Annotated in this window: 54 protein-coding genes and 1 tRNA gene (2 of these 55 cut by a window edge); 31 read left to right on the forward strand and 24 right to left on the reverse strand. The window is 73.1% G+C overall.

What is annotated here, in order from left to right; all coding sequences use genetic code 11:
- The 3 genes from N0B34_RS13640 to N0B34_RS13650 all read left to right on the forward strand — a co-directional run.
- Positions 1-71 carry the 3' end of a helix-turn-helix domain-containing protein gene (locus N0B34_RS13640; protein WP_263731953.1) on the forward strand. The gene continues 1,249 nt to the left of window position 1, outside the view, so only the last 71 of its 1,320 coding nucleotides appear in the window; the start codon falls outside the window, past its left edge; it ends in the stop codon at positions 69-71.
- A 254-nt stretch (positions 72-325) separates the two neighbouring features.
- Positions 326-1,849 (forward strand): aldehyde dehydrogenase family protein, encoded by a 1,524-nt coding sequence (locus N0B34_RS13645; protein WP_263731954.1) that lies wholly within the window; start codon positions 326-328, stop codon positions 1,847-1,849.
- A gap of 207 nt (positions 1,850-2,056) precedes the next feature.
- Entirely contained in the window at positions 2,057-2,509 is a 453-nt protein-coding gene (locus tag N0B34_RS13650; RefSeq protein ID WP_263731955.1) for a DUF779 domain-containing protein, read from the forward strand.
- A gap of 91 nt (positions 2,510-2,600) precedes the next feature.
- Here the strand turns inward: N0B34_RS13650 and N0B34_RS13655 are convergent, their stop codons facing one another.
- The 3 genes from N0B34_RS13655 to N0B34_RS13665 form a co-directional block, all read right to left on the reverse strand.
- Positions 2,601-3,497: an alpha/beta hydrolase gene (locus N0B34_RS13655; protein WP_263731956.1), complete on the reverse strand. Its 897-nt coding sequence runs from the start codon at positions 3,495-3,497 to the stop codon at positions 2,601-2,603.
- 137 nt (positions 3,498-3,634) lie between these two features.
- A complete protein-coding gene (locus tag N0B34_RS13660; RefSeq protein WP_263731957.1) occupies positions 3,635-4,648 on the reverse strand; it encodes a methyltransferase domain-containing protein in 1,014 nt (337 codons plus the stop codon).
- A 286-nt stretch (positions 4,649-4,934) separates the two neighbouring features.
- On the reverse strand, positions 4,935-5,537 hold the full coding sequence (locus N0B34_RS13665) for a TetR/AcrR family transcriptional regulator (RefSeq protein WP_263731958.1): 603 nt from the start codon (positions 5,535-5,537) through the stop codon (positions 4,935-4,937).
- A 130-nt stretch (positions 5,538-5,667) separates the two neighbouring features.
- On the opposite strand from N0B34_RS13665, the gene N0B34_RS13670 reads away from it, so the two are divergent.
- The gene (locus tag N0B34_RS13670; RefSeq protein WP_263731959.1) at positions 5,668-6,192 is read left to right on the forward strand and encodes a DinB family protein; all 525 of its coding nucleotides are present in this window, start codon (positions 5,668-5,670) and stop codon (positions 6,190-6,192) included.
- A gap of 28 nt (positions 6,193-6,220) precedes the next feature.
- On the opposite strand, the gene N0B34_RS13675 is transcribed toward N0B34_RS13670, so the two are convergent.
- The gene (locus N0B34_RS13675; RefSeq protein WP_263731960.1) at positions 6,221-8,428 is read right to left on the reverse strand and encodes a SpoIIE family protein phosphatase; all 2,208 of its coding nucleotides are present in this window, start codon (positions 8,426-8,428) and stop codon (positions 6,221-6,223) included.
- A gap of 416 nt (positions 8,429-8,844) precedes the next feature.
- Here N0B34_RS13675 and N0B34_RS13680 point away from each other — a divergent pair, with 416 nt between their 5' ends.
- The 9 genes from N0B34_RS13680 to N0B34_RS13720 all read left to right on the forward strand — a co-directional run bounded on the left by N0B34_RS13680 (position 8,845) and on the right by N0B34_RS13720 (position 16,687).
- The gene (locus N0B34_RS13680; protein ID WP_263731961.1) at positions 8,845-9,078 is read left to right on the forward strand and encodes a hypothetical protein; all 234 of its coding nucleotides are present in this window, start codon (positions 8,845-8,847) and stop codon (positions 9,076-9,078) included.
- A gap of 151 nt (positions 9,079-9,229) precedes the next feature.
- Positions 9,230-9,925, forward strand: coding sequence for a TetR family transcriptional regulator (locus N0B34_RS13685; protein WP_263731962.1), 696 nt, complete (start codon positions 9,230-9,232; stop codon positions 9,923-9,925).
- Between the two features lie 105 nt (positions 9,926-10,030).
- Positions 10,031-10,951: an ABC transporter ATP-binding protein gene (locus tag N0B34_RS13690; protein ID WP_263731963.1), complete on the forward strand. Its 921-nt coding sequence runs from the start codon at positions 10,031-10,033 to the stop codon at positions 10,949-10,951.
- Entirely contained in the window at positions 10,948-12,612 is a 1,665-nt protein-coding gene (locus N0B34_RS13695) for an ABC transporter permease (protein ID WP_263731964.1), read from the forward strand. The genes N0B34_RS13690 and N0B34_RS13695 overlap by 4 nt, the downstream gene beginning before the upstream one ends.
- A 171-nt stretch (positions 12,613-12,783) precedes the next feature.
- Positions 12,784-14,382 (forward strand): MFS transporter, encoded by a 1,599-nt coding sequence (locus tag N0B34_RS13700; RefSeq protein ID WP_263731965.1) that lies wholly within the window; start codon positions 12,784-12,786, stop codon positions 14,380-14,382.
- 26 nt (positions 14,383-14,408) lie between these two features.
- A complete protein-coding gene (locus N0B34_RS13705; RefSeq protein WP_263731966.1) occupies positions 14,409-15,047 on the forward strand; it encodes a TetR family transcriptional regulator in 639 nt (212 codons plus the stop codon).
- Positions 15,048-15,168: 121 nt separating this feature from the next.
- A tRNA-Gly gene (locus N0B34_RS13710) sits at positions 15,169-15,239 on the forward strand.
- A 137-nt stretch (positions 15,240-15,376) separates the two neighbouring features.
- Complete coding sequence (locus N0B34_RS13715; protein WP_263731967.1) at positions 15,377-15,619, forward strand: hypothetical protein; 243 nt, start codon at positions 15,377-15,379, stop codon at positions 15,617-15,619.
- 111 nt (positions 15,620-15,730) lie between these two features.
- Positions 15,731-16,687 (forward strand): nuclease-related domain-containing protein, encoded by a 957-nt coding sequence (locus tag N0B34_RS13720; protein ID WP_263731968.1) that lies wholly within the window; start codon positions 15,731-15,733, stop codon positions 16,685-16,687.
- Between the two features lie 202 nt (positions 16,688-16,889).
- Here the strand turns inward: N0B34_RS13720 and N0B34_RS13725 are convergent, their stop codons facing one another.
- Positions 16,890-17,051 carry a hypothetical protein gene (locus N0B34_RS13725; RefSeq protein WP_263731969.1) on the reverse strand — a complete coding sequence of 54 codons (162 nt, stop codon included), beginning with the start codon at positions 17,049-17,051 and terminating at the stop codon, positions 16,890-16,892.
- Entirely contained in the window at positions 17,048-17,557 is a 510-nt protein-coding gene (locus N0B34_RS13730) for a helix-turn-helix domain-containing protein (protein WP_263731970.1), read from the reverse strand. The genes N0B34_RS13725 and N0B34_RS13730 overlap by 4 nt, the downstream gene beginning before the upstream one ends.
- 226 nt (positions 17,558-17,783) lie before the next feature.
- Here N0B34_RS13730 and N0B34_RS13735 point away from each other — a divergent pair, with 226 nt between their 5' ends.
- The 4 genes from N0B34_RS13735 to N0B34_RS13750 all read left to right on the forward strand — a co-directional run bounded on the left by N0B34_RS13735 (position 17,784) and on the right by N0B34_RS13750 (position 21,225).
- Positions 17,784-18,626, forward strand: a complete 843-nt coding sequence (locus tag N0B34_RS13735; RefSeq protein ID WP_263731971.1) for a GIY-YIG nuclease family protein — start codon at positions 17,784-17,786, stop codon at positions 18,624-18,626.
- A 520-nt stretch (positions 18,627-19,146) separates the two neighbouring features.
- Positions 19,147-19,926, forward strand: coding sequence for an ABC transporter ATP-binding protein (locus tag N0B34_RS13740; protein ID WP_263731972.1), 780 nt, complete (start codon positions 19,147-19,149; stop codon positions 19,924-19,926).
- The gene (locus N0B34_RS13745) at positions 19,919-20,692 is read left to right on the forward strand and encodes an ABC transporter permease (protein WP_263731973.1); all 774 of its coding nucleotides are present in this window, start codon (positions 19,919-19,921) and stop codon (positions 20,690-20,692) included. Before N0B34_RS13740 ends, N0B34_RS13745 begins: the two co-directional genes overlap by 8 nt.
- Positions 20,693-20,844: 152 nt before the next feature.
- A complete protein-coding gene (locus N0B34_RS13750) occupies positions 20,845-21,225 on the forward strand; it encodes an ATP-binding protein (protein ID WP_263731974.1) in 381 nt (126 codons plus the stop codon).
- Positions 21,226-21,276: 51 nt separating this feature from the next.
- Here the strand turns inward: N0B34_RS13750 and N0B34_RS13755 are convergent, their stop codons facing one another.
- The 4 genes from N0B34_RS13755 to N0B34_RS18060 all read right to left on the reverse strand — a co-directional run bounded on the left by N0B34_RS13755 (position 21,277) and on the right by N0B34_RS18060 (position 24,689).
- Complete coding sequence (locus N0B34_RS13755) at positions 21,277-21,648, reverse strand: hypothetical protein (protein WP_263731975.1); 372 nt, start codon at positions 21,646-21,648, stop codon at positions 21,277-21,279.
- A 192-nt stretch (positions 21,649-21,840) separates the two neighbouring features.
- Entirely contained in the window at positions 21,841-22,818 is a 978-nt protein-coding gene (locus tag N0B34_RS13760; RefSeq protein WP_263731977.1) for a patatin-like phospholipase family protein, read from the reverse strand.
- Positions 22,819-23,042: 224 nt separating this feature from the next.
- The gene (locus tag N0B34_RS13765) at positions 23,043-23,543 is read right to left on the reverse strand and encodes a SecDF P1 head subdomain-containing protein (protein WP_263731978.1); all 501 of its coding nucleotides are present in this window, start codon (positions 23,541-23,543) and stop codon (positions 23,043-23,045) included.
- A 66-nt stretch (positions 23,544-23,609) separates the two neighbouring features.
- The gene (locus N0B34_RS18060) at positions 23,610-24,689 is read right to left on the reverse strand and encodes a methyl-accepting chemotaxis protein (protein ID WP_318529992.1); all 1,080 of its coding nucleotides are present in this window, start codon (positions 24,687-24,689) and stop codon (positions 23,610-23,612) included.
- Positions 24,690-24,891: 202 nt separating this feature from the next.
- Here N0B34_RS18060 and N0B34_RS13775 point away from each other — a divergent pair, with 202 nt between their 5' ends.
- The 4 genes from N0B34_RS13775 to N0B34_RS13790 all read left to right on the forward strand — a co-directional run bounded on the left by N0B34_RS13775 (position 24,892) and on the right by N0B34_RS13790 (position 28,441).
- Positions 24,892-26,958: an MDR family MFS transporter gene (locus tag N0B34_RS13775; RefSeq protein WP_263731979.1), complete on the forward strand. Its 2,067-nt coding sequence runs from the start codon at positions 24,892-24,894 to the stop codon at positions 26,956-26,958.
- Between the two features lie 64 nt (positions 26,959-27,022).
- Complete coding sequence (locus N0B34_RS13780) at positions 27,023-27,682, forward strand: TetR/AcrR family transcriptional regulator (protein WP_263731980.1); 660 nt, start codon at positions 27,023-27,025, stop codon at positions 27,680-27,682.
- Between the two features lie 34 nt (positions 27,683-27,716).
- A complete protein-coding gene (locus N0B34_RS13785) occupies positions 27,717-27,896 on the forward strand; it encodes a hypothetical protein (RefSeq protein ID WP_263731981.1) in 180 nt (59 codons plus the stop codon).
- Positions 27,896-28,441, forward strand: a complete 546-nt coding sequence (locus N0B34_RS13790; RefSeq protein WP_263731982.1) for a sugar O-acetyltransferase — start codon at positions 27,896-27,898, stop codon at positions 28,439-28,441. Before N0B34_RS13785 ends, N0B34_RS13790 begins: the two co-directional genes overlap by 1 nt.
- A 30-nt stretch (positions 28,442-28,471) precedes the next feature.
- On the opposite strand, the gene N0B34_RS13795 is transcribed toward N0B34_RS13790, so the two are convergent.
- The 4 genes from N0B34_RS13795 to N0B34_RS13810 form a co-directional block, all read right to left on the reverse strand.
- A complete protein-coding gene (locus N0B34_RS13795) occupies positions 28,472-29,725 on the reverse strand; it encodes an MFS transporter (protein WP_263731983.1) in 1,254 nt (417 codons plus the stop codon).
- 71 nt (positions 29,726-29,796) lie between these two features.
- On the reverse strand, positions 29,797-31,053 hold the full coding sequence (locus N0B34_RS13800; protein WP_263731984.1) for a sugar ABC transporter permease: 1,257 nt from the start codon (positions 31,051-31,053) through the stop codon (positions 29,797-29,799).
- Positions 31,050-31,835 (reverse strand): ATP-binding cassette domain-containing protein, encoded by a 786-nt coding sequence (locus tag N0B34_RS13805; protein ID WP_263731985.1) that lies wholly within the window; start codon positions 31,833-31,835, stop codon positions 31,050-31,052. The genes N0B34_RS13800 and N0B34_RS13805 overlap by 4 nt, the downstream gene beginning before the upstream one ends.
- The gene (locus tag N0B34_RS13810) at positions 31,835-33,061 is read right to left on the reverse strand and encodes a sugar ABC transporter substrate-binding protein (RefSeq protein ID WP_263731986.1); all 1,227 of its coding nucleotides are present in this window, start codon (positions 33,059-33,061) and stop codon (positions 31,835-31,837) included. The genes N0B34_RS13805 and N0B34_RS13810 overlap by 1 nt, the downstream gene beginning before the upstream one ends.
- Before the next feature lie 261 nt (positions 33,062-33,322).
- Here N0B34_RS13810 and N0B34_RS13815 point away from each other — a divergent pair, with 261 nt between their 5' ends.
- The 3 genes from N0B34_RS13815 to N0B34_RS13825 are packed head-to-tail and all read left to right on the forward strand — an operon-like array spanning position 33,323 to position 35,908.
- On the forward strand, positions 33,323-33,997 hold the full coding sequence (locus N0B34_RS13815) for a response regulator transcription factor (protein ID WP_263731987.1): 675 nt from the start codon (positions 33,323-33,325) through the stop codon (positions 33,995-33,997).
- A complete protein-coding gene (locus tag N0B34_RS13820) occupies positions 33,994-35,250 on the forward strand; it encodes a sensor histidine kinase (protein WP_263731988.1) in 1,257 nt (418 codons plus the stop codon). Before N0B34_RS13815 ends, N0B34_RS13820 begins: the two co-directional genes overlap by 4 nt.
- A gap of 4 nt (positions 35,251-35,254) precedes the next feature.
- The gene (locus N0B34_RS13825) at positions 35,255-35,908 is read left to right on the forward strand and encodes a DUF4232 domain-containing protein (RefSeq protein WP_263731989.1); all 654 of its coding nucleotides are present in this window, start codon (positions 35,255-35,257) and stop codon (positions 35,906-35,908) included.
- A 22-nt stretch (positions 35,909-35,930) separates the two neighbouring features.
- Here N0B34_RS13825 and N0B34_RS13830 read toward each other — a convergent pair whose 3' ends face one another.
- Entirely contained in the window at positions 35,931-36,833 is a 903-nt protein-coding gene (locus N0B34_RS13830) for a methyl-accepting chemotaxis protein (RefSeq protein ID WP_263731990.1), read from the reverse strand.
- Positions 36,830-37,360 carry a PAS domain-containing protein gene (locus tag N0B34_RS13835; protein ID WP_263731991.1) on the reverse strand — a complete coding sequence of 177 codons (531 nt, stop codon included), beginning with the start codon at positions 37,358-37,360 and terminating at the stop codon, positions 36,830-36,832. The genes N0B34_RS13830 and N0B34_RS13835 overlap by 4 nt, the downstream gene beginning before the upstream one ends.
- Before the next feature lie 240 nt (positions 37,361-37,600).
- Between N0B34_RS13835 and N0B34_RS13840 the strand changes: the two genes are divergently transcribed.
- Positions 37,601-38,356: a TetR/AcrR family transcriptional regulator gene (locus tag N0B34_RS13840; RefSeq protein ID WP_263731992.1), complete on the forward strand. Its 756-nt coding sequence runs from the start codon at positions 37,601-37,603 to the stop codon at positions 38,354-38,356.
- Here N0B34_RS13840 and N0B34_RS13845 read toward each other — a convergent pair.
- The 5 genes from N0B34_RS13845 to N0B34_RS13865 are packed head-to-tail and all read right to left on the reverse strand — an operon-like array spanning position 38,337 to position 42,859.
- Positions 38,337-38,612 (reverse strand): ferredoxin family protein, encoded by a 276-nt coding sequence (locus N0B34_RS13845; RefSeq protein ID WP_263731993.1) that lies wholly within the window; start codon positions 38,610-38,612, stop codon positions 38,337-38,339. The two genes, N0B34_RS13840 and N0B34_RS13845, sit on opposite strands and share 20 nt — an antisense overlap.
- Before the next feature lie 5 nt (positions 38,613-38,617).
- Positions 38,618-39,934 carry an FAD-dependent oxidoreductase gene (locus N0B34_RS13850; RefSeq protein ID WP_263731994.1) on the reverse strand — a complete coding sequence of 439 codons (1,317 nt, stop codon included), beginning with the start codon at positions 39,932-39,934 and terminating at the stop codon, positions 38,618-38,620.
- The gene (locus N0B34_RS13855; RefSeq protein ID WP_263731995.1) at positions 39,931-40,878 is read right to left on the reverse strand and encodes an electron transfer flavoprotein subunit alpha/FixB family protein; all 948 of its coding nucleotides are present in this window, start codon (positions 40,876-40,878) and stop codon (positions 39,931-39,933) included. The genes N0B34_RS13850 and N0B34_RS13855 overlap by 4 nt, the downstream gene beginning before the upstream one ends.
- A 19-nt stretch (positions 40,879-40,897) precedes the next feature.
- A complete protein-coding gene (locus N0B34_RS13860) occupies positions 40,898-41,683 on the reverse strand; it encodes an electron transfer flavoprotein subunit beta/FixA family protein (protein ID WP_263731996.1) in 786 nt (261 codons plus the stop codon).
- Positions 41,684-41,716: 33 nt separating this feature from the next.
- Positions 41,717-42,859 carry an acyl-CoA dehydrogenase family protein gene (locus N0B34_RS13865; RefSeq protein ID WP_263731997.1) on the reverse strand — a complete coding sequence of 381 codons (1,143 nt, stop codon included), beginning with the start codon at positions 42,857-42,859 and terminating at the stop codon, positions 41,717-41,719.
- A 248-nt stretch (positions 42,860-43,107) separates the two neighbouring features.
- On the opposite strand from N0B34_RS13865, the gene N0B34_RS13870 reads away from it, so the two are divergent.
- From N0B34_RS13870 to N0B34_RS13880, 3 genes are all read left to right on the forward strand, one after another.
- On the forward strand, positions 43,108-44,685 hold the full coding sequence (locus tag N0B34_RS13870; protein WP_263731998.1) for an acyl CoA:acetate/3-ketoacid CoA transferase: 1,578 nt from the start codon (positions 43,108-43,110) through the stop codon (positions 44,683-44,685).
- A gap of 68 nt (positions 44,686-44,753) precedes the next feature.
- The gene (locus N0B34_RS13875; protein WP_263731999.1) at positions 44,754-46,031 is read left to right on the forward strand and encodes an OFA family MFS transporter; all 1,278 of its coding nucleotides are present in this window, start codon (positions 44,754-44,756) and stop codon (positions 46,029-46,031) included.
- 76 nt (positions 46,032-46,107) lie between these two features.
- A complete protein-coding gene (locus N0B34_RS13880) occupies positions 46,108-47,607 on the forward strand; it encodes a class I adenylate-forming enzyme family protein (protein ID WP_263732000.1) in 1,500 nt (499 codons plus the stop codon).
- 49 nt (positions 47,608-47,656) lie between these two features.
- Here the strand turns inward: N0B34_RS13880 and N0B34_RS13885 are convergent, their stop codons facing one another.
- Positions 47,657-48,157 carry an FBP domain-containing protein gene (locus N0B34_RS13885; protein ID WP_263732001.1) on the reverse strand — a complete coding sequence of 167 codons (501 nt, stop codon included), beginning with the start codon at positions 48,155-48,157 and terminating at the stop codon, positions 47,657-47,659.
- A 327-nt stretch (positions 48,158-48,484) separates the two neighbouring features.
- Positions 48,485-50,089 carry a ClC family H(+)/Cl(-) exchange transporter gene (locus N0B34_RS13890; protein WP_263732002.1) on the reverse strand — a complete coding sequence of 535 codons (1,605 nt, stop codon included), beginning with the start codon at positions 50,087-50,089 and terminating at the stop codon, positions 48,485-48,487.
- 484 nt (positions 50,090-50,573) lie between these two features.
- Here N0B34_RS13890 and N0B34_RS13895 point away from each other — a divergent pair, with 484 nt between their 5' ends.
- The 3 genes from N0B34_RS13895 to N0B34_RS13905 are packed head-to-tail and all read left to right on the forward strand — an operon-like array spanning position 50,574 to position 53,882.
- Positions 50,574-51,929: a magnesium transporter MgtE N-terminal domain-containing protein gene (locus N0B34_RS13895; RefSeq protein ID WP_263732003.1), complete on the forward strand. Its 1,356-nt coding sequence runs from the start codon at positions 50,574-50,576 to the stop codon at positions 51,927-51,929.
- Positions 51,926-53,239, forward strand: a complete 1,314-nt coding sequence (locus N0B34_RS13900) for an Nramp family divalent metal transporter (RefSeq protein WP_263732004.1) — start codon at positions 51,926-51,928, stop codon at positions 53,237-53,239. Before N0B34_RS13895 ends, N0B34_RS13900 begins: the two co-directional genes overlap by 4 nt.
- 46 nt (positions 53,240-53,285) lie before the next feature.
- Positions 53,286-53,882: a GNAT family N-acetyltransferase gene (locus tag N0B34_RS13905; RefSeq protein WP_263732005.1), complete on the forward strand. Its 597-nt coding sequence runs from the start codon at positions 53,286-53,288 to the stop codon at positions 53,880-53,882.
- 111 nt (positions 53,883-53,993) lie between these two features.
- Here N0B34_RS13905 and N0B34_RS13910 read toward each other — a convergent pair whose 3' ends face one another.
- Positions 53,994-56,142, reverse strand: the 3' portion of a protein-coding gene (locus N0B34_RS13910; RefSeq protein ID WP_263732006.1) for a GH36-type glycosyl hydrolase domain-containing protein. It continues 320 nt past the right edge of the window; only the last 2,149 of its 2,469 coding nucleotides appear in the window; the start codon falls outside the window, past its right edge; its stop codon occupies positions 53,994-53,996.

The raw sequence follows: 56,142 nt of genomic DNA on the forward strand, positions 1-56,142 counted from the left end.
CCCCCTCGGGCTCGGCGGCGCACCTGCGTGCCGTCGCGCGGCTGCACGCCGTCGAGCAGCGCCTCGGCTGACGGTCGCTCGGTCGGCACCTGTCGCAGCGCGCCGGACCCGTGGTGTGGTCTCGGCGGTGCGCCGGGCGGCACCTCGTCGTCGTCGCCTGGCACTCCGACGCCTCGATCCGCAGGCCAGGACCTTCGTCCTCCTAGGTGCAACCTTCCTGCAACGATGCGCGACCTAACGTCCTGCCGTGTCGCGACGAAGAGGTCGCGCCCCGCGCCCCGCCGCCCCGCGACGGCCCGCGGCCCCTGTCACAGGAGGGTGGACGATGACCGTCTACGCAGCCCCCGGTCAGCCCGGCAGCCCCGCCCGCTACCGCGACCGGTACGACCACTGGATCGGCGGCGAGTGGGTGGCCCCCGCGTCCGGCCGGTACTTCGAGAACCCGACGCCCGTCACCGGCCAGACGTTCACCGAGGTGGCCCGCGGTGACGCCGACGACGTCGAGCGGGCCCTGGACGCCGCACACGGTGCAGCCCGGTCCTGGGGCCGGACCACCGCCACCGAGCGGGCCCTGATCCTCAACAAGATCGCCGACCGCATCGAGCAGCACCTCGAGGAGATCGCCGTCGCCGAGTCGTGGGAGAACGGCAAGCCGGTGCGCGAGACCCTGGCCGCCGACATCCCGCTGGCGATCGACCACTTCCGGTACTTCGCCGGTGCGGTACGGGCCCAGGAGGGGTCGATCTCGGAGATCGACAACGACACGATCGCCTACCACTTCCACGAGCCGCTGGGTGTGGTGGGCCAGATCATCCCGTGGAACTTCCCGCTGCTGATGGCCACGTGGAAGCTGGCCCCGGCGCTCGCCGCCGGCAACACCGTGGTGATGAAGCCGGCCGAGCAGACGCCGGCGTCGATCCTCTACCTGATGGAGCTGATCGCGGACCTGCTGCCGGCAGGCGTGGTCAACGTCGTCAACGGCTTCGGGGTCGAGGCCGGCAAGCCGCTCGCCTCGAGCAACCGGATCCGCAAGATCGCCTTCACCGGCGAGACCACCACGGGCCGGCTGATCATGCAGTACGCCAGCCAGAACATCATCCCGGTCACCCTGGAGCTGGGCGGCAAGAGCCCGAACATCTTCTTCGAGGACGTCGCCCGCGAGAAGGACTCGTACTACGACAAGGCGCTCGAGGGGTTCACCATGTTCGCCCTCAACCAGGGCGAGGTGTGCACGTGCCCGTCCCGCGCGCTGATCCAGGAGTCGATCTACGACGACTTCCTCGCCGACGCCACGGCCCGGACGCAGGCCGTCAAGCAGGGCAACCCCCTGGACACCGAGACGATGATCGGCGCCCAGGCGTCCCACGACCAGCTGGAGAAGATCCTCAGCTACATCGAGATCGGCAAGGCCGAGGGCGCCACGGTCCGCACCGGCGGTGAGCGTGCGCACCTCGACGGCGACCTGGCCGGCGGCTACTACGTGCAGCCGACCATCTTCGAGGGCAAGAACTCGATGCGGATCTTCCAGGAGGAGATCTTCGGTCCCGTGGTGGCCGTGACCAGCTTCGAGGACTACTCGGACGCGATCCACATCGCCAACGACACGCTCTACGGCCTCGGCGCCGGCGTGTGGTCCCGGGAGCAGAACACCGCCTACCGGGCCGGCCGTGACATCGAGGCGGGCCGGGTGTGGACCAACTGCTACCACGCCTACCCGGCGGCGGCGGCGTTCGGCGGCTACAAGGGCTCGGGCGTCGGCCGCGAGAACCACAAGATGATGCTCGACCACTACCAGCAGACCAAGAACCTCCTGGTCAGCTACTCGGGCACCAAGCTCGGCTTCTTCTGATCGAGCCCGGCGCGAGGGTGCCCGGCCGGCCCCGGCAGGCTGGCCGGGCCCCTCGCAGGGTCGGGGGGCGACGAGCGGACGATGACCGTCGGCGGGGTCCGACGCACGCGACGGCGTGACGACGACGGACGCGACGGCGTGACGACGACGGACGTGACGAGACGGACGTGACGAGACGGACGTGACGACGACGGACGAGGAGGTCCGATGACGACGACGGTGCAGCGGGTGGCCGCCACCGAGGCGGCGCTCGACGAGCTGCGGTCGCTGCGCGACCGCCACGGGCCGCTGATGATCCACCAGTCCGGCGGCTGCTGCGACGGCTCGTCGCCCATGTGCTACCCGGCCGGCGACCTGCTGCTCGGCGACGCCGACGTCCACCTCGGCGACCTGCGACTGACCGGTGACGAGTCGGCCGAGGGCGCCACCGGGGGCGCTGCCGACGTGGTGCCGGTCTGGATGGGCAAGGCGCAGTACGCCTACTGGCAGCACACCCACCTGACCGTCGACCTGGTGACGGGCCGCGGCGCCGGCTTCTCCCTCGAGGCCCCGGACGGTGTCCGGTTCATGATCCGCTCCCGCCTGCTGACCGACGCCGAGCTGACCACCCTCCGCGCAGCGGGCCTGCTGCTCGACCCCCCGGTCGGCCCCGCCGCCTGACTGCCTGCCGACCGCCCCCCGGTGGCCCCGGCGAGATGAGCACAACGCACCCAGACGAGCACAACGCACTGCTCGTCTCAGTGCAGAGTGCTCATCTCGTGCGGGCGCGGGCGCGGTGGCTGTCCAGGAGGGCGCCGACCATCGGGACCAGGGCGCGCGAGGCGTCCATCGCCGCCGGCTGTCGCCAGAACGAGTGGATCTGGCCGAACGTCTCGAAGCCGACCACCTCGGCACCGGCCTCCGCCAGCGCGGTCGCGTACGCACGGCCCTGGGCGGCGAGGGGATCGTGCTCGGCGGTGACGACGAGCGCCGGCGGCACCTGCGACAGGTTCGGTGCGCGCAGCACCGACACGTCGGGGTTGTCACCGAGTGATCCGGGCGCGTAGTGCTCCCAGAACCAGTCCATCTCGGCTCCGGTCAGGGCGGCGGTGTCCGCCGCAGGATCGAGCCGCCACCGGCGGTCCGTCGGCGGGTACATCAGCACCTGGAAGTCGAGCGCGGACGGCTCCCGCACGGTCAGCCCGGCCAGCAGGTTGGCGCCCGACGAGTCACCGATGCCCGGCAGCCAGCTCGCGTCCACGTCGTGCTCGGCACCGCGCGACCGCAGCCACCGGGCCGCCGTCTGCACGTCGTCGAGCGGGGCCGGGTAGGGATGCTCGGGCGCGCGCCGGTAGTCGACGGCCAGCAGCGCCCATCCGGTGGCGTCCGCCAGGTAGCGGCAGAAGGCGTCGTGCGTCTCGAGGTCGTGGAACATCCAGCCCCCGCCGTGCACGTACAGCGCGATCGGTGCACCGCGCCGCGGTCGGTAGAGCCGGACGGGCACACCGTCGGCGTCGAGGTCGGCGACGTGCTCGATCGGCGCCCGGTCCGGCTGGGCGAGTGCCGCGCTCCGGGCCGCTGCCCGATCGTCGTCGACCGTGGACAGGTCCGGCGGCCCCGAGGGGGGCAGCTGCTCGAGGAGGGCGCGCGCCTGCGGGTGCAACGTCATGCCGGGAGGCTACGGGTCAGGGTTGGTGCCGAGACGAGCACTTTGACGCGAGACGAGCAGATCGGACTGCTCATCTCGCGTCAAGGTGCTCATGTCGAGCGGGTGTGGTCGGCGGTGCGGTGCGGCAGCCCGGCGGGTCAGCGGCGGCGGAGCAGCCAGATGCGGGGGTGGTGGCCCTTGGCGTAGACGCGCAGCGGGTCGCGGATCGGGGTCCACAGGTCGGCGGCTGCCGCGACGGCGTGCTGCATCACCGTGACCTCGTGGGTCAGCACCGCGAGGCGGGCACCGCGCGCGGCCACCGCGTGGGCCGCGGCGAGCAGGCCCGCGTGCAGCGCCGGCGCGTCCGCATGGCTCCCGACCAGGCCGCCCCACGGCGGGTCGGCCAGCACCAGGTCGAACCGCTCGCCGGGGAGCAGCGACCGCAGGGCGACGGGGTCGGCGGCATCGCCCCTGGTCAGACGGGCTGCACGGCCGAGGCCGGCCGCCCGCAGGTTCTCCTGGGCGCCGGTCAGCACGTCCGCGTCGAGGTCGACGCCGACCGCCGTCGCCGCCGGACCCGCCAGCAGCCGCTCGATCAGCAACGTGCCCGACCCGCACATCAGGTTGAGCACGCGGTCCTCGGCCCGGACGCCGGCCAGCCGGCTCATCGCTGCGGCGATGGTGCCGTTCGCGGCACCCGGCAGGTCCACCACGCGCCACCGCCGCGCGGACAGCGGCCGCGGTCCGATCCGCACCAGCACGTCCCAACCCGGGTCCGCCTCGCCGTGCCGTCGGCCGCGGCGCACCTTCACCACCAGCTCGCCGTCGTCCGGCCGGTGCTGCAACCCGGTCGCCTGGTGCAGCAGCTCGGCGAGCCGGCCGAACACCGCCGAGTCGGCCCCGGCGGCCTCGAAGCGGAAGGACGACGAGCCCGCCACGCGCAGCGACGCGTACACCGCGTCGACGATGCGGGCCAGGTGGTCGCCGCTGGTCAGCGACCGGGGGCGTGGCACGTCGAAGTGCAGGTGGATCCACGCGGCGACCGCCGTGCGCAGCTCGAGGACGTCCCGCAGCGGACCGGTGTGCTGCACGGCGAGCGCGTCGTCCCGGCCGGGGACCGCCATCGGTGGCTGCGCGACGACCAGCACCTGCGTCGCCTCGGCGGCGAGCACGTCACCGAGCCCGGGCAGGAAGGTCAGCTCGAGGGCCGTGCCGCGCGGGCCGCGCGGGCTGCGTGGGGCCGGCGCGGCGGCTCGTGCGACTCGCGCGCGGTCGGCCGTCCGGTCGCCTGCATGCCTCGGCGGACGTCCGCGGTCGTCACCACGGCGCGTGTCGGTCCGCTCGTCGCGCCCACGCCCGACAGCTCGCGCGTCACGCTCGTCGCGACCACGCCCGCCGGAACGCTCGTCCCGACCGTGCCCGCGACCGCCGCGGCGCGCGGGTGGCTGCGCCACGCCGTCAGGCCGAGACGGCGTCGAGCGCGCCGACCGCCCGCAGCACGAACTGCTCGGTCTGCTCGATCGCCCGCCCCCGCGCGACACCCTCACCTGGCACGCCGCGGCCGGACAGGCAGGCGTTGACCAGGGGGACGGTGGTGGACAGGTCCTGCTCGGGGAACACCCCGGCCGCGATGCCGCGGGACAGCACGCCGCGCAGCACCCGCTCGAAGTCGGTGACGTGCTCGCGCAGCCGTGCCTGGGTGGCGCGGGACAGCATCGAGCGCAGCTCCGAACCGGGCAGGTGGTGGTCGTGCTTGAGCTGCACCATCGCGCGCACGTAGCTGCGCAGCTGCTCGACGGGGTCGTCCACGTCCGCCAGCGACTCCTCGAGCGCGTCGGCGTAGGCCTCGGTCGAGTGGGCGATGTACCCGACCAGCAGCGCCTCCTTGTCGGCGAAGTGGTTGTACACGGCCGTGCGACCCACCCCCGCCGTCGTGGCGATGTCGGCGAGCGTGATCGTGTCGAACCCGCGCTCGGCCAGCAGCTCGGCCAGCGCCGCGAACAGCCGTCGGCGCGTCTCCTCGCGGTGCTCGCGGAGCGACCCGCCGATGATCTTGGGCATGCTGACATGGTCGCACACGCCGTCAGCAAAGCCTTCCCTCAGCGCCGCGGCGCGGGTGTGGCCCTCGGCACGTCTGAGGCAGACTCGAGCCGACCGCCGGGCCGTGCCGGCGCCGGAGGAGGAGGACCGCGTGGCCGCCGAGATCGAGCCGGACACCAAGGACTGGACCTGGGTGCTGCAGCAGCCGTGCCCCGAGTGCGGGTTCGACGCGACGACGGTGGACCCGCGCTCGATCGGCGCGACCGTCCGCGCACTGGTGCCCCGGTGGCAGGCCGCGCTGACCCGGGACGACGTCCGCGAGCGCCCGCAGCCGGACGTCTGGTCCACCCTCGAGTACGGCGCCCACGTCCGCGACGTGTTCCGGGTGATGGACCAGCGGCTGGCGCTGCTGCTCGAGCAGGACGACCCCGAGTTCGCCAACTGGGACCAGGACGCCACCGCGGTGGCCGAGAGGTACGACCTGCAGGACCCGGCGGTCGTCTCGCACGAGCTCGGCGGCGCGGCCGCCGTGCTCGCCGACCGCTACGACTCCGTCCCGGACGACGCCTGGCAGCGACCGGGACGCCGCTCCAACGGCTCGGTGTTCACCGTCGACACGCTGGGCCGGTACATGCTGCACGACGTGCTGCACCACCTGCACGACGTGCGCGGCTGACAGCTCCGCACCACCTCACAGCTCCGCACTACGGCGCCGCCGGGTCCTCCGGCACGTCGGGCGGCACCTCCACCGGACCGGCCTCCGGCGGGCGCGGCTCGTCCTGCGGGTGCAAGCGCACCGCGACCAGGGCGACGTCGTCCTCCCGCCGGCCGGGCAGCACGCGCTTCAGCAGCTCGTCGCACAGCTCCGCGAGCCCGAGGTCCTTCGGTGCCAGCTCGGCCAGCAGGGCCTCGAGGCGTGCCATCCCGTCGCGCACGGGCATGTCCCGCCGCTCCACCAGGCCGTCGGTGTACAGCAGCAGGGTGCTGTCCCGCTCGAGCACCACCTCGGTCTCGTGCCGGGGGGTGTCCGGCATGATCCCCAGCAGCGGGTCCGGCTTGCCGTCCCGCAGCGGTTCGACGGTGCCGTCGGCGTGCAGCAGCATCGGGGTCGGGTGGCCGGCGTTGGACCACCGCACGCGGGTCCGGTGCTGGGCCAGCTCCTCCGGGGTCTGCTCCAGGCGCGCGACGACGGCGGTGGCGATGGACTCGGTCTGCAGCGTGCGCATCGCCTTGTCCACCGTGCTGAGCACCTCGCCCGGCGCACCGCCGGTCGCCACGGCGATGCCGCGCAGGATCGAGCGCACCTGGCCCATCTCGGCAGCGGCCAGCACGTCGTGCCCCACCACGTCGCCGATCACCAGCACCGTCGCGCCGTCCGGCTGGAGGAACGCGTCGTACCAGTCACCGCCCACCCGGGCCGCCTCGGCTGCCGGCTCGTACCGCACCTCGATCTGCAGGTGGTCCGGCGACGGCGGCTTGGTCAGCAGCGACCGCTGCAGCCCCTCGGCGAGCGTCAGCTGCTCCTTGTAGAGCCGGGCGTTGTCGAGCGCCAGGCCGGCACGGCCGGCCACGTCCGCCGCCAGCTGCAGGTCCTCGTCCGTCAGGGGCGCACGGCCCCGGTCGTGGAACAGGGACAGCACGCCGACGGTGCGACCGCGGCCGCGCAGTGGCAGGACGGCGCCGTTGCCGGGGTCGAGGTGGCGCAGCAGCTCGCTCGCCTCGCCGGGCACCAGCACCTCGAGCATCGAGGCGGTGGCGTCGCCGGGGATGATCACCGTCTCACCGGTGCGCGCGGCGCGGTTGAGGAAGGACTGCGGGGTCAGGGACGCGAGCCGCTGCGTGGCGTACCGCTCCACCAACGCCCGTCGTCCTGGGTCGTGGTGCCACGAGCCGACGTCCCGCAGCCGCGGGCCGCGCCGCGGCTCGCCGGGCTCCACCAGCGTGACGACGCTCCAGTCGGCCAGCAGCGGCACCACCAGCTTGGCAAGGCGCCCGACGGCCTCCTCGGCCTCCAGCGTCTCGGACAGCTCCACGGCGACGGTCGACGCGAGCTGGGCGCGGCGGGCGGCAGCCGCCGCCAGCGCGGCGTCGCGGCGGCGGCCGGTCACGTCGAGGAAGTAGACGGACAGCCCGTCCGGCGTCGGCCACGCGTGCACCTCGTACCAGGCGTCCAGCGGTGCCGGGTAGTAGGCGTCGAAGTTGACCGGCTCGCCGGTCTCGACGGCGCGGCGGTAGCTGGTCTCGAACCGGGAGCCGATCGCCTCGGGGAACAGCTCCCACAGGTCCTGGCCCAGCAGCTCGTCACGGTGGCGCTGCAGCAGCTGCTCGGCGGAGGAGTTGACGTAGGTGAACCGCCAGTGGGTGTCCACCGAGAAGAAGGCCGTCGGCATCGCCTCGAGCACGCGGGCCACCCGCACCTCGTGGTCGCGCTCGGCGGTGGAGTCGAACGCGGCGCCGAGCAGCCGGACCGCCGTGCCGTCCGGGCCGGGCACCGCCAGGCCGCGCGCGGTGACCCAGCGGGTGACACCGTCGGGCCGCACCACCCGGTACTCGGCGGCGTACTCACCGGTGCTCTCGATCGCCTCCCGGATCGCCCGGTGCACCATCGGGACGTCGTCCGGGTGCACCGCCGAGTCGAAGCTCTCGATGGTGCCGCCGAAGCTCTCGCGGTCGTAGCCGAACATCTCCAGCAGCCGCTCGTCCCACGCCAGCACACCGGTGCGCAGGTCCCAGTCGAAGATGCCGATGCCCGCGGCGGCGATCGCCACCCGGCCCAGGGCACGGGCGGGATCCAGGTGGGCGGCGACGCCGTTCGTGTCGGTGCCCGCCCGTTCCATCGCGACGGCCAGCGCTTCGATCTCGATCCGGTACGGCGGCGAGAGGATGGGCTCGTCGTCGTCCTGCGTCGTCATCGTGCCCCCAGTGCCCTGGCGACCTGATCATCGCTCGGTGCGATCATCCCCTGCTCACGCCTCCGGGTCGAGGACGACCTTGACGCAGCCCTCCTCCTTGCGCTGGGACATCCCGCAGGCGCAGGTCAACGCCCGCACGGCGCACCCGTCGTGGGCGTGCGGCTGAGGCGCGTGCCGCGAGACGGCTCGGCGGTGCGGGTCGCATCCATCGGGCAACGGTGCCATCCGCCGCCACGGGCCGCACCCGCAGGTGCGCGGCGCCTGGACGTCAGACGGCGGCGCCCGGACGTCAGATGGTGGCGCCCGGACGTCAGACGGGGGACCGGACCACCCGGGACCTCCTACCCATTGACATCTATCGATGTTCGGGTGACTGTAGCCGTACATCGACACACATCAATGAACGGAGCCCAGAGATGCATCCCGAGCTGTTCCTGCTGCTCTACCAGCAGCGCGAGCGCCAGCTGGAGCAGCTGCACGCCCGTCGCGCGGCCGCTGCCGAGCGGTTCGAGGTGGCCGGCACGCCCGTCGCCCGGCCGGCTGCACGGAGGCCAGCCGTCACGGTGGCGCTGTCGGGCCTGGTCGCACGGCTACGGACCACTGCGTCGTCGACGGTGGCCGTCACCCCGGCCTGCTGCCCGGCACTCTGAGCCTGGTCGCCGCCCGCGTGCGGTGCCGTCCGGCGTCCGCGCCGCCCGCGTCCGCGCCGAGACCCGGCCGCCGAGCCGGGTGCGAGCCGGTCGGTGGGCACCGCGACGCGCCGCTTGCTCACCGACTGGTCACGTGTATAGCCTGCTGGTCGTGCGTACAGCCGATCCGTCGGACGCTCGTCCGTCGTCGGACCTCACCGCCCGCGCCCGCATCCGCGACGCGGCCATCGCGTGCTTCGCGGAAGAGGGTTTCACCGCCTCGTTCCGCACCATCGCGGCCCGTGCCGACGTCTCGCCGGGGCTGATCACGCACCACTTCGCGTCCAAGGTGGCGCTGCGTGCGGAGTGCGACGCCGAGGTGCTGCGCCGCTACCAGGCGCTCAAGACGGACAGCATCGGGGACCCGAGCGGCTTCCTCGTCGCGAACCTGTCCGAGCCCGGTCCGGCCGCCGAGCTGACGCTGTACATGCTGCGGGCCATCCACGCCGGCGGCCCTCCCGCCCGGCAGTTCCTGGAGCGGCTCGTCGACAACGCCCGCGGTGTGATGCAGGCCAGCGCCGAGGCCGGGCTGGTGCGCCCCTCGCGGGACGAGGAGGCGCGCCTGCGGCTGCTGGTGAACCAGGCGTTGGGCGGGTTGCTCATCCAGCTGCTGATCGCACCCGAGGCCACCCCCGAGACGTTCGGTGCGTCGGTGCTGGCGCTGCAGCGCGCGCAGGTCCTGCCGCTTCTCGAGCTCTACACCGAGGGCTTGCTGGCCTCGCCTCGCATCCTCGACGACTACCTCGCCTACCTCGGCGACCCACCGCCTGCCGACGCAGGCGCGGAGCACGACGAGCGCACCGCCTGACGGCGTCGCCACCAGCACCGCGCCGCCACCGCACCTGCCGCCACGGCCTGCGCCGGGCCGGCACCGGGTTGATCCATGCACGTCCCCCACCCACAAGGAAGTCCCATGCCCACCACCCAGCCGGCCGTCGAGATCGAGGGCCTGACCAAGAGCTTCGGCACCGTCCACGCCCTGCGTGGCCTCGACCTCACCGTCCCCGCCGGCCAGGTCACCGGCTTCCTCGGCCCCAACGGCTCGGGCAAGACGACGACGATCCGCATCCTGCTCGGCCTGCTCCGCTCCGACGGCGGCCGCGCGACCGTGCTCGGCGGCGACCCGTGGGCCGACGCGGTCCGGCTGCACCGCTCCATCGCCTACGTCCCCGGCGACGTCACCCTGTGGCCCAACCTGACCGGCGGCGAGGCGATCGACATCCTGTGCCGGCTGTCCGGTCCGCTGGACCCCCGGCGCAAGCAGCAGATGCTCGACCGCTTCGAGCTGGACCCCACCAAGAAGGCCCGCACGTACTCCAAGGGCAACCGGCAGAAGGTCGCGCTGGTCGCGGCGCTGGCGTCCGACGCGGAGCTCCTCCTGCTCGACGAGCCGACCAGCGGCCTCGACCCGATCATGGAGGCCGCGTTCACCGAGTCGATCGCCGAGGTGAAGGCGCAGGGCCGGTCGGTGCTGCTGTCGAGCCACATCTTCGCCGAGGTGGAGAAGCTGGCGGACACCGTGACGATCATCCGCAACGGGGTCACGGTCGAGACCGGCAGCATCGCCCAGCTCCGGCAGCGGCTGCGGACGCAGGTCACCGCGGTGCTGGCCGGTGGCGCCGGGTCGCTGGCCGGGGTCGCGGGCGTGCACGACCTGCAGCAGGTGGACGGTCAGACGAGGTTCACGGTCGACGAGGAGGCGCTGCCGGGCGTGCTGGCGGCCGTCGCGGCGCTGCAGCCGCGGTCGCTGGTGGCCAACCCGCCGTCGCTGGAGGAGCTGTTCCTGCGGCACTACGGCGAGGAGCTGGCGGCAGTGAACGGGGTGGAGAAGTGACCGCCACCGCGCACGCCCCGGCACCCCGGGCCGCGGTGCCGACCGTCGTGGTGCGTGGTCGCCCGGCGGACACGCTCGCGGGGCTCGGCGCGATGGTGCGGTTCGTCGTGCGCCGCAACCGCGTGCGCCTGGCGGTGTGGCTCGTCGTGCTCGTCGGGCTGTTCGCCTACGTCGGCGCGTACTACAAGAGCCTGTTCACCACGCAGCAGGCGCTCGACGACTTCGCCAAGGTGAGCGACACCCCCGGCATCCGGGCGCTGACCGGGCTGGCGGCGGCGCCGAACACCCTCGGCGGGGCCGTCTGGACCAAGGTCTGGATGACGTGCGCGCTGGCGCTGGCGTTCGGCATCGTCTTCCTGGTCACCCGCAACGGGCGGGCGGACGAGGAGGTGGGCCGCACGGAGCTGCTGCGCTCGCGGGAGCTGGGGCTACACGCGTACTCGGCGGCGTCCTGGCTGGTGTGCGCGGTGCTGTCCGTGCTGGTGGGCGCCCTGATCGCCGTCGTCTCGGCCGCCTCGGGGCTTGACCCCTACGGCACCGGCATCACCGGCTCGCTGATCGTCGGCGCGTCCGTCACCGGCGTGGGGCTGGTCGGCCTCGGCGTCGGTGCGGTGGCCGGTCAGGTCACGTCGACCTCGCGCGGCGCGAACGCGCTCGGCTCGGCGGTGCTCGGCGTCCTCTACGTGCTGCGGATGGTGGGCGACCTGGGCGACGGGCGGCTGACCTGGGCGTCGCCGGTGGGCTGGGGCCAGGAGATGCAGCCGTGGGGGGCCGACCGGTGGTGGCCGTTCGGGCTGCTCGTCGTGCTCGCCGTCGTCCTGCTGGCGGTGGCGACCGTGCTCGAGGCGCACCGCGACCACGGCGCCGGGCTGGTGCCGCAGCGACCGGGGCCTGCCGAGGCGCCCGTGCGCTACGCGACCCCGCTCGGGCTGGGCCTTCGGCTGCAGCGCGGGCCTGTGGTCGGCTGGACCGTCACCGTGGTGCTGTGCGGGCTGCTGTTCGGCTCCGTGGTGCACGCGATGGACAACCTGCTCAACGACGCCGGCACGCCGCTGCCCGCCATCCTGCGCGGCCGTGGCATCGACGCGCTGATGGCCGTGCTCGCCGGGATGATCGCCCTGGTCGTGGCCGTGTACGCGGTCCAGTCGGCGACCACGCTGCGGGCCGACGAGGCGTCGGGGCTGGTGGAGACGCAGCTGGCCGGCGCGCTGTCCCGCACCCGTTGGGCGCTGCAGCGGCTGCTGATCCCGGCCGTCGGCGCCGCGGTGCTGCTCGCCGCGGGCGGCGCGCTGCTCGGCGCCAGCTACGGGGCCACGGTGCACGACGGCTCGTGGACCGGCCGGATGGCCGTCGCGGCGCTCGTCTACTGGCCGGCGGTGATGGTGCTGGTCGGGGTAGCGGTGACGCTGTTCGGCTGGCTGCCCCGGCTGGCGGTCGCGCTGACGTGGGGGCTGCTGGCGGCGCTGTGGTTCGTCATGCTGATCGGCGACGCGCTGCACCTGCCGACGTGGGTGCTCGACGTGCTGCCGTTCTCCGCGACCCCCTACATGCCGCTGAACCCGATGCGGTGGACGCCCGTGGTGGTGATGACGGCCGTCGCGGCGCTGCTGGTGTGGGTGGGCGTCGACCGGTTCGCGCGGCGGGACGTCGTCCCCGGCTAGGTCGTCACGGGGCCGCCGGGGTCCGATGACCCCCGGCGGCCCCGATCCGTCCCCCCGAACCGGCGGGCGCGAGTGCCTGTGCGGCGGGCACCGCCGGGGACTGGACGTCGCCTTCCCCCGGGTTCATGCTAGTGACTGTCATTTGGAAGTCACTAGCAGTGGGAGGTCGACATGAGCCTGTCGACGACTGGCACGGCGGGGATCCGTCGGTGGTGGGCGCTTGGTGGCGTCACGCTGGCGGTGCTCGCCGTCTCGATGGACGTCACCATCCTCAGCGTCGCCCTGCCGACCCTCGCGGGGGCGCTGTCGGCCTCCGCCTCGGACCTGCAGTGGTTCTCCGCCGGGTACGCCCTGGTGCTCGCGGCGCTGATGCTGCCCGCCGGCTGGCTGGGGGACCGCGTGGGCCGCAAGCGGGTGCTGCTCGGCTCGCTGCTGCTGTTCGCGGTGGGCTCGGCGGCCTGCGCCGGCGCGGACAGCCCGGCGTGGTTCATCGGCGCCCGCCTGGTGCTGGGCGTCGGCGGTGCCGGCGTGATCGTCATGGCGATGTCCGCCCTGATGGTCCTGTTCGACGACGACGAGCGGCCGCGTGCCGTCGCCGTCTGGGGCGCCGCCAACCTCGTCGCCTTCCCGGTCGGGCCGATCCTGGGCGGCTGGCTGCTGTCCCACGCCTGGTGGGGGTGGGTGTTCCTGCTCAACGTCCCCGTCACCGTGCTGGGGATGCTCGCCGTGGCTGCGTGGGTGCCGGAGAGCTCCGCCGGCCGGCCGCCCCGGCTCGACGGCGTCGGCATCGTCGCCTCCAGTGCCGGGCTGACCGTCCTGACGTGGGGCTTCATCCAGATCGGTCAGGACGGGTGGCGCTCCGTGCCGGCGTGGGCCCTGATGGCCGGTGGGCTGCTGGTGCTGGTCGCCTTCGGCGTCTGGGAGGTGCGGCTGTCCCGGCGCGGACGGCAGCCGCTGGTGGACCCGGCCCTGTTCCGGTCGAGGCTGTTCACCTGGGGGGTCACGCTGTTCGCGGTGCTGACGCTGGCGCTCATCGGCCTGATCTTCGCGCTGCCCCAGTACTTCCAGGCGGTGCTCGGCACCGACCCGGAGGGGTCCGGGCTGCGGCTGCTGCCGCTGGTCGGCGGGCTGCTGGTCGGCCTCGCGCCGTCCCGGGTGCTGGCCACCCGGCTGGGGATCAAGCTGACGGTCGCCGCCGGCTTCGTCGTCCTCGGGGCTGGCCTGGCGCTCGGGGCGACCACGACCCCGGTGTCGGGCACCGGCTTCGCGGCCCTGTGGACGGCGATCAGCGGAGTCGGTACCGGCATGGTGATGGCGACCGTCGCGGCGGCCGCGCTCGCGGAGATCAGCGCCGACCGCGCCGGTGTGGGGTCCGCCGTGCTGCAGGCCGTCAAGGGGGTCGGGGCGCCGCTGGGCGCGGCCGTGCTGGGCAGCGTGCTCGCCGCCGGCTACCGCAGCCGCCTCGACCTGACGTCGCTGCCCGCGCCGGCAGCCGATGCGGTGCGGGCCAACGTGTTCGCCGGCCTCAAGGTGGCGCACACGCTGCACGACGCCGCGCTGGGCCAGCAGGTGCGCGCCGCGTTCGTGCACGGTGTCACCGGCACGCTGCTCGCCTCGCTCGCCGTCGCCGTGGCGGGGGCGCTGCTGGCGCTGGTGTTCCTGCCGGGACGCGTGGTGCCGGCCGTCGCGCCTGAGGCCGACGACGATGCGGGACACGCCGCTGCTGCGGTGCCGGGCGCCGGGAGGGGAGCGGCGCGACAGCCTCGGTAGGGCAGGTGGGGCAGCACAATGGGGCCGTGCCGACCGATGCCGCCTCCGCCGATGCGGTCCCCGCCGACGCCGTCCCCGCTGCCGGGCTGCGCGAGCGCAAGAAGGCCCGGACCCGCGCGGCCATCCAGCACCAGGCGCTGCGCCTGTTCACCGAGCACGGCTACGACGTCACGACGGTCGAGCAGGTGGCCGCCGCCGCCGACGTGTCCCCGAGCACCGTCTTCCGCTACTTCCCCACCAAGGACGACCTGGTCCTGACGGACGAGCTCGACCCGCTGCTGATCGCCGCGTTCCGGGACCAGCCGCCGGAGCTCGGCACCGTGGCGGCGTTCCGCGCGACGCTGCGGCAGGTGTTCGGCGAGGTCGACGCGGGCCAGCTGGCCGACATCAAGGCCCGGGCCACCCTGATCCTGTCGGTGCCGGAGCTGCGCGCCGCGATGCTCGACCAGCTGGCGCAGAGCATCACGTGGCTCACCGAGCTGACCGCCGAGCGCGCCGGCCTTCCGTCGGACGACCCCGCTGCCCGCTCGCTGGCCGGCGCCGTGGTCGGCGTCTGGATCGCCGCCGCCACCCAGTGGGTCGCCCATCCCGAGGACAACCTGCTCGCGGCCCTCGACACGGCGCTCGATCACCTGGAGAAGGGGCTGGCGCTGGGGTCGCGCTGAGGCCGCGGGGCCGCGGTTGGGCGCGGGCCTCGGGCGCGGCGGGCCATGGGCTAGCATGGGCGGCGCGTTCGGGGTGCCGTGCAGGCCCACCGGGTGCCGGACCAGCGAAAGTGCTGGTCACGCGGGTGTAGTTCAATGGTAGAACTTCAGCTTCCCAAGCTGAGAGCGCGGGTTCGATTCCCGTCACCCGCTCCGCGTTTTTCTTAGGTCGCCGAATGGCGCGGCTATGAGGCAGACCCGACATACGGGTTCTTGGCCTGTGGCCCGCTTTCCGTGCCGTCGCCCGAACGGCGCTAGCTCCCGTGGTCCGTAGCTGCGAAGCTCGTTCAATGGCCACCAAGACTGTTCTGCGCGAGTGGGTCCTCGAGGCACTTCGAGCCAACGGTGGTTCGGCCGGTCCCGTCCAGGTCTGCCGGTACATCTGGTCCCATCACGAGGACGAGCTTCGTGACTCCGACGACCTGTTCTTCACGTGGCAGTACGACGTGCGCTGGGCAGCGCAGACTCTTCGGGACGAGGGTGTGCTCGCGAAGGCGAATGGCGACCGACGCAAGCCGTGGACCATCGCGTAGCACCTCCTGATTAGCTCCCGCGCCACGGCGCCGGAGCTCGACCACGGGCGGCGATGGCACGCTGGAGCCCGATCACTTGCCAATCTCGGCGAGAGTGCCGATAGCCCAGTCATGGGGGACTGGGAAGTTCGGCGGTGGCGGCGGTACGGCAAGGACCGGTTGTACGTCCACGACGGCGACGGCGCCGCGGTGGGCTGGCGGGACCTGCTGACGGGCGAGGACCACATCGATGCTCCAGAGCATGCCGATGAGTTCCGCGCAGCGGTGGAGGTCTGGCAGGCGAACCAGGGCAACGACCCGGCGGCTGTGTCGCCGCCGTCGCGGTCACACGTGGCACCACAGGAGGCGGTGACCGCGGCACCCGTCGAGACCTCACCGGCGCGTGCGGTCAAGGCGCCGACCGTGGATCCCGAGCCGTCAATCCCAGTGGCTCCGCCGATGTGGGACGACCTGGCTGCCCATCGCGCCGGCGAGATGGCCCGGCAGCAGGCCGTCGCGCTGAAGCAGGCCGCGCCGGTCCGGACCTTCGTCGCCCGGGTGTTTGGTGTGCACACCGACGAGCGGGCGTGGCGCATCGGTGCGAACGGTGAGGAGAAGGTCGCGGCCAGGCTCGCCAAGCTTGCGAAGAAGGACCCTCGCTGGAAGTTCCTGCACGCCATCCCGGTCGGGGAGAACGGCTCGGACATCGACCACCTGGTCATCGGGCCGGGCGGCGTGTTCAGCCTCAATTCCAAGCACCACCCCGGTGCTCGGATCTGGGTCCGGGACAACGCCTTCCGGGTGAACGGTCAGCAGCAGCCGTACATCCGCAACTCCCGGCACGAGGCCCTTCGAGCCGGCCGCTACCTGACCGCGGCCTGCGGCTTCCCGGTCGAGGTCACCGGGATCGTCGTCCCCGTCGGTGCCGACGACCTCACCATCAAGCAGCAGCCCGCGGACGTCGTCGTGGTCAACCGGATGGCGCTGGCCGCTTGGCTGCGCCGCCGTCCCGACCTCCTGGAGGAGCCGACGGTCGACGCCATCTTCGAGGCGGCGCGGCGTTCGACCACGTGGCGGCCCCGAGGCTGAGGGGCTCCACAGTGCACGGACGCCGGTCGCAACCACTGGCGGCACCCGACGTCTGACGACCCGCCTGGAACAACCACGTCCTGCAGGAGCGCGGCATCATCGTCCACGCCACTGTGCGGGCGGTCCCGGGCCGGGTGAAGGTCACCTGGCCGGGCATCGAACCGCGAACCGTCTTCGTCGACACCGGTCACCCGTCTGGCACCTATGCCGTCGGCGACGTCGTCGAGGTGCAGTCGGAGCCGGAAAGAACCACGGCCGGTAGCTCGGCGTCGTGGCCGTACCGCTGCCCGACCAGCTCGGCCCGGTCGATCGCGTCGACCGCGGAGAGGACGTCACCGAGCCGGTAGCGGTCTGATCGACTCACAGCGGCACTGCCTCGGCGAGCGCCGATTCGGCGACGTGCGGCGCCAGCGCGTCGGCCGGGGCGACGTCGACACGCTCCCCGAGGAGCGCTGAGAGGTCGTCGGCGATCGCGGCGAGCGGGAGCAGGCCGCGTGTCCGCACGTGGAGGTCCACGAGCAGGTCGACGTCGGAGTCCGGGCCGTCCTCACCGCGAGCGACCGACCCGAACACCCGCACGTTCGAGGCACCGTGCCGGTGAGCGACGCGGCGAACGCGCTCGCGGTTGGCGCGCAGCTTCGCCATCCGGGGTGTGCGTACGTCGAGGTGGCGGGGGGCGGCGGCGGCGCTCAGCTCCAGGCGCGCTCCCATCGCCGCGAGGAGCCGGTCGAGCGTCTCGACCGATGGTGAGCTGGCGCCCGCCTCGTAGCGCGAGACCGCCGGCTGAGACGTGCCGGCTCGTGCCGCCAAGGCGCCCTGACTGAGGCCCGCGGCCTCGCGGCTCGTCCGGATCAGTGTGGCGGCGTCCATGGCAGGAGCATACTGCTACCGGTATAGAACGAACGGCTCCACGGGCGTGAACACGCCACCCTCTGCATGTCGTCGGCCGGCCAGGACGCAAGCTCGCGCGCGTCGGCCCAGAGCGCAGGGCCGACCGGCTGTCTCTTCACCCGAATGCCGGGGCGTTGCAGTGGCTCCGAAGCTCCCGACGCGGCCAGCATGGGTCCCCGTGACCCGCGGAAGCGCTGAGGCCGGCATGCTCCCTGCCACCCAGACCGGTGACCTGCGTCTGGGTCATCTGCTGGCCGCGACCGGGCTGGATCTCGACGAGGTCGTGGTAGTGCGCCACACCTACACGGCGGACGGTCTCCGGTCCTCAGAGGACCTGACCCCGGAGAAGGTGCTCGAGTACACGCGGTGGCAGGGCGTCGGAAACAAGGTGAGCAAGAACCCGCCGCGGTACTGGCTCGTCTTCATGGCCGAGGGCGGTCGGCGCTCACGCCTGCACGTCGTCTACGAGAACCTCGGCGAGGACCTCGACCAGCGGACGCCGACGATGCGGTGCTTCAACCTCCGACCGTCTGACCTGCTGTCCTCCCTGACCCGTCGGCTCGTGGTCGAGTGGTCCAAGGACGCCGTGAACTGGGCCAAGACCGGGGCGGTCGCATCGGGCTTCGGTGTGCTGGAGATCGCCGACCCCACGGTGGTGCCCTTCCCCGGGTTCGACGACCTTGTGCTCACCTATGGCGAGCTGCAGGACGTGGTCGACGACTCCCGGTACGCGTCCTGGCGCACGGCGCTGGGCGCCGTCCAGGGCATCTACCTGATCACCGACACCAGTACGGGCCAGGTCTACGTCGGCAAGGCGGACGGCGCCGAGCGGATCCTGGGTCGCTGGACCACCTACGCACGCGACGGCCACGGCGGCAACGTCGCACTTCGTGAGCTGGCCCGGGTCGACCCGAGCCATCCGCGGCACTTCCATTTCAGCATCTTGCGCGTCTTCGGTCCCAGCGTCCCCAAGGCCGAGGTCGACCTGGCCGAGTCCCACTTCAAACGGGCGCTGCTCAGCATCCGATTCGGCCTGAACCGGAACTAGTCGCGGGTTGCCAAGGCCGCCCGCCGTTCTTGGCGTTCCTGGCTCGCGGCGATCAATGCGACAGAGGGAGTTGACGATGGTCTCCGGTGAAACAGCGGATTTCCCCGACGTCGATCCCCGATTCGACATCATGCCGAGACACCTCCTCGGTCCGTTCTGGTCTCTGAGGATGGTCGACCGGACGACGGGGCAGGAGGTTCAGATCACAGGTGGCGCCTTCCTGACGGGGTATGGCTCCGTGCGTCGCGCTGCCAAGTACGCGTCCCGCCTCTACCTGTCGCGACAGGAGCGGTGGAACCGCGAGGACCGTTAGTCGGGCGCGCACGCATCGGCGGTGACGCCGCCGACTGGTTACCGACGGAGGGCCGCCTGCTCCGTGGCCGACGCATGGTGCTTCACCAGCGGAGCGGTCGAGGAGCATGTGCGACGCACTCGCGCGACCTTCTCGGCTCTCGGGGAATTCACAGGCTGCGGCGCCACGATTCGGCGGTCACTTCCGGTGGGGGCGAGAGGTAGGCAAGTGGCTGACGCGGCAGGTGCTCCGATCCTCGAGGTCGACGGTCTCGTCGTGCGGTACGGGTCGTACACCGCGGTCGACGGTCTGAGCCTCAGCGTCGGGCGCGGTGAGATCTTCGGGCTGCTCGGGCCGAACGGCGCGGGCAAGACGAGCACGCTCTCGGCGATCGAGGGGCTGCTGAACCCCGCCGCCGGGGCGGTCACGGTGGTGGGCCACCACGCCGCCACCGAGCCGCTGGCCGTCCGCGCCCTCATCGGCGTCCAGCTGCAGGCGTCGAGCTTCCAGGCGGAGCTGACACTGACCGAGATCCTGCGCCTGTACTCGGGGCTGTACGGGCTCACGCTGTCCGCCGACGAGCTGAGCCAGCGGCTCCGCCGGGCCGGCCTGGCGGACGAGGCGAACAAGCGCTACAAGCAGACGTCCGGCGGCCAGCAGCAGCGCTTCTCGCTGCTCGTGGCCATGCTGCACGACCCACCGTTGCTGCTGCTCGACGAGCCGACCTCCGGCCTGGACCCGCAGGCCCGCCGCCAGCTGTGGTCGCAGATCGAACGGGCGCGCGGCGAGGGCGGGTCGATCCTGCTGACCACCCACTCGATGGAGGAGGCGCAGGCCGTCTGCGACCGGGTCGCGATCATCGACCACGGCACGCTGGTCGCACTCGGCACGCCCGCCGAGCTCGTCGCCCAGCACCGCACCGACCCACGGGTGCTGCGCGCCGCGCACGGCGAGGTCACGCTCGAGGACGTCTTCATCGGCCTGACGGGGGACGAGATCCGTGACTGAGACGACCCTCCTCGAGCCGCCGCCCGTCGGCCTCGCGCTGCGCACGCTGCTGCGCGCCGACGCCACGGTGCTGCTGCGCAACCGGCAGGCGCTGCTGCTCTCGATCGTGCTGCCGGTCGCGATGCTGTTCATCACCGGCGCCGGGGGCAACGGACGGCGTCAGGTCCTGGAGCCCGGGTACCTGATCGGCCTCTCCATCACCTACGGGCTCATGGCGGCCGGCCTGTTCGGGTACCCGATGGCCGTCGCACGGGACCGCGAGTCCGGGGTGTTCCAGCGGATGCGCGTGACGCCGGTGCCGATGTGGACCGTCTCGGTGAGCCGGATCGCGGTACAGCTGGTGCTCTCGCTGGTCATGTCGCTGGTCGTCCTGGCGCTCGGCGGCGTGCGTCACCACCTGACGTTCGGCCCCTCGAACTGGCTCCTGGTCCTGGTGGTCTCGTTGCTCGGCGCGCTCGTGTTCCTGGCGATCGGGCAGGCGATCGTCGGTCTGACCACCACCTCGGGCCAGGTCAACGCGTTCAGCCGGGTGCTGTTCGCGCTGCTGCTCGTCGTCGGCTTGGTCGGCTCCTCCGGCCTGCTGGGGACCACGTTCAAGACGATCGCCGGCTGGACTCCCGTCGGCGGCCTGTCCAACCTCTTCAGCGCTGCGACCGGCAGCGTCGCGTGGGGTTCCGACCAGGTGATCGGGCTCGTCGCGTCGGTCCTGTACGCCGTCGTGTTCGGGTTCATCGGCGTCCGGTGGTTCCGTTGGACGGTCCGCTGACGTTCTCAAGAGGTGCGGACGGCGGCGCCGGGCCATGATCGATCGATGGCTCGTGTGCGGGGGGACACGCCGGAGGACCGGCATGCCCGTGCACGGACGTCGGTGTGGATGCGCTCCGGTGTCCCGACCGCCAGCAGACGAGGAGACGGGTCGTGGACTCGCTGAGCTTCACGGCGGCCCTCGACGGCGTCCCCTCCAGCCGCAGGTGGGTGGTGGCGTGGGCTCGTCGTGCCGGTTGTCCGGAGGCCTGCGTCCGCACCATCGCCCTGCTGACCACCGAGGCGGTGACCAACGCGGTGCGGCACGGGCCCGACGGGGGGACGGTGACAGTCGCGGTGTCGCAGGTGCGGGGGCAGTGGCGGGTGGCCGTGACGGACCAGAGCCGTGGGCGGCCGGTGGTCCGGGACGTCGAGCCGTGGGCGCTCGGCGGCCGCGGCGTCATGCTGATCGACCGGCTGGCGGCCGCGTGGGGGGTCGACGGCGGGCGCGGCGGGGTCAAGACGGTGTGGTTCCGCGTCGCCTGCGAGGACTGAGACGGCGGCCTCGCGGCCGTCGGACGATGCGGCCGTCAGACGACGCGACCGTCAGACGAAGTGGGCGCCCACACCCTGTGCCGCGGCGCCGCGGCCCCGGCCCGGCGAGCTCGTCGCCACCCGGCACACGGCCAGCACGTCGAGCACCAGCTCGGCGGCTGCCACGACCCGCACGGGGTGTGGGATCCCGTCGTACAGCGCCACCAGCCAGCTGACCCCGGCGGCGGTGAACAGCGTCACGCCGCACAGGTCGACGTGCACGGGCCGGTCCAGACCGGCCACCAGCTCGATCATCGACGCACCGGCGTCCGAGAAGTACTCGTCCACCTCGCCGGCAAGGGAGAGCGGGACGCGGTCGGCGTCCCAGGAGACCGTGGCGGTCGCTCCGGAGACAAAGGTCAGCGCAGCGCTGGAGTCGTCCATCTCGACGCCCTTCGCGGGCCACCGGGCCCGCCGTACTGGGGTTCATCGAGGACGGTCCGCGCAAACCGCGCGAGCTCAGAGAGCCGACGACCTGCCCAGGGCCACACGGTTCGCCCCGAACCGCAAGGCCGGTGGAGGTGAACCGGCCGTCGGCGACCCCGAGACCGGGTGGCCCCGGGGTCGCCGCGCCGGTCAGACCCAGAAGGGCCGCAGCCGCTCCGCCAGGCGTCGTCCCTGGTCGTGGCCTCCGCGTGCGGCCTGCAGGCGGGTCGACGGGTCGAGGGCGTTCGCGTCGAACACGTCACCTGCGCCGGCGTCGGGGAACACGGTCTCCACCTCGCTGCCACCGGCTCGCAGCTCCTCGATCTGCGAGGCGAGGTCCATCCGCCACGCCGCCGGCATCCGGGACCTGCCACTGAACGGCGACAGCACCAGCACCCGCCGGTACCCGGCCGCGAGGTCGGCGTTCTCGCTGCGCCGGTAGCCACCGTTGAGGTAGCGACGGTCGCCGATCGGGTAAGGCACCATCGCCGACGTGCTGGCGGCCACCGCGTCGACCAGGTCCACGCCGCTGTCCCGGTCGAACGCCACGGGTTCACCGGTGCGGGCGTCGACCGCGACCAGCAGCACCCGCTGCCGCGGCCAGTCGACGCTCGGCAGGCGGGCGGCGACGACGTCGCGCCAGCGCGCGCCCGCGGCGCCGTCGGACGCGTCCCGCTCGAGCGCCGCCGCGCCCATGCGACGGCGCATGTCCGCGGCGTCGGTGGCCGAGGCGATGACGGCGCCGGACCAGTCGAGGTAGCCGGCGCCGGAGACGCCCCGGGCAGGGCCGTTGCCCGCACCGACCCCGGGGCCGGCACCGTTCCCGGGGCCCGCGCCGTTCCCGGGAACGGACCCCGCGCGGCCGCGAGCGTCCGGGACGGGTGGAGCGTCGACGATCGCGGCGTACAGCTCCGCGGGGCGGGTGCCGGCCGTGATCTGGGCCGCGACGGTGGCGCCGGACGACGTCCCGACGACCAGGTCGGCCACCGTGACGTCGATGCCGACATCGGCCAGCCCGGCGATGACGCCGATCGCCCAGGCATTGCCTGCGGCACCGCCGCCGGCGACGACGAGCGCCCGCCCGGCAGCCGGCGGACGGGGGGACGAAGAGGAGGAAGCTGTGTTCATGGGAGTCGCCTCTCGGGAGATGCCTGGCGGGCGCTCCCGGCACGACTAGCGCAGCTGCGCGGTCGCCGACCTCGAGGGAGCACCCGATGGGGGTACTGCCGACATGGGTGTCACCTCCTGCCGATCGGTCACCGCCGTCGGGACGTCCATGCGCCGACGACGCGGTCCGCGGACCGCCCGCCCACTATCGCCGCCGGCGGGCGCTCCCGTCCACCGAATTGAGCTCACCGCGTGGACGTCGCACCGAGCGCGCCCGCGGCGTCGTCCGCCTGCGCAGCCGTGGGGAAGGTGAAGGTCACGGAACCGTTGGTGATCGGGGCCTTGATCACGGGAGCGGCGACGACCTTGCCGTCAAGCACCATGGCCACCTGCTTGTTCACCTGACCGGCGGTGAGGGCGTGCAGCGTGGTCGTGTCCGTGGGACCGAACGTGACGACGACGGACGGGCCGGCGGCCTGCGTCTGCCGGACGACCGACCTGGGCGTGACGGTGTCCAGCGGTGGGCCCAGCACGTAGGTGGTGCTGCCCGCCAGGTCGCAGGCGCTGCCGGCGACGTCGGCCGTGAGGGGCGGCGCGTTGCACGGGCCCCGGGTGGACGAGGTCACCAGGCGCAGGTCGAGGGGGTAGCTGGCCGGGTTGGCCTGGACGTTCGCGATCCCGCACCCGGACGCGAGCGACACGGCGGTGAGCAGCAGGGCGGTGCGGACGACGTGCTGGGTGCGCATGGTCCGAGCCTGCACCGGTCCGCGGCATCCTGCCCGGGGGCGGATCTCCCCGGCCGAGCGCCGTCCCTACGCGGTGACCAGGGAGTCCAGCTGGGCGGCGTTGGTCGCGACCACGCCGGCCGACTCGCGCAGCAGGGCGCTGACGTGGGCCGAGCTGGTGGCGCCGTCGGCCACCGCGGCCACCCCGGAGCTCATCTCGCTGGCGACGGCCGTCTGCTCCTCCACGGCGCTGGCGAGCGCCGCCTGCTGCAGCTCGATCTCGTTGATCAGCTTCAGGATGTCCGTGATCGCCTTCTCGGCGTCGGTGCTGTCCGCCTGGATGGCGCCGATCATCTCGGTGATCTCCGCCGCGGCGGTCCGGGTGCGGCCGGTCAGGTCCTTGACCTCGTTGGCCACCACGGCGAACCCCTTGCCGGCCTCGCCGGCGCGGGCGGCCTCGATCGTCGCGTTCAGCGCGAGCAGGTTGGTCTGGTCGGCGATCGCGGAGATCAGCTTGGTGACGGCGCCGATCCGGTCGCTCGACTCACCGAGCTTGGCCAGCCGCTCGTTGGCCACCCCGGCGATGCGGACGGCGTTGGCCGTGCCCTTCGAGGCGGCGGCGGCGCCGACGGCGATCTCCCGGATGCTGGCGGACATCTGCTGCGAACCGGCCGCGACCGCGTCGGCGCGGTTGGACACGTCCGCGGAGACGGCGGCGATCTGGTCGCTCAGCTCGGTCAGCGAGCCGGAGGAGCTGAACAGCTCACCGGCCACCGACTTGGTCACCCGGGCGTTCTCGGTCGCCTCGGTGTCGTCGGCCCAGACGACGACGAATCCGTCGGCCAGGCGGTCCACCGTGGTGCGCGCCGAGGCGCGACGCCCGGCCTCCTCGACGGTGACCACCCGGGTCACGGGGAAGGCCTTCTCGTGGGCGATGATCGAGGCGAGCTCCTTGCGCAGCGCCGGCATCACCGCGTCGCCACGCTGCGCGGCCACCCGGGCCGCCAAGGTGTCGGCCGCCCGGTTGCGGGCGACGATCTTGCCCTCCGCGTCCGTCACCAGGATGGCGGCCGGCGCGGCGAGGAACACGTCGAAGGCACCCGCGCGGATGAACTGGGCATCGAACCCGTTCGACGACGACGTGGCGCGGGACCGGCGGCGGAACATGGCGACCCTTCGGTAGGCGTGACCTCTGCTTCGTCTATCGGCAGCAGCTGGTGGGTGCTGAGAAGTTGCAGAGTGTGTAAAGTTGCACAGCCTGCAACGCGGTGATGCCGCGGTGAGCGGGCTCCCAGCCCACGAGAGAGTCGGTCCCGTCGTGCCCCACGCAGCTCCCGCACGGCCCGCAGGTACGTCTGCGGCCCCCGTCATGACCCAGCGGCAGATCATGCTGGTGATCTACGCGCTCATGGCGGGCATGTTCCTGTCGTCCCTCGACCAGACGGTGGTCGGCACGGCGATCCGCACCATCGGCGACGACCTGCACGGCCTGAACCAGCAGGCGTGGGTCACGACGGCCTACCTGATCACGTCGACCATCGCGACGCCGATCTACGGCAAGCTCTCCGACATCTTCGGCCGGCGGCCGCTGTACATCTTCGGCCTGGCCGTCTTCATCCTCGGGTCGTTCCTGTCGTCGTTCTCGACCTCGATGATCATGCTGGCCGCGTTCCGGGCCTTCCAGGGCATCGGCGCCGGCGCACTGATGTCCGTGCCGCTGGCGATCATGGGCGACATGCTGGCGCCGCGGGAGCGCGCCAAGTACCAGGGCTTCTTCCTGGCCGTGTTCGGCGTCTCCGCCGTCGTCGGCCCGCTGATCGGCGGCGTGTTCGCCGACGCCTCGCGCATCCTGTTCATCGCCGGCTGGCGCTGGGTGTTCCTGATCAACGTGCCCGTCGGCATCGGGGCGATGTTCATGGTGCTGGCGTTCCTGCACCTGCCGAAGTTCCACAAGACCACGTCGCCGCGCATCGACTGGTGGGGCGCGTCCGCCGTCGTCGTCACCCTGGTCCCGCTGCTGCTGGTCGCCGAGCAGGGCCGCGAGTGGGGCTGGACCTCGGCGTCCTCGATCACCTGCTACGTGATCGGTGTGGTGGGCCTGGTCGGGTTCCTGGTGGCCGAGACGATCATGAAGGCGGACGCGATCATCCCGCTGCGCCTGTTCCAGTCGTCCACGTTCTCCATGTCGACCGTGCTGGGCTTCCTGGTCGGCTTCGGCATGTTCGGCGCGATGCTGACCCTGCCGCTGTACCTGCAGCTGGTCACCGGCCTGACCCCCACCGAGTCGGGCTTCGCGACGCTGCCGATGGTCGGCGGCCTGATGATCGCCTCGGTCGGCTCCGGGCAGGCGATCGCGCGCACCGGCAAGTACCGGATCTTCCCGATCACCGGGACCCTGGTGACCGCCGGCGGCTACCTGGTGCTGACGTTCATGACCGTCGACCGGCCGCTGTGGTTCCTGATGATGGCGATGTTCTTCATCGGCCTGGGCTTCGGCCAGCTGATGCAGTCCCTCACGCTGGCGACCCAGAACGCGGTGGACGTGACGGACATGGGCGTCGCCACGAGCTCGGCGACGTTCTTCCGGCAGATCGGCGGCACGCTCGGCACCGCCGTGCTGCTCTCGGTGCTGTTCGCGCTGATGCCCACCAAGGTCAGCGGCGCGATGCAGAACAAGGCCGACCTCACCAGCGCCCTGGACGCCGCGCTGACCCCGTCGGTCGCCTCCGCACCGGCCAACCAGGGTGTGATGAACCAGCTCTGGAACCCGATCGTCACCCCGGTGAAGGCGCAGGTGCAGACGGGTCTCGACCAGGGCACCGCCGCCGCGACGCAGGCCGCGGACGCGGCCGTCACGCAGCAGGTGACCGCGGCCGTCCAGGCGCAGGTCGCCGCCGGCGCTCTGCCGGCCGCGCGGGCGCAGGCCGTGATCGACGCCCAGGTCGCGGCGGCCAAGCCCGCGGCCGAGCAGAAGGCGCTCGCGGCGGCGGCCCAGCAGGCCGGCGTCACGGTGGCCGACGGCAAGCTCGCCGTCGACTACACCGACGCCACGCAGCGCGGTGCGGTGGTGGACAAGGTGGTGCCGACGATGATCGACCAGCTGAAGAGCTCGTCGGCCCCGTCGACCTCGTCGTCGAGCACGGCCGACACGTCCTTCCTCAAGGGTGCCGACAAGCGGCTGACCAGGCCGTTCCTCGTCGGCTTCAACGACTCGGCGGTGGCCGTCTACTGGGTGGGCCTGGGCGTGATGCTGCTGGCGTTCGTCCTCACCTGGTTCTTCAAGACGCCGCCGCTGCGGCAGCGCTCGGCGCTGCAGGAGCGGGCCGACGCGCTGCAGACGGCCGACGACCTCGAGGTCGACGCGATCGACGCCGCGGTCGGTGCCGGGGCCCCGACGGGACCCGGTGGCGGAACCGTGCACACGCACCGGGCATGATCAGCGTGACGGGGACCCCGGCGTCCGGGGTCCCCGCGGCCCGGCCCGACGAGGAGGAGGCGCCGTGAACCATCCAGCAACGGCCGTCCCGGCCGCACCGGGACTGGACCGGCCCTGCTCGCTGCGGGAGCAGAAGAAGCAGCAGACGCGCCACGCGATCCACGACGCGGCCTGCAGGCTGGTGATGGAGCGCGGCCTGCCGCACGTCACGGTTGCGGACATCTGCGCCGCGGCGACCGTCTCCGAGCGGACCTTCTTCAACTACTACCCGTCGAAGGCGGCCGCCGCGCTCGGCCTGCCGGACACCGCCCTCGCGGCGCGGGACGAGGAGCGGTTCCTCGCCGCGCACGGGCCCCTGGTGGACGACGTGTGCGTGCTGGTCGCGGACACCGCCGAGCTGCACGACCACGACCTGCCCCGGCTGCGCGAGCTGATCCGGCTGGAGCCGGACCTGCTGACCGCCGTGAAGCAGTGGACCGTCAGCCTGCGCAAACGGATCATCGAGCTCGCCGAGCAGCGCACGTCGCCCGAACGCGCCCGGCTGGCCGTCGCGCTGGTGTTCGCGGCGCTGCTGCTGCACGCCGACGGTGGGTACACCTCGCACCCGCCGACCGCGCGAGAGCTGCGGGAGACGGTCGCGCGCCTGGTCGCGGTCGGGGCGGAGTCGGAGGACTCCTTCGCCGCCGACCTGGCGCCGGCGCTGGTGCCGGGCGCCGCTCGCTGAGCACGGGCGGCAGCTCGGTGGCAGCGGAGGGCCGATGTTCTGGGTGGTGATGACGGTGGTCGCCGCGACCATCACGGTGGCCTACGCGGTCATCGGCCGGTACGGGGAGCGTTGGGGCATCTCGGTGGAGCGCACGCGTCGGTTCCGCACCTCGAGCTGGCTCGCCGCGGGGTGGACCGCCGTCTGCGTCGGTCACTTCCTGGTCGGCCGCTGATGGCCAGCGGCCTCCTCATGCGCATCCACAGCCCCGAGTTCACGGCGATGAGCGAGCGCGTGCTCGAGGCGACCCGGCTGACGTCCCTGCTCAACGTGCTGCCGTTCGACGACGACGCCGGCAAGGCGCAGCTGTTCGAGCAGATCCTCGGCCGGCCGCTGCCGGCGCGCGTCACCGTCTACCCGCCGTTCTTCACCGACCACGGGCTGCACCTCGAGCTCGGTGAGCGGGTGTTCGTCAACCAGAACTGCACGTTCCTCGACTACGCCGGCATCCGGCTCGCCGAGCGGGTGATGGTGGCGCCGAAGGTCACGTTCATCACCGTGGGACATCCCGTCGACGTCGACGACCGCCGGGTGTGGCTGACCGGCGGGCCGATCGACGTGGCGGAGAACGTGTGGATCGGTGCGGGGGCGACGATCCTGCCGGGGGTCAGCATCGGCCGGGACTCGGTGATCGCCGCCGGCTCCGTCGTCGCGGAGGACGTGCCGGCCGGGACGCTGGTGGCCGGCCCCAAGGCGGGCGTGCGACGCCGCTGGGAGTGATGGCCGCCGGCGCGCCGGGGCGTCGTCGGCTCAGGCGGTCGGTACGGCCGCACTTCGTGGCCACAGCGCCGTGGCGCCCACCGTCGCAGCGGCGGCGACCACCGCGAGCACCAGCGCCGCACCACGCAGCCCCGCGGCGCCGAGCCAGCCCGCCAGCGGGTAGGTGACCAGCCAGCAGGCGTGCGACAGGGAGAACTGCGCGGCGAACACCGAGCGCCGTTCGCCGGCGGGAACGTGCCGCACGATCAGCCGGGCGATGGGCACCTCCGCGGCCGCCCAGCCGGCACCGACCGCCAGCCACAGCGCGCCGACGGCGACCAGTCCCGCGGTCCGCGCCTGGATGCCGAGCGCGAGCGGCACCGCGAACGTCGCCACGGTGAGCAGCACCGCCCCGCCGAGCATCACGGCGCGCTCCGACCGCCGGCGCAGCACCGCCGGCAGGGCGAGGGCCGTCGTCATCGACCCCAGGCCGTTGACCGCCAGGAGCAGGGCCACCACGTCGTTGCTCTGCCCGAAGGTGTCGCGCGCGATCACCACCGTCTGCACCAGGACGAACGCGCCAGCCGCCGCCACGGCCAGGTTCAGCGCGAGCGCCGGACGCAGGCCCGGGGTGTGGGCCATCAGGAGGGCGCCGTGGCGGACGCGGGCGCCGAGCGGCAGCTCCTCGAACGGCGTGCCCTCGTCCGCAGCCGCCGGGGTGGCCGCACGCGGGATGACGACGGACACGATCAGCACCGCCGAGGCCGCGAACCCCAGCCCGGTCCCGACGAACAGCGTGTGCGTCGACACCACCAGCAGCAGGGCCGCGGCCAGCATCGGGGACAGCACCATCTCCAGGTCGTCGGCCAGCCGGGAGAACGACAGCGCCTGCGTGTACTCGTGCTCGCCGGTCACCACGTCGGGCAGCGCGGACTGGAACGTCGGGGTGTGCACGGCGGACGCCGCCTGCAGCACGAACACCAGCACGTAGATCTGCCACACCTGGCCGGCGAACGGCAGCGTGAGGGCGACGACGGCCCGCAGCACGTCGGCCGTGACCATCACCGACCGCCGGGGCAGCCGCGCGACCAGGGCGGTCGCCACCGGCGCGAGCACCACGTAGGCGACCATCTTGATGCCGAACACGGTCCCCAGCACCGCACCGGCCCGACGGCCGGCGAGGTCGTGCGCCAGCAGCCCGAGGGCGACGGTGGCCAGGCCGGTGCCGAGCAGGGACACCACCTGCGCCGTCAGCAGCCGCCGGTAGGCGGCGTTGCGCAGCACGGGTCCGATCGGCGAGGGCACCGGGTGATGCTACGGACCGCCCGGCGCCCCGCACCGCGCCGTCCGGGCGCCGGCGAGCAGCCCGTCCCGAGTCACGCCGGCCGGCGGCGCCGCGCCAGCGCGTCGATGGTGACGGCCGCGATCAGCACCACGGCGGTGACGGTGTTCTTGGCGGCGGCGCTGAACCCGAGCAGGCCCATGCCGTTGTCGATGGCGGCGATGACGAACCCGCCGAGCACCCCGTGCACCACCTTGCCGCGGCCGCCGAACAGGCTGGTGCCGCCGATCACCGCACCGGCGATCCCGTACAGCACAAGCGTGCCGCCCTGGATCGAGGTGGAGATCGACCGCAGCCGGGAGGCGTAGACCACGCCGGCGATCCCGGCGGTCAGCGAGCACAGGACGAACGAGAGGATGCGCACCCGCACCAGGTGCACCCCGGCCCGCCGGGCGGCCTCCGCGTTGCCGCCGATCGCGTAGACGTACAGGCCGAACCGCCGCCGCTGCAGCAGGTACGCCCAGACGAACAGCACGCCCAGCACCAGCAGCACCACCCACGGCAGGCCGCGCACCTGCGACAGCACCCCGCGGTTGGTGTTGGCCAGCAGCACCAGCGCCACCCCGGCCACCAGCCCGGCAACGATCTTGGCGGCGGTCAGAGTGGCGGGCGCCGCGGCGAGCCCCAGCTCGCGGCGCCGGGCGTCCCGCCTCCAGGCGACCACGCCGAACGCGGCGACGGCGACCAGCATCACCACCCACCCGAGCAGCGGCGACAGGGTGGCGCTGGCGATGCCGTTGACCACGCGGTCCTGGATGAGGATCGCGCCCCCGGACCCGAGGACGAACAGCATCACGCCCTGCCAGAACAGCTGCCCGCCGAGCGTCACGACGAACGACGGCAGCCCCACCCGGGCGAACAGCGTCCCCTGCAGCAGCCCGATCAGGGCCGCCGCCGCCAGCGCCGCCAGGATCGCGGCCCACCAGGGCCAGGCGACCTGCGGCTGCACCAGCCACGCGACCACCACCGCCGAGATCCCGGCCACGAAGCCGGCCGACAGGTCGATCTCGCCCAGCAGCAGCACGAACACCTCGGCCATGCCGAACAGGGCGAACACCGCCGCCTGCACCAGGAGGTTCACCAGGTTCCCCGCGGTGAGGAACCGCGGGTTCAGGCTCTGGAACACGATGGAGACGAGCACCAGGCCGCCGATCACGGGCAGCGCGCCGGTCTCCCCGCCGACGATCCGACGCCAGGTCAGCCGCAGGTAGTCGGCGGTGCCGATGCGTTCGGTCCGCACCTGCACGGCGGTCGCGCCGGCCGGGGGGACGTCGTGCTCGCGGGTGGTCATGGCTGCCTCCGTCCGGTGCCGACCTCACGGTCCGAGGTGCCGGTGGTCATGAGGTCGACGAGGACGCGCTGGTCGATGCGGTCGCGGGTGCGCACGTCGACGATGCGGCCCTGCCGCATCACGGCGATCCGGTCGGACACCTCGAGCACGTCCAGCAGGTTGTGCGAGATGAGCAGCACGGCGTGGCCGCGCTGCGCGAGCGTGCGCACCAGGTCGAGCACCATGCGGGTCTGGGCCACGCCCAGCGCGGCGGTCGGCTCGTCCATGATCACCAGCCGCGACTCCCACAGCACGGCCTTGGCGATGGCGACGGACTGCCGCTGCCCGCCGGACAGGGACGCCACGCGCTGGCGCACCGAGCTGACCGTGGTGACGGCCAGCTCGGTCAGCGTCTGGGCGGCTGCCTGCTCCATCGACACGTCGTCGAGCTGTCCACGCCGCACGCGTTCGCGACCGAGGAACATGTTCTGGACGATGTCGAGGTTGTCGCACAAGGCGAGGTCCTGGTACACGGTCTGGATCCCGAGCGCGGCGGCGTCACCCGGCCCGCGCAGGTGGACCGGGTGACCCTCCCAGAGCAGCTCGCCGCCGTCCGGGGGGTAGATCCCGGCGACGCACTTGATCAGCGTCGACTTGCCGGCCCCGTTGTCGCCGGCGAGGGCGGTGACCGTCCCCGCCGGCACGTCGAGGTCGACGTCGACCAGTGCGCGCACCGGTCCGAACGACTTGGAGACCCCCCGCAGCGCGAGCAGCGGGGGGCCCTCGGTGGCCAGGTCTGGCATCACTTGATCCCGGCGGCCGTGCAGGCGGAGGCGACGTCGCCCGCGCACAGCTTGTCGACGGTGACCGCACCGTCCTTGACGACGGTCGACGCCATGTTGGACGTGGTCACCCAGATCGGCGTGGTGTAGACGGACGCCACGTCGGTGTTGGTCTGGGTGTCCTTGGTGGTCGAGTTCACCAGCGAGGTCGGCGGGGTCGCCCCGGCGCGCAGGTACAGCGCCAGTGCGGCGGCTGCCTGGGCCTCGAGGTAGATCGGCTTGTACACCGTGCCGCACTGGTAGCCGGTCAGGATGTTCTGCAGCCCCGGCAGGGACGCGTCCTGCCCGGTGGTCGGGAACTTCTTGCCGGCGACGCCCTTGCCCTTGAGGATCGAGACGACGGCGTTCGCGTTGTCGTCGTTGGGCGTGATGACCGCGTTGATCTCCGGGTGGGCGGTCAGCTGCTGCTCGAACGTCGTCGCGGCCTGCTGCGGGTCCCACGTACCGGCGGGCTCACCGACCTTGACGTAGCTGCCGTCGTCGAAGTGCGACTTGAGCACGCCGTTGTACCCCTGGGCGAACAGCGAGGCGTTGTTGTCGGTCGGGTCGCCGTCCATCACCAGGACGTTCGGCTTGGTCACGGACCAGTCGGAGACGCACTGCACCAGCCCCTTGCCGATCAGGGTGCCGACCTGCACGTTGTCGAAGCTGACGTAGAACCGCCCCGACGGGCCGCCCTTGACCAGGCGGTCGTAGTCGATCACCTGCACGCCGGCCGCCTTGGCGCTCGCCTCGATCGCGGCGCCGCTGCCGGAGTCGAGCGGGTCGACCAGCAGCACCGACGCGCCGGCGTTGATGTCCGCCTCGGCCTGCGTCTGCATGGTGGACGTGCTACCGCCGGCGTTGTCGATCTTGAACTGCGAGCTGGTCAGCCCGGCCGCCTCGAACGCCTTCTTCAGGTACGGCGCGTCGTACTGCGTGTACCGGGTGGAGGTCGTCGTGTCCGGCAGGAGGACGCCGATGATGCCCTTGCCGCTCGAGGCGAGGCCCTTCAGCTGGCTCATCACCGAGAAGTCGGCGGTGAACGACGCCGCGTCGATCTGCGGGACCGCGCCGGACGTGCCGCTCGCCCCGCCCGTGGAGGCCGAGGAGGTGCCGCCACCACCTCCTCCGGAGCTGCACCCGGCGAGCACCAGCGCCAACGCTGCCGCTGAACCTGCCAACCGCCATCTGCGAACCGACGACATCGTCGTCCTCCCTCGGCTGTCCGAGGCGGGTCGGTGTGGCGAGCGTGTGCCGGTATCCCTGCTGATGGGCGGCAGGACGAACCGGCGCAATGACCGACCCGTCGGGGGTTGACACCCCCTAAACCACTGTGCTAGCCCCGGCGGATCGCATATGCAAGACCTGACGGATGTCCGTTCTGCGTCATTTCGCTGTGCATACGCCCAGCGAAAGTCCCGGTCGGGATCCCCGGCGGCGGCTGTGGGCCGCCCTAGCATCGCGCCGTGAAGGTGCTGCTGCTCGAGGACGACCCCGAGCTGGCCCCGGAGCTGGCCGCGGGCCTGCGCCGGCACGGCTTCGTCGTCGACCAGGTGGGCACGTGCGCGGACGCGGACCTGCAGGTCGCGGTCAGCCCGTACGACTGCCTGGTGCTGGACCGCCGGGTGCCGGACGGCGACGGCCTGGCGCTGATCGAGCAGTGGCGCGCCCGCGGCATCGCCACCCCGGCGCTGGTGCTGACCGCACGCGCGGAGGTGGCGGACCGCGTCGACGGCTTCGAGCGCGGAGCCGACGACTACCTGGTCAAGCCCTTCGCGCTCGCCGAGCTCGTCGTCCGGGTACGCACCCTGGGTCTGCGCGTCCGGGAGTCGAGGCCGCGCGTGCTGCGCGCCGCGGGGCTCGAGCTGGACGTCGCCCGGCACCGGGTCACGCTCGACGGGGTGCTGCTGACGCTGAGCGCCAAGGAGTTCGCCGTGCTGGAGGTGCTGCTGGAGCACGCGGGCGACGTGGTGCGCCGCGGTGAGCTGGTCGCACGGTGCTGGGACGAGCTGAGCGAGCCGGGGTCCAACGTGGTGGACGTGCTGGTCGGCCAGCTGCGGCGCAAGCTCGGCTCGGCGGAGCTGGTGGAGACGGTGCGGGGCGTCGGCTACCGGCTGGCCGCCCAGCCGCCCGTCGGGTGAGGACCGTCAGCCCGGCCGTGCGCCGGATCCGCACGATCCGCTGGACCACCACGGCGGTGTTCGCAGCGACGACCGCCCTGTGCCTGGCGGTGCTGGTGGTCATCGCCCTCCGGATCGACACCACGTCGCGCGTGCGTTCGCTCGACGCGGGGCTGCGCTCGCAGGCGAGCAGCCTCGCCGAGGTGATCGGCTACGCGGACGGCACCTTCGACCTGTCGTGGCTCGACACCACCCGGGACGTGCGGACCGCACCCGTGGTCGGAGTGGTCACCCCCGAGGAGATCGCCTACGCCGCACCCGACCAGTCGGCACTGCCGGCTGATGCCGAGCTGCGGCGGGTGCTCGCGGACCTGGGCTCGCACCCCGGGGTGACGGTCTTCGTCGTCCCCGGCGTGAACGGTGAGGAGGCGCACTGGGCGGCGGCCTCCCTGCTGGCGGCGTCGGCGCACGGCGTCACCACCGGCGCGATCGTCGTGGTGGGCGGACCGCTGGACGGCGGTGCCGAGCACAGCCGGCTGGCGCTGGGGCTGGTGGTCACGGCCGCCGCGCTGGTGGTGGCGGCGGCGCTGCTGGGGCACCTGGTGTCGGGCTTCGCGATGCGGCCGGCGGTGCGGGGGCTGGCCGAGCAGGAACGGTTCCTGCTCGAGGCGTCCCACGAGCTGCGCACGCCGCTGACCGTGCTCGGGGTGATCCTCGACGACGCGGCCCACCCGGGTGGGGCCCCGGACGCGCTGGTGCGCGCCCGACGGCAGGTCGACCGGCTGGCCACCGTCACCTCCGCGCTGCTGCTGCGTGCGCGGGCGAGCAGCGGCGCGGCGCCGGTGACCCTCGAGCCCCTGCACCTCGGCCAGCTCGTCGAGGCGGCCGTCGCGGAGACCGGCGCGGACGTCCGGCTGCACACCGAACCGACGGTGGTCAGCGGCAACCCCGAGCTGATCGCGCAGGCCGTCCGCAACCTGGTGGACAACGCCGTGCGGCACGGGGCGCCGCCGATCGCGGTCACGGTCCGGGACGGGGCGGTCGAGGTGACGGACGGCGGTCCCGGCATCCCGCCGCGGCTGCGTCGGCGGATCCGTCGACCGGGCGTGAGCCGCGGGGACGGCACGGGGACGGGGCTGGCGATCGTCGAGTGGGTGGCGCGCACCCACGGGGGGACGCTGACGCTGGACGACGCACCCGCCGGAGGGCTGCGTGCCCGGCTGACGTTCGACGACGGCCCTCATCGTCCGCTCATGAGGCGCCGCCCACACTGAGCACATGACCTCGGTACGCGTTCTGGCGGCGGCGACGATCGTCGCCGCGGCTGCGGCTCTCACCGGGTGCAGCGCCGGCACCGGCGGCTCCTCCGCCGGCCCGTCGGCCGCACCCACCACCCCGGCGGCGGCCGGTGCGTCGGCATCGCCCTCCGCGGCCCCGACCGCGCCCGTCGGCACGGGCCCGTCGGCCGCACCGACGCCGTCCGGCTCGTCGGACGCCCTGCGCTCGGACCGCTGCACCGCCTCGGCGCTCACCGCCTCGTTGGCGCAGGGCGGTGCCGCCGCGGGCAGCGTCATGCCGTCGCTGGTGCTGACCAACACCGGTCCGCAGCGCTGCACGCTGCAGGGCTTCCCGGGCGTCTCGTTCGTCGGCGACGGCACCGGCACCCAGATCGGCGCCGCCGGCACCTTCGAGACGTCGAGCCCGCACGGCACCGTGACCCTGGACCCCGGCAAGACCGCCCACGCGCCGCTGCGGATCGCCCGGGCCGAGAACTACCCCGCGGAGACGTGCCAGCCGGTCCCCGCCGACGGTCTGCGCGTGTACCCGCCGGGGTCCACCGAGGCGCTTTTCGTGGCGACGTCGGGGCTGACGGCATGCCGCAGCACCCAGGTGCAGCTGATCTTCGTCCAGGGGCTGCTGCCGGGCAGCTGAGACGTAGCGCTCCGGACGGCCGTCAGTGCGCCGCCGCGAACCCCGTGATGTCCGTGTGCAGCGTCTCCGCGAGGCTCGACAGGCCGCCGTGGCCCGACAGAGCCTGCTGGATGCCACCGACCTGGTCGTTCATCGCGGAGATCACCTCGGTGATCTGACCGATGGCGGCGACCGCCGCCTCCGCCGCGTCGTGCGCCGCGGCCACCTGGGCGGAGATGTCGTCGGAGGATCGGCCCGTCTCGTCGGCCAGGGACTTGACCTCGGCGGCCACGACGGCGAAACCGCGTCCGGCGTCACCCGCGTGCGCCGCCTCGATCGTCGCGTTCAGCGCCAGCAGCCGCGTCTGGTCGGCCACGCCCTTGATCAGCCGCACCGCGGCGGAGATCTGCGCCGACGACTCCTCGAGCGCGGCGACGACGGCCAGCGCCGCCTCGGCCTGCGTCGCGCCGGCGTGCGCGGCCTCGGCCAGTGCGTCGGCGGACGCGCCCAGCTCGGTGGACGCGGCCGCGACCTGGGTGGACACCTCGACGGCCTTGTCCACCATCGCCTCGCGGGTGGCCGACTGGGCCTCGATCTCGTCGGCCGCCGCCGCCATCGCCTGGCGGGCCCGGTCCGACAGCTCGGCGCCGGACCGCAGGGAGCCGACCATGCCGCGCGTCAGGAAGGCGCGATGGAACCGACCCTCCGCCGCGGCCGTCAGCGACGCCGCCGACTCCCGGACGTAGGCGTCCATCAGGTCGAGCGCCCGGTTCCAGGCGTCACGCAGCTCGGCCCGCTCGGCGCCGGGCAGCGGGGGCACCCGGACGTCGAGGTCGCCCTCGGCCGCCCGCCGGGCCACCTCCAGCAGCAGCCGCTCTGCCGTGCGCGCCTCGGTCAGCGCCGGCTCGTGCTCGGCCACGGTCGCACCGCCGCGTGCGCGCCTCATCGCACGACCCCCGCGGTCGCAGCAGGGGCGCCCGAGATCAGGCCCCACACCAGCTCCTCGTACGACTGCCCGTGCGCCGCCAGGTGCGCGTCGAGCAGCGCGCCGGATGCCGCCATCGCCGCGGCCGGCGTCGGGTGCCGCAGCTCCTCGGCGCGCAGCGTCGCGTAGAGCCGCGAGATCTCCCGGACGGCCGCCCCGTCGGGCAGGCGTCGGTTGGAGTGGTAGCCGATCAGCCGGCCGTCCCGGTACGACGGGGTGACGTGCGCCAGCACCCAGTAGTGGGCGCCGTCGGCCGCCAGGTTGTCGATGTAGGCGAAGATCTCCTGCCCCGAGCCGATGGTGTCCCACAGCAGCTTGAACACCACGCGCGGCATGTCCGGGTGCCGCACGATCGAGTGCGGCTTGCCCAGCAGCTCGGTCTCCGCGTACGCCGAGACCCGCACGAACACCGGGTTGGCGTAGGTGATCCGCCCCTGCGGATCGGTCTTGGAGACGATGATCTCGTCGACGCCGAACGTCCGTTCCACGCCGGTGGGCGTGACCGCCGATGGCCGCACTGTGTCCTTCTCGGGTCAGGGACTGTCAGGGACCGCTGGTGCGGCCGGATGCCCCATCGGCCCGGCTGTGCACCGTATGAGGCATTCCGAGACCGACCGTTCCGCGCAGAGGGGCAGGTTCACCCCTCGGTGTGAGCCCACCGGCGTGAGGCCGTCGGCGCGAGCCTCGCGGCACGGGGTGCCCGACGCCCGGCCACTAGGCTGGCCGCCGTGGTCGACGCGTCAGGCACGGTGGCGTCGTCCCGAGCCGCACGTCGTGGCACTGGCGCTCGCGGACGAGGCCGTCCGCGCGACCCCGGCCTCGAGGAACGGACCCGCCTCGTCGCGCTGGAGCTGTTCGGCAAGCGGGGCTTCTCCGGCCTGACGATCGACGAGGTGGCGGCGACCGCCAAGATCGGCAAGTCGTCCATCTACCTGCGCTGGCCGGACAAGCAGACGCTGCTGGCCGACGCGCTGCGCGGCATCCAGGGCGCCGACCCCGCGCAGGCGGCCACGGGCACGGACGACGACGCCTACGAGCGACCCGAGGGCCGCAGCACCCCCGAGCCCCAGACGCTGCGCGACTACCTCCTGGCGCACGTGCACCGCCGGGCGGACCTCTACCTCGGCCCCTACGGCCTGGCGATGCTCCGCCTCTACGTGGAGGCCCGCGCCTACCCGGACCTGTTCGGCGCGATCCGCGAGCAGGCGATCTCCCGGCTGGTGCTCGACGAGCGCGAGCGGGTGGCGCAGGCCGTGCGCGCCGGGGTGCTGCCGCCGGACGCGGCCCCGGTGCGCATCCTGGACGCCGTGGAGGGCGCCATCTTCATGCACCTCCTGGTCACGCCGCCGGAGCTGCTGGACCGCGTCCGCGCCGGTCTGGACGACTACGTGGAGCGGATGGTCGACGACCAGCTGCGCGCCGCGGGGTACGACGCGCAGGCGGACGCCGAGCGCGTCCGGCGGCTCAGCCCTCCCGGAAGCTGATCCCGAAGCCGCCGCGCGGGTAGTGCCAGCGCAGCGCACCGGGAGCGGCGACGGCGAGGCACGTACCGCACTCCAGGCAGGCGGCGTGGTCGGCCACGATGCGGCCGTCCTGCTCGCTGTACACGCCGGCCGGGCACACCGCGATGATCCGGGCGCCGGTGCCGGTGGTGCGGCACAGCTCCTGGTCGATCTCGATGTGCGACTCCTCCTCGTCGAGCACCACCCGGTTCTTCGCCAGGCGCTCGGGGACCGACATCGCCCTCACAGTGCACGCACCCCCGCCCATCCGTCGCTGACCAGGTCGCGCACGGTGACCGCGGACCTCCTGAAGCTGTCCCGCGCCACCGCCGCCAGGTGCTTGCGCGGCGTGCCGTCCAGGCTGAACACGTCGCGGAACAGGCCCGCGGCGAGCTCGCCGTAGGCGCCGTACATCCGCGGGCGCTCCAGGAACTTGGGCGCGCGCGCGTAGGTGCGCAGGTCCTTGACCACGAAGCTCTCGTCGAGGTGGCGCCGGTAGGCCGCCAGACCGGTCGCGGTGACGTCCTGCGCCGCGATCGCCTCGCCGATCCCCTTGGCCGCCGCGACGGCGGAGCCGATCGCGAGGTCCATGCCGCGCACCGTGAGGCCGGAGTTGATCGTCAGGCCCGCGGCCTCACCGACCACCACCAGGCCCCCGGTGACGAGCTGCCCGAGCATCTCCAGACCGCCCTCGGCCACCAGGTGGGAGCCGTACTCGACGATCTCGCCGCCGCGCAGGTAGGGCTCCAGCACCGGGTGGCTCAGGTAGTGCTCGAACACCTCCGGAGCCGTCCGCCCGTGCCTGACCAGGTCGTCGAGGCGCAGGACGACGCCGATGGACAGCGACTCCGTGTTGGTGTACAGGAAGCCGCCGCCGCCGATGCCGAGCGTGCAGTCGCCGACGATCGCGTGCGCCGCACCCTGGTCGCCGCTGACCGCGAAGCGGTCCTCGATGACGGTGCGCGGCAGGGACACCACCGCCTTGACCCCCACCGCGAGGTGGTGCGTGGGCGGCTGGGGACGCAGCCCGATGCTGCGGGCCAGGAACGAGTTGACCCCGTCGGCCGCCACCACCACGCGTGCGCGCAGCTCGTCGTCACCGGCGCGGACGCCGACCACCTGCGGTCCGGCCGGCCCGTCCTCCCGCAGCAGCGAGTCGACGCGGACGCCGGGCATCAGGAAGACGCCGGCCTCCTCCGCACGCTCGGCGAGCCACGGGTCGAACCGCGCCCGCAGCACCGTCACGGCGTTGACCGGCTCGGCCAGCGGGCCGCCGGCGTAGTCCAGGGACACGGAGGAGTCGCCGGTGAGGAACGTGGTGACGTGCCGCGTGATGCGGCGCTCCACCGGTGCGTGGTCGGCGAAGCCGGGGAACACCTCGTCGAGCACGCGCCCGTAGAGCACGCCGCCGGACAGGTTCTTGGCGCCCGGCGCCTCACCGCGCTCGATCAGCACCACCGACAGACCCTGCTGCGCGAGCAGGTAGGCGGTGACGGACCCCGCCGGCCCGGCGCCGACGACGATGACGTCGAAGTCCGGCTCGGCCGCGGCGCTGCTCATGCCGCGCCGCCGAGGGCGGCGGTCAGCGCCGGCACCACCTGGTACAGGTCGCCGACGATGCCGTAGTCGCACTGCGCGAACACCGGCGCGGCCTTGTCGCTGTTCACCGCGACGATCACCTTCGCCTCGCGGACGCCCACCATGTGCTGCAGCTGCCCGGAGATGCCCACGGCGACGTACAGCTCGGGGGACACGCGCTGGCCGGAGATGCCGATGTACCGGTCCTTCGGCAGCCAGTCGACGCCCTCGGCGAGCGGCCGCGAGCAGGCCACCTCACCGCCGAGCGCGCCGGCCAGGCCGCTGATCAGGGCGACGTCCTCACGGGCCTTCAGCCCACGGCCGACGCCGACCACCACGCGTGCGGCGCCCAGGTCGACACCGGCGACCGTGGTGGGCCGCACCTCGACCACCTGCGCCGGGAGCGGGGTCGCGGGGACCTCCTCGACGGGGGCGGACCCGGCCGCCGGGGCGGCGCCGGAGAGGACGACGACGGCGCCCGCGTCGACCGCCAGGACGGCCGGTCCGCCGCTCACCGCGGTGCGGTGCTGGCTGATCCCGCCGAGCACCGACCGGGTCACCACGACGTCGTCGCCGGACAGCTCGACGCGCTCGACACCGGCGAGCACCGGGCTGCGCAGCGCCGCGCTGACCGCGCCGAGCAGCGCCCGGCCGCCGGGCGTGGTGGCGCCGACCACCGTGCGCGGGGTGGCCTCGGCGACCAGCCGGGCGACGTCCGGCGCGAAGGCCTCGACGGGTGCGCTGCCGGGCTCACCGAGCCAGAGCACCCGGTCGACGACACCGGCGACCGCGTCGGCCACGGCCCGACGGCCCGCCACCACGGCGACCACCTCGGTGCCGAGCGTCCGGGCCACCTCGACCAGACCCGTGGCGGCGGCGTCGTCGGCGACCACGATCCACGACTGTGCTGTCTGTGCTGTGTTCACGTCGGTTCTCCTCAGGGGTCTACAGGGCGCCGGACTGACGCAGCGCGCCCACCAGCTCGCTGGCGGCGGCAGCGGCGTCGGTCCCGTCGAAGATCCGCGCGGTGCGCTCGGCACCACCCGGCTTGGCGGTGGCCAGCGTGGTCAGCACGGCGCCGGGCTCGGCGACGGACAGCTCCGCGAGGCTCAGCACCTCGACCGGCTTCTTGGCGGCCGCGAGGATGTCCTTCATCCCGGCGACGCGCGGCACCACGGCGTCGGCCGTCGCGGCGAGCACCACCGGCGTGGGCACCGAGACGAGGGCGGTACCGGCGGGCAGCTCGCGCTCGACCACCAGCCCGGCCGTCCCGGCGTCGGCGGCCCGCACGGCGCTGACCGCCGCCAGGCCGAGCCACCCGAGCGTGCCGGCGAGGGTCAGGGCCACCTGGCCGGCGGCCACGTCGACCGACGAGTCCCCGGCGAGCACCAGGTCCACGTCGCCGAGGTTCCGGACGGCTGCGGCGAGCACCGCCGCGAGCCGGGTGCCGTCGGCACCGTCCAGCGCGTCGTCGGCCACCAGCACCAGCCGGTCCAGGCCGCGGGACAGCGCCGCCTTGCGGGCCAGCGGGGTGTCGATGGCGGCGGGGCCGACGGTCAGGCCGATCACCTCGCCACCGGTCGCGTCCGCCAGCTGACGGGCCAGCTCGAGCGCCACCGGGTCGTACTCGCTGACGGCCCACTTGGCGCGGGCGAGGTCGACGGACCCGTCGGGCGCGACGTCCGCGTCCTGGGGGTTGGGCGCCCACTTGTAGGCGACGACGATCTTCATCGCAGCTCCTTCACGTAGCAGCCGAGCGCGGGCTCAGCTGTGGTCCTTGACGATCTGGCGGCCGGCGATGTGCACCATGATCTCGTCGGTGCCGCCGCCGAACCGGTGGCCGCGGATGTCCCGCCACAGGCGCGAGACGCGGGTGCCGACGGTCACACCGACGCCGCCGAAGATCTGCATCGCCTCGTCCGCGACCTCGAAGGCGGCCATCGCGCAGTACCGCTTGCACAGCGCGCCCTGGCTCTTCAGCGGCACCTGCTGGTCGAGCATCCAGGCCGTGCGGAACACGAAGTTGCGCATGTTCTCGACCTTGATGGCCATGTCCGTCAGCTTCTGCTGGATCAGCTGGAACTCACCGATCGGCCGGCCGAACTGCACGCGCTGGGCGGCGTAGCTCGCGGCGTCCTCGAACGCGCACTCCGCCAGGCCCAGGCACTGCGAGGCGATGACCAGCCGCTCCATCTCGAAGTTGCGCATCAGCTGCTTGAAGCCGTTGCCCTTGACGCCCACCAGGCAGGACTCCGGCAGCGTCACGTCGTCGAGGAAGATCTCGCAGGAGTCGGAGATGTGCCAGACGATCTTGTCCAGCCGGTTCGTCGTCACGCCGGGCGCGTCCATCGGCACGAGGTACATCGAGATCGCCTTGCGCGGGTCCTCGACGGCGGGGTCCTTGGCCATCAGCAGCAGGTACCTGGACTGCAGCGCGTTGGTGATCAGCGTCTTGGTGCCGTTGAACGTCACCAGGCCGTCGTGGTGCACCGCGGTGGTGGTCATCGCGGAGTTGTCCGACCCGGCGCCCGGCTCGGTGAAGCCGAGCGCGAACGGCACGTCGCCGCTGCTCAGCAGGCCCAGCACCTCCGCCTTCTGCTCCTGGGACCCGAACTCGATGATGTCCATCGCCTGCAGCAGCTCGAGGCCGTAGCCGTTGTTCAGCCCCTGGCGGGCGGTGCGGGCGGCAAGCAGCACCAGCGTGATCGCGTCGACCGGCGTGCCGCCGTACTCCTCGGGGAAGCCGAGGGACATGAAGCCGGCCTCGTGCATCGCCTTGCGGAACGACGTCGGCGGCTGGTGGTGCAGGTCGAGGTCCGCGATGTACGACTCGGGGCACTCTCGCTCGAGCAGCTCGTCGAGGCTCTCGAGGAGCAGCTGCTGCTCGTCGGTCAGTCCGAAGTCCATGGTCTGCCTTCCGCCGTCGGCGCGTCTGGGGGTGGTGGGGCAGCCCTCACCGGGTGCCGCACGGCGATCGTCGGCCCGGCCCACGGGCCCGCACCAAGGACGATGGTCCCCGTTACGGACGGCACGGGTCCGAATTTAGGGTCCCTCTGACCTGCGGAAGGACGATGGTCCTTTTTGCCGACGATCCGCGTCCGCAATCGTGATCCGCGTCCGGCGGGACGGTCCGCGGGTTGACGAAGGAGTGCGACGTGGCACAGGTGATCACGGCGGCGCAGGCCGCCGCGCTGCTGAAGGACGGCGACACCGTCGCGCTGAGCGGGTTCGGCCTGGCCTGCGTCAACGAGGAGACGATGTCCGCCGTCGAGGCCCGGTTCCTCGCCGAGGCGCACCCCCGCGACCTGACCGTGATCCACGCGAGCGCCGTCGGCAACCGTCGTGACAAGGGCATGAGCCACTGGGCGCACCAGGGCCTGATCAAGCGCTGGATGGGTGGCATCGCCATCGCCTCGCCGGCGCTGGCGAACCTGATCGCCGCCGACGGCTGCGAGGCCTACAACCTGCCGCAGGGCGTGATCTGCCAGCTGTACCGCGAGGTCGCGGCGAAGCGCCCCGGCGTGATCACCAAGGTGGGCCTCGGCACGTTCGTCGACCCGCGCGTCGAGGGCGCCCGGATGTCCCCGTCGTCCACGGACGACTACGTCCAGCTGCTCGAGCTCGGCGGCGAGGAGTGGCTGTTCTACCCGTCCTTCCCCATCTCGGTCGGCCTGATCCGGGGCACGGTCGCCGACGAGCGCGGCAACCTCACCCTCGAGCACGAGGGCCTGAAGATGGAGGTGCTCCCCATCGCGCAGGCCGTGCGCAACAGCGGCGGCATCGTCATCGCGCAGGTGGAGTCGATCGCGCAGGCCGGGAGCCTCGACCCGAACCTCGTCAAGGTGCCGGGCATCCTGGTCGACTACCTGGTGGTCTCCGAGCCGGAGAACCACTTCCAGACGGAGAACACGCACTACAACCCGTCGTTCTCCGGTCAGCTGCGGGTGCCGCTGTCCGGCGTCGAGTCCATCCCGCTCAGCGAGCGCAAGGTGATCGCCCGGCGCTGCGCGATGGAGCTGCGTCCCGGTGCGGTGCTCAACCTCGGCGTCGGCATCCCGTGCGACGTCGGCACGGTGGTGGCCGAGGAGGGCCTGAGCGACCAGATCATGCTGACCACCGAGGCCGGCGCGATCGGCGGTGTGCCGGCCGGCCTGAAGGACTTCGGCCACGCGTACAACCCCGAGGCGCTGGTCGACATGCACGCGCAGTTCGACTTCTACGACGGCGGCGGCCTGGACTGCGCGGTGCTGGGCCTGGCCCAGACCGACCAGCACGGCAACGTCAACGTCTCCAAGTTCGGCGTCCGGGTGGCCGGCTGCGGCGGGTTCATCAACATCTGCCAGTCCGCCAAGACGCTGATCTTCGCGGGGACGTTCACCGCCGGCGGGCTCGACGTGGCGGTGACGGACGGCCGGCTGGAGATCCGCACCGAGGGCAAGGCGCGCAAGTTCCTCGCCGACGTCGAGCAGATCACCTTCTCCGGCCCGTACTCCCGCGAGCGCGACCAGCGGGTGCTCTACGTCACCGAGCGGGCGGTGTTCGAGCTGCTCGAGGGCGTGATGACCCTGATCGAGATCGCACCGGGCGTCGACCTGCAGCGCGACGTGCTCGACCTCATGGACTTCGCCCCGGCGGTGTCGCCGGACCTGACGCAGATGCCCGCCGGGCTGTTCACCGAGGTGTGGGGCGGCCTGGGCGCCACCGCCGGCGTCCCCGAGCCCGCCCTCGGCTGAGCCCCCACAGCTTCGAACCGACCCCACCGTGCGGGCGCCGTCGCCCGCACCTCTCGAAAGGGCACGTGATGTCCAACCAACCGGCGCCCACCCTGAACAGGTGGACCGTCCTGACCGGCTCGGTGCTGGTCCTGCTGTGCACAGGCGCCATCTACGCGTTCTCGGTGTTCGCCGGCCCCCTGACCGCCGGGCACGGCTGGACGATGTCCCAGGTGATGCTGGCGTTCACCATCAACGGCGCCGTCGCCCCGATCCCGATGATCCTGGGCGGCTACGTGATCGACCGGGGCGGTGCCCGGATCGCGATCCTGGTCGGCGCGATCCTGTTCGCGCTCGGGTTCGTGCTCACCGGCACGGCCACCACGCTGACGCAGCTGTACCTGTACTACGGACTGGTCGCCGGGCTCGGCCAGGGCTTCGCGTACTCCGGCTGCCTGAACAACACGATCAAGCTGTTCCCGGACCGCCGCGGCTTCGCGGCCGGCGTCATCACGGCCGGCATGGGTGCCGGCTCGGTGATCGCCGCACCGGTGGCGCAGTCGATCGTCAAGGGCAGTGGACCCGGCGCCGCCTTCGTGCGGATGGGCCTGGTCTACGCGGTCGTCGTGGTGATCGGTGCGCTGCTGGTCCGGCCGGCCCCCGTCGGCTACAGGCCGGCCGGGTGGACGCCGCCGGCCGGCGCCCCCGCGGTGGAGAACCGGACGTGGCGGGACATGCTCGGCACGCCGACCTTCTACCTGATCTTCGTGATGCTCGGTGCCGGTGCGTTCTCCGGCCTGATGATCGCCTCGCAGCTGTCGCCGATCGCGCAGACCAGCATGTTCGGCATCACGGCCGGCACCGCGGCGGTGCTCGTCTCGGTCTACTCGATCTGCAACGCCCTGGGCCGCTTCGGCTGGGGTGCCGTCTCCGACCGGCTCGGCTACACCACGGCCGTGGCGTTCATCTACGGCCTGGTCGCCGTGTCCTTCCTGGTGATGCTGACCGTGCACTCGACCGTCGGGTTCGTCATCGGCATCGTCGGCCTGGGACTGTGCTTCGGCGGCGTGATGGGCGTGTTCCCCGCGCTGACGATGAAGACCTACGGCCCGCGGTTCCAGGGGGTCAACTACGGGATCATGTTCACGGCGTACTCGATCGCCGCGTACTTCGGGCCGAAGATCGGCGCGAGCCTCGGCAAGTGGAACCCCAAGCACCCCGGCAGCGGTGACTACACGCAGCCGTTCGTCATCGCGATCGTCGTGACGCTGGTGGGTCTCGGCCTGACCCTGGCGCTCGCGCGGATGACGGCGGCGAGGACCGCGGTGGCTGCCGCGGAGCCGAACCGCGTCGGCGCGGGTTCCTGAGCAGGCGCGCGCCGAACGAAGACGTCGGGGTGCGCGGAGTCTCCCCCCGCGCACCCCGATGACCGACGGAGGACAGATGGGCCCGGACCTGAGCCTCGCGGCGGCTGTGGCCGCCCGGGCACTCGACGGTCCGGACCGCGTCGCCACGGTCGACGACCGCGACGCGACCCTCACGTTCGCCGAGCTGGACCGGGCCGCCGCGGGCCTCGCCGCCACCCTCGCCGATGCCGGGGTGGCGGCGGGCGACCGGGTCGCCTGGGCGGGCCGCAACCATCCCGGTCTGCTGATCACGCTGCTGGCGGCGCAGCGGCTGGGTGCGGTGTTCCTCCCGCTCAGCTTCCGGGCGGCACCGGGCGAGACCGCCGAGATGGTGCAGTGGTGCGGCGCCCGCGTCGTCGTCGGGCTCGAGGCCGCGGAGGCTCAGCTGGCGGACCTGCCACCGTCCGTCACCACGCTGCGCTGGGGCGCGGAGCTGGTGAGCCGGCCGGGACCCGCGCGACCGCGGTCTGCCGCGCCGGACGACCTCGCGGTGCTGCTGCACTCGTCCGGCACGTCCGGCAGGCCCAAGGCGGTGATGCTGAGCCACGCCAACCTGTGGTGGAGCGCCCGCAACCTCGAGGCGGTCCTCGACCTGCACCGGACCGACATGACGCTGGCCGTCGCCCCGTTGTTCCACGTCGGCGGGCTGAACTGCTTCACCCTGGGGACGCTCGCGCGGGGCGGCACGGTGCTGCTGCGCCCCAGCTTCGACCCGGCGCGCACGCTCGTCGACCTCGCGTCACGCGTGACCACCGTGTTCGGCGTCCCCGCGATGTACGAGGCGATCGCGCGGCAACCGGGCTTCGCCACGGCGGACCTCTCCGGCGTCCGGGCGGCGATCGTCGGCGGGGCGGCGGTCCGGCCGCAGCTGATCGAGGCCTACCGGGCCCGCGGCCTGGCGCTGCTGCCGTCCTGGGGGATGACCGAGGCGGCGCCCTGCGGGACGGTGCTGCCGGCAGCCTGGCTGGCCGCCAAGCCGACCTCCGTGGGGCTGCCGCTGCCCTACCTCCGCATCGAGCTGCACCACCCGGACACCGAACGCACCGTGACGGGCGTCGGCTGCCCCGGTGAGATCTGGCTGAGCGGCCCCCAGGTGACCGCCGGCTACTGGGCCGATCCCGAGGCGACCGCCCGTGCCGTCCGCGGCGACTGGTTCCGCACCGGTGACCTCGCCGCGTGGGACGACGACGGGTGCCTGCGGCTGGTGGGACGGCTGTCGGAGGTGGTGAACTCCGGCGGCGAGAAGATCTGCCCCGGCGAGGTCGAGGCCGCGCTGGTGCCGCTGGCCGAGCAGCGCGACTGCGAGCTCGTGGTGCTCGGCGTGCCGGACGCGACGTGGGGCGAGGCGGTGGTCGCCGTCGTGGAGTGCCGCTCGCAGCCGGCACCCACGCTCGACGAGGTGCGCGCGGCGGCCGGAGCCGCGGTCGCCCGGTTCAAGCTGCCGAAGCACCTGCTGGTGGTCGACGCGCTGCCCCGCACGCCGACCGGCAAGGTGGACCGCCGCGCGCTGACCGAGCTGGCGCAGCGCCGGCTCTGAGCCGGACCGGTGGCGGTCCCGCATCGCACGGGACCGCCACCGGCGTCGCTCAGACCTCGCGCAGCACCTCGCGGGCGAACCGCAGCGACCGCTCCCGCAGCCCCTCGATGCGCCGCTGCACCACCCCGGCGGGGTCCTGACCGGCCTCGATGATCGTCGGGCGCCGCCGCACGTTGCGCGAGCACTCGAACCGGGTGCAGATCAGCGTGCCGATGGTGTCTCCCTTGCGCCCCGCCGCACCGGCCCGGCGGGCGACGTACAGCGACACGTCGTCGGTGGCCGTCACGTCCTCGCACCACGCGCACACGGCGCGGCGGCGGGAACCGGGGTCGTCGGGCGCCCGCAGCGCGAGGCCGACCAGGGCGTCGTCGACGGTGAGCACCACGTAGGCGCGCAGCGGCGCCTTGCGGTCCACCCAGCCCAGGTAGTCGAGGCGGTCCCAGGCCTCGGGGGCCAGGGCGGACAGGTCGGGGAGGGTCACCTGCGCGGCCTCGCGGCGCGAGCAGTTGACGAAGGACGAGCGGATCTGGGACTCGGTCAGGCGGTTCATGGCTCTCGGCTCTCGTGCGGCGGGGAGCCGTCGACCGGGCGGCCGCACGACGAGGTGGTCGCGGGGCGAGCGGGACGACGGCGAAGGGCGAGGGCCCGCCGGGGGTGCGCCGAGCGCGCCGGACCGTGCGGTCCGACGGAGGTGCTGCCGTGAGGCGTCAGGCGTTCCGGGCGGGCGTCCGGCCCAGGCCCGAGCAGGCCGCGACGGCCGCCCCGCTTCCCCGCTGCATCGTGATGCGCTCCGTGCTCCCCGGCCGCCGGCTGCTCCCGCGGCACGTCCGCCCGCCATGGTGCGACACCGCCCGGCGCCGAGGCAAGCCGATTCGTCCTACGCCTGACCCGTGCCCGGCTCGTGCCGGAACAGGTCCCGCACCCGCTGCCGGGCGTGGACGTCCTCGCCGCTCGGGTCCAGCTGCACCACCAGGTGCACGTAGTCGCCGGGCAGGAGGATCGACCGCGAGGTCGGCGTGTAGTCGTGCATCGACCGGCGCAGCCGGACCACCCGGGTGCCCGCCGGCAGGTCGAGCTCGGCGATGCGGTGCCCGGCCGCCGCGCTGCCGAGCTCGACCGCCAGCTCGATCGTCGCGTCCTCGTCGTACGGCTGGTCCGGGGTGCCCGCCGCGAGGCCCGCGGCCGGACCGGCCGACGGACCGGCCGCCAGGAAGCGGTGCAGCAGCACGTCGTAGATCGGCTTGCCGCGCAGCAGGTCGGCGGTCAGCAGGGCCAGTAGCACGCAGCCGGCGACGGGCAGCGTGTGCACCACCCTGCCGGACATCTCCACGACCAGCAGGATGCTGGTGATCGGCGCCTGCACGCTTGCCGCGAGCACGCCCGCCATCGCGCACAGCGCCAGCGTCGGCACGTAGCCGCCCGGCAGGCCGACGTGGCCCGCGAGCAGGGCGAACGCACTACCGGTCAGCGCCCCGACGGCGAGGATCGGCATGAAGATGCCGCCTGGCGTGCCGCTGCCGAAGCTGGTCGAGGTGAACAGGATCTTGGCGACCAGCAGGAGCAGGACCAGCCCCAGCCCGCCACTGACCGTCTCCGCGAACCGGATCAGGTCCTCTCCGCCGCCGAGCAGCTGCGGCAGCGCCAGGCCGACCGGCAGCGCGAGCACCAGGGCGACCACCGGCCGCCACCGCGCCGGCACCCGCCCGTAGGCCGTCTGCGAGCCGAGCAGCGCCCGGTTGGTGACCACCCCGACGGCGCCGGCGACCGGCCCGAGCAGTGCCACCCAGAGGTACTGGTGCACCGGGAGCACCGGCACGGCGCCGAAGTCGAGCACCGGCCGCAGGCCGAACACCACGGACGAGACAACGTCGGAGGTCAGTGCCGCGGACGCTGCCGTGAGCAGCACCGCCGGCGAGAAGCTGCGGTGCAGCTCCTCCAGCGCGAACACCGTGCCGGACAGCGGTGCGCTGAACGCTGCGGACAGTCCTGCGGCTGCGCCGGCCGTCACCAGGTGGTCGCGCTCCAGCCGGCTGGCGCCCACCGTGGCGGTCACCGCCTGGGCTGCGCTCGCGCCGATCTGGATCGACGGCCCCTCGCGGCCCAGCGACAGGCCGGCCAGCGAGCCGAGCGCCCCGGCGACGAACCGCACCACCAGCACCCCTGCGGCCCGCACCCGCAGCCCGTACAGCACCATGCCCTTGACCTGCGGGATCCCGCTGCCCGTCGCCGCCGGCACGCGCCGCAGCGCCGCCGCGATCACCAGACCGGCGCACACCGCGCCCGCGAGCCACAGCGGCACCAGCACCGGTTGCTCCGCGAGCCGCGCGTACACGCGCCGTGCGACTCCCACGCCGGTGCCGAGCAACGCCCGGTAGGCCACCACGAGCAGGCCCGCCACCACGCCGGTCAGCACGGCACGCCACACCAGCCGCCACGTCGCGACGTCCCGCGGGGACAGCTGCAGCCGCACGGCGCTGGTCACCTCCGGGCGTCGGGGCCGACGGCGGGTACGGGTCTCGGCAGCCGAATCATCCCACCTCCGCCCCATCGCCTCCCGTCGGGTGGCGCGTGCGGCCGTCTGCGGCGACTAGCCTTGACTCGGGCCGCCGTGCGGCGTGCCCGCGGACCCCGACCGGGGAGGTGAGCCCTCGTGGACCCAGGCAGTACTCGACGGGCTCGCCTCGCAGCGGTCGCGCTCCGCACCTCCCGGATCTGATCCCGGACGGCCAGGCGCTGTCGCACGTGGCGGGCTCACGCGCTCGTCGACGTCGTCGAGCGGGTCGGAGCGCCGGTGCCGTCGCCGCGCCCCGTCGCCGTGCCTTCCGCGGCTCCCGTGACACGCGTCCCGTCACCCGTCAGCACAGCCCCGCCCTACGTGAACGCGGTCTGCGTGCGTGCGCGCCTGCCTGCGCACCGCACGCGCAGCCACGCAGATCGGCCGGGCTGCCGAACGTTCGGAGTGCCCCATGTCCGTCTCCGCCATGCACCCCGCGCCGCCAGGCCGCACCGGCCTGCGGTCCCGTGCCGCCCGCAGCACCCAGTCCCTCGCCCTGCGCCGGGAGGTCGCCGGCGCCCTCGTCTCCGTCGCCGGTCTGCACAACCGCCCGGTGCGCGACGCCGACGGCAACGAGGTCGGCCGCGTCGAGGACGTCGTCGTCCACTGGGACAGCGGCTACTCGCCGCTGACCGGCCTGATCGTGCGGGTCGGCGCCCGTCGCACCTGGGTGCACGCCCAGGACGTGATCACGATCGAGCAGCAACAGGTCCTGCTCCGCTCCACCCGGTTCGACCTCCGGGACGTGGTGCGGCGCGAGCGGGAGCTGCAGCTGCTCGGGGACGTGATCGACCACCAGCTGGTGGACGTCGCCGGGATCCGGGTGGTCCGCGCCTCCGACCTGTACCTGACGCAGGTGTACGGCGTGTGGCGGCTGGTGGGGGTGGACGTCTCCCTCGCCTCGCTGCTGCGTCGCGTGCTGCCCGGCGGCTGGGGTCGGCGGCCGAGCCCCAGCCAGGTGCTCGACTGGTCGAGCATCCAGCCCTTCGGCGTGCCGGGGGAGTCGGTGCGGCTGCGGCGCGGCCACACCGAGCTGCACCGGATGCGGGCGGCGGACCTGGCCGACCTGCTGGAGAGCCTGGGACGTGCCGAGCGGCGTGAGCTGCTCGAGGGCCTGGAGCCGGAGACGGCGGCCGACGCCCTCGAGGAGATGAACCCGCGCGACCTGAACGACCTGCTCCGGGACGCCCCCGTGCAGCAGGCGGCGGACCTGGTCGCGGCGATGGAGTCGGACGAGGCGGTCGAGGCGCTGCGTGAGATGCCAGAGGAGGAGCGCAGCGAGCTGCTCGACGCGATGTCCGAGGTGCGCGGTGCCGAGCTCGGTGCGCTGCTCGAGTACGACGAGGAGACGGCCGGCGGCTACATGACGTCGCGGCTGGTGCGGCTGCACTCCGAGCGGACGGTGGCGGACGCGATCGCCGCGGTGCGCGCGGACGCGGCACGTGGCGAGACGCCGGCCGGGGTGGTGGTGGTGGACGACGACGGCGCGCTGGTGGACGACGTGTCCGTGGTCGAGCTGCTCGGCGTCGACCCGTCCACACCGCTCGGGCGAGTGGTCGGTGCGCCGTGGCCGGTCACCGTGCCGCTGGGCGCGGGCCTGGAGGACGTCGTCGAGCGGATGACGGACAACCGGGGGTCGTCGGTGCTGGTGGTCGACGAGCGCAACCGGCCGGTGGGCCGCATCCTGGCCGACGACGTGGTGGACGCCCTGGTGCACCAGGACGACCGCCGGTGGCCGTGGCAGCGGCGTGCGGGGAGCGCGTCGTGAGCGCCCGGACGCAGGGCGCGCCCACGCAGGGCGTGCCGACGACGACCGCGACGGACGCCCTCGACCAGCGGGTGCCCCGGCGGATGCGGATGAAGGTCGCGCTCGCGGCCCTCGGGGCGGTGATCGGCCCGGGCCTGATCGCCGGCCTGTCCGACGACGACCCCGCCGGCATCACCACGTACTCCGTGCTCGGCACCAACTACGGCTACCGCCTGCTGTGGGTGCTGACGGTGTCGACCGTCGCCCTGATCCTGTTCCAGGACCTGGGCGCCCGCATCGGCGTCGTCACAGGTCAGGGCCTCGCCGGCCTGATCCGGCAGCGGTACGGCGCGCGCGCCGGTGTGCTGTCGATGGCGGCGCTGCTGCTGGCGAACATCGGCACCACCACCGCGGAGTTCGCCGGCATCGCCGCGGGGTTCCAGATCTTCGGGGTGAGCCGGTACATCTCCGTGCCGATCGCCGCGGTGATCGTCTCCACGCTGGTGCTGCGCGGCGGGTTCCGCGGGGTGGAGCGCGTGCTGCTGGCGCTGTCGGCGGTGTTCGTCGCGTACATCGCGGCCGGCATCCTCGCCAAGCCCGACTGGGGTGCGGCGCTGACCGGCTCGGTGGTGCCCTCGATGCCGACCGGGCGGGACGCGATCCTGATCGCCACCGCCACGCTCGGCACCACGCTCGCGCCGTGGGGACTGGCGTTCATCCAGTCCTACGCGGTGGACAAGCGGCTGACGCCGCGCGAGCTGGGGCTGCTGCGCTGGGACGTGATCACCGGTGCGGTGCTCACCGGCGTGATCGGCTTCTTCGTCGTCGTCGCGACCGCCGCCACGCTGCACAAGCGGGGCCTGACCATCCAGGACGCCTCGGACGCCGCCGTGGCGCTCGAACCGCTCGCCGGCCGGCTGGCCTCCGAGCTGTTCGCGGCCGGGCTCATCGGTGCGGCCCTGCTGGCGGCGTCGATCCTGCCCCTGTCCACCGCCTACTCGGTGGCGGACATCGCCGGCCGTCCGGCGGCACTGGACGACTCGATCGCGGAGGCGCCGCTGTTCTACGGCACGTTCGCCTTCGTCACCGTCACCGGCGTGGTGCTGGTGCTGCTGCCGGGGGTGTCCCTGGTGCCGGTGCTGGTGGGCACGCAGGTGATCAACGCGGTGCTGCTGCTGCCGCTGCTCGGCTACATGTCCGGCATCGCGCGGGACAAGCGGCTGATGGGCGAGTACGCGGCGCGACCGTGGGTGACCACCGTGTACTGGGTGACCATCGCCCTGATCACGGTGTGCATCGTGGCGCTCGGCGTGCTGTCGCTGCCGCACTGAGCGGGTCTGCGCCCGACGCGTGGGCGGGCACCGGCACACTGGGCCGGTGCCCGCCCTGCTGCGTCGTTACCACCCGTCCGACCTGCCCGGCATGTACCGGTTGTGCCTGCTGACCGGCGAGGCGGGCGGCGACGCCACGGCTCTGTACCGCAACCCCGACCTGCTGGCGCACCTGTACTGCGGTCCGTACCCGGTGGCGGACCCCGGCCTCACGTTCGTGGTGGCCGACGAGCAGGGCGTCGGCGGGTACGTCGTGGCGACGGCCGACACGGTCGCGTTCGACGACTGGCTCGAGGCGAGCTGGTGGCCGTCGCTGCGCTCCCAGTACCCGCTGCTGCCCGACCCGGGCGACGGCACGGCGGACCACGTGCTGGTCGAGCGGATCCACCACTGGCAGCACGTCACGCCCCCGGCCGGCTTCCCGGCGCACCTGCACATCGACCTGCTGCCGCGGCTGCAGGGGCAGGGCTGGGGACGCCGGCTGATCGGCGCGCTGTCCGACGAGCTGCGCTCGCGCGGAGTGCCGGGCGTGCACCTCGGGGTGGACGCCCGGAACACCGGCGCGATCGCGTTCTACCAGCGGCTCGGCTTCCGGCCGGAGGAGTCCTACGAGTGGGGGCACCGGCTGGTGCTGCCGCTCTGACGGCAGCGACCGCTGGTGCGCCCGGACCTCAGCGGCCGAGGCGACGGGCCGTGCACCGACCGGGCCGCGTCCGAGGGGGCATGATGACGCGGCCCGGCCGGGGACGGTCCGTCAGAGGGTGACCTCGACCTGGACCGTCGCGCCGGCGGGGGCGTAGGGGACGAGGTTGCCCTCGACCGGACGGCCGTCCACCACCAGCCGGCCGCGCGCCCCGCGGGCGCCCGAGTTGGTCACGTGCACGACGTAGGTCGCGCCGCGCGCCACCCGGGTCACGGTGAACTCCGGCACGTCCGGCCCGATCTGCGGGTCGACGACGAGCCCGTCGTAGTCCGGCCGCACGCCCAGCAGGTGCTGGGAGACGGCGACGAAGTTCCACGCCGCCGTGCCGGTCAGCCAGCTGTTCTTCGCCTCACCGGCGCGGACGGCCTCCTTGCCGGCGATCATCTGCGCGTACACGTACGGCTCGAGGCGGTGCACCTCGCTGATGTCCTCGCGGTAGGCCGGTGCGATGCGGCGGTAGTGGTCGAACGCCTTGTCACCACGCCCCAGCACCGTCTCGGCGATCACCACCCACGGGTTGTTGTGGCAGAAGATGCCGCCGTTCTCCTTGTACCCGGGCGGGTACGTCGACACCTCGCCGAGCTCGATCTGGTACGTCGTGTACGCCGGGTGCTGCAGCACCATGCCGTGCGGCGTGCCCAGCAGCTCCTCGACCGAGTCCAGGGCCTGCACCGCCGGCGCGGTCTCGTCGTCCGGCCCGTCGCCCACGCCGATCCCGGCCATCACCGCGAACCCCTGCGGCTCGATCCAGATCTTGCCCTCGGGCTTGGCGTCGGTGCCGACGGGGTTGCCGAAGTAGTCGTACGCGCGCAGGAACCACCTGCCGTCCCAGCCGTCGCTCAGCACGGCGGTCCGCATCTCCTCCACCAGCCCGCGGGCCCGCTCGGCCACGTCGGCCAGCCCGCGCCGGGCGGCCAGCTCGGCGTACTCGCGCCCGTAGAGCACGAACTGCGCGGCGATGAACACCGACTCCGCGACGCCGCCGGCCTTGTTCTCCGTCGTCTGGAACGGCTCACCCGGCTCGGTGGAGAAGCAGTTGAGGTTGAGGCAGTCGTTCCAGTCGGCCCGGCCGATCAGCGGCAGCCCGTGCGGGCCGCGGTGGGTGACGGTGAACTCGAACGACCTGGTCAGGTGGTCGAACAGCGGCACCTCGGTGCCCGGCTCGTTGTCGAACGGCACCGGCTCGTCGAGGATCGAGACGTCGCCCGTCTCCTTGACGTAGGCCGCGACGCCGGCGATCAGCCACAGCGGGTCGTCGTTGAAGCCCGAGCCGATGTCGTTGTTCCCGCGCTTGGTCAGCGGCTGGTACTGGTGGTACGCCGACCCGTCGGGGAACTGCGTCGCGGCGATGTCGAGGATGCGCTCGCGGGCCCGCGCCGGGATCAGGTGCACGAACCCCAGCAGGTCCTGGTTGGAGTCGCGGAAGCCCATCCCGCGCCCGATGCCGGTCTCGAAGTAGCTCGCCGAGCGGCTCATGTTGAACGTGACCATGCACTGGTACTGGTTCCAGATGTTGACCATCCGGTCGAGCTTCTCGTCACCGCTGCGCACCGAGTAGCTGGACAGCAGGCCGGTCCAGTAGGCACGCAGGCCCGCGAACGCCACGTCCGTCTGCTCGGTGGTGGCGAACCGGGAGAGCAGCGCGTGCGCCCGCTGCTTGTTGATCACCTGGTGGGCGTCGTCCTCCCACTTCTGCTCGTCGGGGTTCTCCACGTAGCCGAGCACGTAGGTCAGCACCCGCGACTCGCCCGGCTCCAGGGACACGTGCACCGAGTGCGACCCGATGGGGTACCAGCCGGACGCCACCGAGTTCGCCGACTCGCCGGCCAGCGGCACCGCCGCCTCGCCGAGCCCGTTGTAGGCGCCGACGAAGGTGTCCCGGTCCGTGTCGAACCCGTCGGCGTGGGTGTTGACGGCGAACACGGCGTAGTGGTCCCGGCGCTCGCGGTACTCGGTGCGGTGGTAGATCGCCGAGCCGTGCGGCCCGTCCTGCTCGATCTCCACCTCGCCGATGGACAGGTTGCGCTGGTAGTTCGTCTGGTCGTCCTGCGCGTTCCACAGGCAGAACTCGACGAAGCTGAACAGGGTCACGTCCTTGTGCTGGTCGGAGGTGTTGGTCACCTCGACGCGCTGCACCTCGGCGTCCTCGCCGACCGGCACGAAGACGAGCGTCTCCACGCGAACGCCGCGCCGCTCGCCG

Source organism: Cellulomonas sp. SG140, assembly GCF_025770785.1.
Taxonomy (GTDB): Bacteria; Actinomycetota; Actinomycetes; order Actinomycetales; family Cellulomonadaceae; genus Cellulomonas.

Excerpts from the sequence above, each read along its gene's own strand:
- N0B34_RS13645 (WP_263731954.1), top strand. The coding sequence starts at position 326 with ATGACCGTCTACGCAGCCCCCGGTCAGCCCGGCAGCCCCGCCCGCTAC.
- N0B34_RS13650 (WP_263731955.1), top strand. The coding sequence starts at position 2,057 with ATGACGACGACGGTGCAGCGGGTGGCCGCCACCGAGGCGGCGCTCGAC.
- N0B34_RS13655 (WP_263731956.1), bottom strand. The coding sequence starts at position 3,497 with ATGACGTTGCACCCGCAGGCGCGCGCCCTCCTCGAGCAGCTGCCCCCC.
- N0B34_RS13665 (WP_263731958.1), bottom strand. The coding sequence starts at position 5,537 with ATGCCCAAGATCATCGGCGGGTCGCTCCGCGAGCACCGCGAGGAGACG.
- N0B34_RS13675 (WP_263731960.1), bottom strand. The coding sequence starts at position 8,428 with ATGACGACGCAGGACGACGACGAGCCCATCCTCTCGCCGCCGTACCGG.
- N0B34_RS13680 (WP_263731961.1), top strand. The coding sequence starts at position 8,845 with ATGCATCCCGAGCTGTTCCTGCTGCTCTACCAGCAGCGCGAGCGCCAG.
- N0B34_RS13690 (WP_263731963.1), top strand. The coding sequence starts at position 10,031 with ATGCCCACCACCCAGCCGGCCGTCGAGATCGAGGGCCTGACCAAGAGC.
- N0B34_RS13700 (WP_263731965.1), top strand. The coding sequence starts at position 12,784 with ATGAGCCTGTCGACGACTGGCACGGCGGGGATCCGTCGGTGGTGGGCG.
- N0B34_RS13715 (WP_263731967.1), top strand. The coding sequence starts at position 15,377 with ATGGCCACCAAGACTGTTCTGCGCGAGTGGGTCCTCGAGGCACTTCGA.
- N0B34_RS13720 (WP_263731968.1), top strand. The coding sequence starts at position 15,731 with ATGGGGGACTGGGAAGTTCGGCGGTGGCGGCGGTACGGCAAGGACCGG.
- N0B34_RS13730 (WP_263731970.1), bottom strand. The coding sequence starts at position 17,557 with ATGGACGCCGCCACACTGATCCGGACGAGCCGCGAGGCCGCGGGCCTC.
- N0B34_RS13735 (WP_263731971.1), top strand. The coding sequence starts at position 17,784 with ATGCTCCCTGCCACCCAGACCGGTGACCTGCGTCTGGGTCATCTGCTG.
- N0B34_RS13755 (WP_263731975.1), bottom strand. The coding sequence starts at position 21,648 with ATGGACGACTCCAGCGCTGCGCTGACCTTTGTCTCCGGAGCGACCGCC.
- N0B34_RS13760 (WP_263731977.1), bottom strand. The coding sequence starts at position 22,818 with ATGAACACAGCTTCCTCCTCTTCGTCCCCCCGTCCGCCGGCTGCCGGG.
- N0B34_RS13765 (WP_263731978.1), bottom strand. The coding sequence starts at position 23,543 with ATGCGCACCCAGCACGTCGTCCGCACCGCCCTGCTGCTCACCGCCGTG.
- N0B34_RS18060 (WP_318529992.1), bottom strand. The coding sequence starts at position 24,689 with ATGTTCCGCCGCCGGTCCCGCGCCACGTCGTCGTCGAACGGGTTCGAT.
- N0B34_RS13775 (WP_263731979.1), top strand. The coding sequence starts at position 24,892 with ATGACCCAGCGGCAGATCATGCTGGTGATCTACGCGCTCATGGCGGGC.
- N0B34_RS13785 (WP_263731981.1), top strand. The coding sequence starts at position 27,717 with ATGTTCTGGGTGGTGATGACGGTGGTCGCCGCGACCATCACGGTGGCC.
- N0B34_RS13790 (WP_263731982.1), top strand. The coding sequence starts at position 27,896 with ATGGCCAGCGGCCTCCTCATGCGCATCCACAGCCCCGAGTTCACGGCG.
- N0B34_RS13800 (WP_263731984.1), bottom strand. The coding sequence starts at position 31,053 with ATGACCACCCGCGAGCACGACGTCCCCCCGGCCGGCGCGACCGCCGTG.
- N0B34_RS13805 (WP_263731985.1), bottom strand. The coding sequence starts at position 31,835 with ATGCCAGACCTGGCCACCGAGGGCCCCCCGCTGCTCGCGCTGCGGGGG.
- N0B34_RS13810 (WP_263731986.1), bottom strand. The coding sequence starts at position 33,061 with ATGTCGTCGGTTCGCAGATGGCGGTTGGCAGGTTCAGCGGCAGCGTTG.
- N0B34_RS13825 (WP_263731989.1), top strand. The coding sequence starts at position 35,255 with ATGACCTCGGTACGCGTTCTGGCGGCGGCGACGATCGTCGCCGCGGCT.
- N0B34_RS13830 (WP_263731990.1), bottom strand. The coding sequence starts at position 36,833 with ATGAGGCGCGCACGCGGCGGTGCGACCGTGGCCGAGCACGAGCCGGCG.
- N0B34_RS13845 (WP_263731993.1), bottom strand. The coding sequence starts at position 38,612 with ATGTCGGTCCCCGAGCGCCTGGCGAAGAACCGGGTGGTGCTCGACGAG.
- N0B34_RS13850 (WP_263731994.1), bottom strand. The coding sequence starts at position 39,934 with ATGAGCAGCGCCGCGGCCGAGCCGGACTTCGACGTCATCGTCGTCGGC.
- N0B34_RS13860 (WP_263731996.1), bottom strand. The coding sequence starts at position 41,683 with ATGAAGATCGTCGTCGCCTACAAGTGGGCGCCCAACCCCCAGGACGCG.
- N0B34_RS13865 (WP_263731997.1), bottom strand. The coding sequence starts at position 42,859 with ATGGACTTCGGACTGACCGACGAGCAGCAGCTGCTCCTCGAGAGCCTC.
- N0B34_RS13875 (WP_263731999.1), top strand. The coding sequence starts at position 44,754 with ATGTCCAACCAACCGGCGCCCACCCTGAACAGGTGGACCGTCCTGACC.
- N0B34_RS13880 (WP_263732000.1), top strand. The coding sequence starts at position 46,108 with ATGGGCCCGGACCTGAGCCTCGCGGCGGCTGTGGCCGCCCGGGCACTC.
- N0B34_RS13885 (WP_263732001.1), bottom strand. The coding sequence starts at position 48,157 with ATGAACCGCCTGACCGAGTCCCAGATCCGCTCGTCCTTCGTCAACTGC.
- N0B34_RS13895 (WP_263732003.1), top strand. The coding sequence starts at position 50,574 with ATGTCCGTCTCCGCCATGCACCCCGCGCCGCCAGGCCGCACCGGCCTG.